The 55,023-nt window shown below is 70.5% G+C and carries 59 protein-coding genes (1 of these 59 only partly in view); 52 read left to right on the top strand and 7 right to left on the bottom strand.

The window, feature by feature from the left end; translation table 11 throughout:
- Window positions 1-1,630, top strand: the 3' portion of a protein-coding gene (locus ABE488_RS11140; protein WP_346448390.1) for an EAL domain-containing protein. It extends 80 nt beyond the left edge of the window; 1,630 of the gene's 1,710 nt are visible here — the last part of the coding sequence; its start codon lies beyond the left edge, outside the window; its stop codon occupies window positions 1,628-1,630.
- 21 nt (window positions 1,631-1,651) lie between these two features.
- Here ABE488_RS11140 and ABE488_RS11135 read toward each other — a convergent pair whose 3' ends face one another.
- The 4 genes from ABE488_RS11135 to flgA all read right to left on the bottom strand — a co-directional run bounded on the left by ABE488_RS11135 (window position 1,652) and on the right by flgA (window position 4,329).
- Window positions 1,652-2,821, bottom strand: coding sequence for an ATP-binding protein (locus ABE488_RS11135; protein ID WP_346442534.1), 1,170 nt, complete (start codon window positions 2,819-2,821; stop codon window positions 1,652-1,654).
- Between the two features lie 95 nt (window positions 2,822-2,916).
- Window positions 2,917-3,252: a flagellar protein FlgN gene (locus ABE488_RS11130; RefSeq protein WP_346442536.1), complete on the bottom strand. Its 336-nt coding sequence runs from the start codon at window positions 3,250-3,252 to the stop codon at window positions 2,917-2,919.
- A gap of 4 nt (window positions 3,253-3,256) precedes the next feature.
- The gene (gene flgM, locus ABE488_RS11125) at window positions 3,257-3,574 is read right to left on the bottom strand and encodes a flagellar biosynthesis anti-sigma factor FlgM (protein WP_346442538.1); all 318 of its coding nucleotides are present in this window, start codon (window positions 3,572-3,574) and stop codon (window positions 3,257-3,259) included.
- Window positions 3,575-3,681: 107 nt separating this feature from the next.
- A complete protein-coding gene (flgA, locus tag ABE488_RS11120) occupies window positions 3,682-4,329 on the bottom strand; it encodes a flagellar basal body P-ring formation chaperone FlgA (RefSeq protein ID WP_346448440.1) in 648 nt (215 codons plus the stop codon).
- Window positions 4,330-4,466: 137 nt separating this feature from the next.
- Between flgA and ABE488_RS11115 the strand changes: the two genes are divergently transcribed.
- The 12 genes from ABE488_RS11115 to flgL all read left to right on the top strand — a co-directional run bounded on the left by ABE488_RS11115 (window position 4,467) and on the right by flgL (window position 16,139).
- Complete coding sequence (locus tag ABE488_RS11115; protein ID WP_183426914.1) at window positions 4,467-5,426, top strand: chemotaxis protein; 960 nt, start codon at window positions 4,467-4,469, stop codon at window positions 5,424-5,426.
- Between the two features lie 78 nt (window positions 5,427-5,504).
- Window positions 5,505-5,912, top strand: a complete 408-nt coding sequence (gene flgB, locus ABE488_RS11110; protein ID WP_346448389.1) for a flagellar basal body rod protein FlgB — start codon at window positions 5,505-5,507, stop codon at window positions 5,910-5,912.
- A 3-nt stretch (window positions 5,913-5,915) separates the two neighbouring features.
- On the top strand, window positions 5,916-6,323 hold the full coding sequence (flgC, locus tag ABE488_RS11105) for a flagellar basal body rod protein FlgC (RefSeq protein WP_047135034.1): 408 nt from the start codon (window positions 5,916-5,918) through the stop codon (window positions 6,321-6,323).
- The gene (locus ABE488_RS11100; protein WP_346448387.1) at window positions 6,323-6,991 is read left to right on the top strand and encodes a flagellar hook capping FlgD N-terminal domain-containing protein; all 669 of its coding nucleotides are present in this window, start codon (window positions 6,323-6,325) and stop codon (window positions 6,989-6,991) included. The genes flgC and ABE488_RS11100 overlap by 1 nt, the downstream gene beginning before the upstream one ends.
- 40 nt (window positions 6,992-7,031) lie before the next feature.
- Window positions 7,032-8,255, top strand: coding sequence for a flagellar hook protein FlgE (gene flgE, locus ABE488_RS11095; protein ID WP_346448385.1), 1,224 nt, complete (start codon window positions 7,032-7,034; stop codon window positions 8,253-8,255).
- A gap of 97 nt (window positions 8,256-8,352) precedes the next feature.
- Window positions 8,353-9,102, top strand: coding sequence for a flagellar basal body rod protein FlgF (locus tag ABE488_RS11090; protein ID WP_346448383.1), 750 nt, complete (start codon window positions 8,353-8,355; stop codon window positions 9,100-9,102).
- A gap of 173 nt (window positions 9,103-9,275) precedes the next feature.
- Entirely contained in the window at window positions 9,276-10,061 is a 786-nt protein-coding gene (gene flgG, locus ABE488_RS11085; RefSeq protein WP_346442548.1) for a flagellar basal-body rod protein FlgG, read from the top strand.
- Window positions 10,062-10,068: 7 nt separating this feature from the next.
- Window positions 10,069-10,767: a flagellar basal body L-ring protein FlgH gene (flgH, locus tag ABE488_RS11080; protein WP_346442550.1), complete on the top strand. Its 699-nt coding sequence runs from the start codon at window positions 10,069-10,071 to the stop codon at window positions 10,765-10,767.
- A gap of 8 nt (window positions 10,768-10,775) precedes the next feature.
- Complete coding sequence (locus tag ABE488_RS11075; RefSeq protein ID WP_346442552.1) at window positions 10,776-11,894, top strand: flagellar basal body P-ring protein FlgI; 1,119 nt, start codon at window positions 10,776-10,778, stop codon at window positions 11,892-11,894.
- A gap of 1 nt (window position 11,895) precedes the next feature.
- Window positions 11,896-13,050: a glucosaminidase domain-containing protein gene (locus ABE488_RS11070; protein ID WP_346448381.1), complete on the top strand. Its 1,155-nt coding sequence runs from the start codon at window positions 11,896-11,898 to the stop codon at window positions 13,048-13,050.
- 15 nt (window positions 13,051-13,065) lie between these two features.
- Window positions 13,066-14,940 (top strand): flagellar hook-associated protein FlgK, encoded by a 1,875-nt coding sequence (flgK, locus tag ABE488_RS11065; protein WP_346448380.1) that lies wholly within the window; start codon window positions 13,066-13,068, stop codon window positions 14,938-14,940.
- Complete coding sequence (gene flgL, locus ABE488_RS11060; RefSeq protein WP_346448378.1) at window positions 14,937-16,139, top strand: flagellar hook-associated protein FlgL; 1,203 nt, start codon at window positions 14,937-14,939, stop codon at window positions 16,137-16,139. Before flgK ends, flgL begins: the two co-directional genes overlap by 4 nt.
- Window positions 16,140-16,249: 110 nt before the next feature.
- On the opposite strand, the gene ABE488_RS11055 is transcribed toward flgL, so the two are convergent.
- The 3 genes from ABE488_RS11055 to ABE488_RS11045 are packed head-to-tail and all read right to left on the bottom strand — an operon-like array spanning window position 16,250 to window position 17,469.
- Window positions 16,250-16,660: a nucleotidyl transferase AbiEii/AbiGii toxin family protein gene (locus ABE488_RS11055; RefSeq protein ID WP_346448376.1), complete on the bottom strand. Its 411-nt coding sequence runs from the start codon at window positions 16,658-16,660 to the stop codon at window positions 16,250-16,252.
- Complete coding sequence (locus ABE488_RS11050; protein ID WP_346448375.1) at window positions 16,632-16,976, bottom strand: nucleotidyl transferase AbiEii/AbiGii toxin family protein; 345 nt, start codon at window positions 16,974-16,976, stop codon at window positions 16,632-16,634. The genes ABE488_RS11055 and ABE488_RS11050 overlap by 29 nt, the downstream gene beginning before the upstream one ends.
- Entirely contained in the window at window positions 16,960-17,469 is a 510-nt protein-coding gene (locus ABE488_RS11045; RefSeq protein WP_346448373.1) for a helix-turn-helix transcriptional regulator, read from the bottom strand. Before ABE488_RS11045 ends, ABE488_RS11050 begins: the two co-directional genes overlap by 17 nt.
- A gap of 284 nt (window positions 17,470-17,753) precedes the next feature.
- On the opposite strand from ABE488_RS11045, the gene ABE488_RS11040 reads away from it, so the two are divergent.
- The 39 genes from ABE488_RS11040 to ABE488_RS10850 all read left to right on the top strand — a co-directional run.
- Entirely contained in the window at window positions 17,754-19,262 is a 1,509-nt protein-coding gene (locus tag ABE488_RS11040; RefSeq protein WP_346448372.1) for a flagellin, read from the top strand.
- Between the two features lie 232 nt (window positions 19,263-19,494).
- A complete protein-coding gene (gene fliD / locus ABE488_RS11035) occupies window positions 19,495-20,892 on the top strand; it encodes a flagellar filament capping protein FliD (RefSeq protein ID WP_346448370.1) in 1,398 nt (465 codons plus the stop codon).
- Between the two features lie 17 nt (window positions 20,893-20,909).
- Window positions 20,910-21,326, top strand: a complete 417-nt coding sequence (gene fliS, locus ABE488_RS11030) for a flagellar export chaperone FliS (RefSeq protein WP_346448368.1) — start codon at window positions 20,910-20,912, stop codon at window positions 21,324-21,326.
- Window positions 21,323-21,634: a hypothetical protein gene (locus ABE488_RS11025; RefSeq protein WP_346442568.1), complete on the top strand. Its 312-nt coding sequence runs from the start codon at window positions 21,323-21,325 to the stop codon at window positions 21,632-21,634. Before fliS ends, ABE488_RS11025 begins: the two co-directional genes overlap by 4 nt.
- On the top strand, window positions 21,631-22,200 hold the full coding sequence (locus ABE488_RS11020) for a PilZ domain-containing protein (protein ID WP_346442569.1): 570 nt from the start codon (window positions 21,631-21,633) through the stop codon (window positions 22,198-22,200). The genes ABE488_RS11025 and ABE488_RS11020 overlap by 4 nt, the downstream gene beginning before the upstream one ends.
- 76 nt (window positions 22,201-22,276) lie before the next feature.
- Window positions 22,277-22,909, top strand: coding sequence for a response regulator transcription factor (locus ABE488_RS11015; RefSeq protein ID WP_346448366.1), 633 nt, complete (start codon window positions 22,277-22,279; stop codon window positions 22,907-22,909).
- A gap of 167 nt (window positions 22,910-23,076) precedes the next feature.
- Window positions 23,077-24,486 (top strand): RNA polymerase factor sigma-54, encoded by a 1,410-nt coding sequence (gene rpoN / locus ABE488_RS11010; protein ID WP_346448365.1) that lies wholly within the window; start codon window positions 23,077-23,079, stop codon window positions 24,484-24,486.
- Between the two features lie 7 nt (window positions 24,487-24,493).
- Window positions 24,494-24,889, top strand: a complete 396-nt coding sequence (locus tag ABE488_RS11005; RefSeq protein WP_346448363.1) for a response regulator transcription factor — start codon at window positions 24,494-24,496, stop codon at window positions 24,887-24,889.
- Entirely contained in the window at window positions 24,886-26,316 is a 1,431-nt protein-coding gene (locus ABE488_RS11000; RefSeq protein ID WP_346448361.1) for a sigma-54 dependent transcriptional regulator, read from the top strand. The genes ABE488_RS11005 and ABE488_RS11000 overlap by 4 nt, the downstream gene beginning before the upstream one ends.
- Window positions 26,317-26,479: 163 nt before the next feature.
- Window positions 26,480-26,875, top strand: a complete 396-nt coding sequence (gene fliE / locus ABE488_RS10995) for a flagellar hook-basal body complex protein FliE (RefSeq protein ID WP_346442578.1) — start codon at window positions 26,480-26,482, stop codon at window positions 26,873-26,875.
- 23 nt (window positions 26,876-26,898) lie between these two features.
- Window positions 26,899-28,599, top strand: coding sequence for a flagellar basal-body MS-ring/collar protein FliF (gene fliF / locus ABE488_RS10990; RefSeq protein ID WP_346442579.1), 1,701 nt, complete (start codon window positions 26,899-26,901; stop codon window positions 28,597-28,599).
- A gap of 10 nt (window positions 28,600-28,609) precedes the next feature.
- Window positions 28,610-29,602: a flagellar motor switch protein FliG gene (gene fliG / locus ABE488_RS10985; protein ID WP_183427103.1), complete on the top strand. Its 993-nt coding sequence runs from the start codon at window positions 28,610-28,612 to the stop codon at window positions 29,600-29,602.
- Window positions 29,599-30,219 (top strand): FliH/SctL family protein, encoded by a 621-nt coding sequence (locus ABE488_RS10980; protein WP_346448359.1) that lies wholly within the window; start codon window positions 29,599-29,601, stop codon window positions 30,217-30,219. Before fliG ends, ABE488_RS10980 begins: the two co-directional genes overlap by 4 nt.
- Entirely contained in the window at window positions 30,216-31,607 is a 1,392-nt protein-coding gene (fliI, locus tag ABE488_RS10975) for a flagellar protein export ATPase FliI (RefSeq protein ID WP_346442582.1), read from the top strand. Before ABE488_RS10980 ends, fliI begins: the two co-directional genes overlap by 4 nt.
- Complete coding sequence (gene fliJ / locus ABE488_RS10970; protein ID WP_346442584.1) at window positions 31,604-32,050, top strand: flagellar export protein FliJ; 447 nt, start codon at window positions 31,604-31,606, stop codon at window positions 32,048-32,050. Before fliI ends, fliJ begins: the two co-directional genes overlap by 4 nt.
- The gene (locus ABE488_RS10965) at window positions 32,047-33,120 is read left to right on the top strand and encodes a flagellar hook-length control protein FliK (protein WP_346448358.1); all 1,074 of its coding nucleotides are present in this window, start codon (window positions 32,047-32,049) and stop codon (window positions 33,118-33,120) included. Before fliJ ends, ABE488_RS10965 begins: the two co-directional genes overlap by 4 nt.
- 187 nt (window positions 33,121-33,307) lie before the next feature.
- The gene (locus ABE488_RS10960; RefSeq protein ID WP_346448356.1) at window positions 33,308-33,796 is read left to right on the top strand and encodes a flagellar basal body-associated FliL family protein; all 489 of its coding nucleotides are present in this window, start codon (window positions 33,308-33,310) and stop codon (window positions 33,794-33,796) included.
- Window positions 33,797-33,806: 10 nt separating this feature from the next.
- Complete coding sequence (fliM, locus tag ABE488_RS10955; protein ID WP_346442590.1) at window positions 33,807-34,820, top strand: flagellar motor switch protein FliM; 1,014 nt, start codon at window positions 33,807-33,809, stop codon at window positions 34,818-34,820.
- Entirely contained in the window at window positions 34,817-35,161 is a 345-nt protein-coding gene (fliN, locus tag ABE488_RS10950) for a flagellar motor switch protein FliN (protein WP_346442592.1), read from the top strand. The genes fliM and fliN overlap by 4 nt, the downstream gene beginning before the upstream one ends.
- 218 nt (window positions 35,162-35,379) lie before the next feature.
- Window positions 35,380-35,742: a flagellar biosynthetic protein FliO gene (gene fliO, locus ABE488_RS10945; RefSeq protein WP_183427101.1), complete on the top strand. Its 363-nt coding sequence runs from the start codon at window positions 35,380-35,382 to the stop codon at window positions 35,740-35,742.
- A 1-nt stretch (window position 35,743) separates the two neighbouring features.
- Window positions 35,744-36,517: a flagellar type III secretion system pore protein FliP gene (fliP, locus tag ABE488_RS10940; RefSeq protein WP_346448354.1), complete on the top strand. Its 774-nt coding sequence runs from the start codon at window positions 35,744-35,746 to the stop codon at window positions 36,515-36,517.
- Window positions 36,514-36,783, top strand: a complete 270-nt coding sequence (locus ABE488_RS10935; RefSeq protein WP_346442595.1) for a flagellar biosynthetic protein FliQ — start codon at window positions 36,514-36,516, stop codon at window positions 36,781-36,783. Before fliP ends, ABE488_RS10935 begins: the two co-directional genes overlap by 4 nt.
- A 28-nt stretch (window positions 36,784-36,811) precedes the next feature.
- On the top strand, window positions 36,812-37,609 hold the full coding sequence (gene fliR, locus ABE488_RS10930) for a flagellar biosynthetic protein FliR (RefSeq protein ID WP_346448352.1): 798 nt from the start codon (window positions 36,812-36,814) through the stop codon (window positions 37,607-37,609).
- 65 nt (window positions 37,610-37,674) lie between these two features.
- Complete coding sequence (flhB, locus tag ABE488_RS10925) at window positions 37,675-38,814, top strand: flagellar biosynthesis protein FlhB (protein WP_346448350.1); 1,140 nt, start codon at window positions 37,675-37,677, stop codon at window positions 38,812-38,814.
- Between the two features lie 8 nt (window positions 38,815-38,822).
- Window positions 38,823-40,892, top strand: a complete 2,070-nt coding sequence (flhA, locus tag ABE488_RS10920; RefSeq protein WP_346442627.1) for a flagellar biosynthesis protein FlhA — start codon at window positions 38,823-38,825, stop codon at window positions 40,890-40,892.
- 170 nt (window positions 40,893-41,062) lie between these two features.
- Window positions 41,063-42,598, top strand: coding sequence for a flagellar biosynthesis protein FlhF (gene flhF / locus ABE488_RS10915; RefSeq protein ID WP_346448349.1), 1,536 nt, complete (start codon window positions 41,063-41,065; stop codon window positions 42,596-42,598).
- A complete protein-coding gene (locus ABE488_RS10910; RefSeq protein WP_346448347.1) occupies window positions 42,585-43,436 on the top strand; it encodes a MinD/ParA family protein in 852 nt (283 codons plus the stop codon). Before flhF ends, ABE488_RS10910 begins: the two co-directional genes overlap by 14 nt.
- Window positions 43,433-44,188 (top strand): RNA polymerase sigma factor FliA, encoded by a 756-nt coding sequence (locus ABE488_RS10905; RefSeq protein ID WP_346442604.1) that lies wholly within the window; start codon window positions 43,433-43,435, stop codon window positions 44,186-44,188. The genes ABE488_RS10910 and ABE488_RS10905 overlap by 4 nt, the downstream gene beginning before the upstream one ends.
- Before the next feature lie 22 nt (window positions 44,189-44,210).
- A complete protein-coding gene (cheY, locus tag ABE488_RS10900) occupies window positions 44,211-44,603 on the top strand; it encodes a chemotaxis response regulator CheY (protein ID WP_346442606.1) in 393 nt (130 codons plus the stop codon).
- Window positions 44,600-45,217, top strand: a complete 618-nt coding sequence (locus ABE488_RS10895; protein WP_346448346.1) for a protein phosphatase CheZ — start codon at window positions 44,600-44,602, stop codon at window positions 45,215-45,217. Before cheY ends, ABE488_RS10895 begins: the two co-directional genes overlap by 4 nt.
- Before the next feature lie 3 nt (window positions 45,218-45,220).
- Window positions 45,221-47,197, top strand: coding sequence for a chemotaxis protein CheA (locus ABE488_RS10890; RefSeq protein WP_346448344.1), 1,977 nt, complete (start codon window positions 45,221-45,223; stop codon window positions 47,195-47,197).
- Window positions 47,198-47,246: 49 nt separating this feature from the next.
- On the top strand, window positions 47,247-47,987 hold the full coding sequence (locus tag ABE488_RS10885) for a flagellar motor protein (RefSeq protein WP_183426873.1): 741 nt from the start codon (window positions 47,247-47,249) through the stop codon (window positions 47,985-47,987).
- 10 nt (window positions 47,988-47,997) lie between these two features.
- Window positions 47,998-48,960 (top strand): flagellar motor protein MotD, encoded by a 963-nt coding sequence (gene motD / locus ABE488_RS10880; protein ID WP_346448342.1) that lies wholly within the window; start codon window positions 47,998-48,000, stop codon window positions 48,958-48,960.
- Window positions 48,960-49,739, top strand: a complete 780-nt coding sequence (locus tag ABE488_RS10875) for a ParA family protein (protein WP_346442614.1) — start codon at window positions 48,960-48,962, stop codon at window positions 49,737-49,739. Before motD ends, ABE488_RS10875 begins: the two co-directional genes overlap by 1 nt.
- The gene (locus tag ABE488_RS10870; RefSeq protein ID WP_346448341.1) at window positions 49,736-50,485 is read left to right on the top strand and encodes a chemotaxis protein CheW; all 750 of its coding nucleotides are present in this window, start codon (window positions 49,736-49,738) and stop codon (window positions 50,483-50,485) included. Before ABE488_RS10875 ends, ABE488_RS10870 begins: the two co-directional genes overlap by 4 nt.
- 180 nt (window positions 50,486-50,665) lie before the next feature.
- Window positions 50,666-50,983, top strand: coding sequence for an STAS domain-containing protein (locus tag ABE488_RS10865; RefSeq protein ID WP_346444843.1), 318 nt, complete (start codon window positions 50,666-50,668; stop codon window positions 50,981-50,983).
- Entirely contained in the window at window positions 50,980-51,345 is a 366-nt protein-coding gene (locus tag ABE488_RS10860; protein WP_346444845.1) for a response regulator, read from the top strand. The genes ABE488_RS10865 and ABE488_RS10860 overlap by 4 nt, the downstream gene beginning before the upstream one ends.
- A gap of 34 nt (window positions 51,346-51,379) precedes the next feature.
- The gene (locus ABE488_RS10855; protein WP_346448339.1) at window positions 51,380-53,392 is read left to right on the top strand and encodes a chemotaxis protein CheA; all 2,013 of its coding nucleotides are present in this window, start codon (window positions 51,380-51,382) and stop codon (window positions 53,390-53,392) included.
- 233 nt (window positions 53,393-53,625) lie between these two features.
- On the top strand, window positions 53,626-55,023 hold a 1,398-nt coding region (locus ABE488_RS10850; RefSeq protein ID WP_346448338.1), incomplete at its 3' end, for an MCP four helix bundle domain-containing protein.

Raw genomic sequence — 55,023 nt, 5'->3', positions numbered from 1 at the left:
CCGCGGCGGCGCCCTGGCGGTGCTGCACGTGGACATCGACCATTTCGTCTCGGTGAACCAGAACATGGGCACGGACGTCGGCGACGCCGCGCTCCAGGCGGTCGGCGCCCGGCTGCAGGCCAGGCTTGGCGCGCAGGGCATGGTGTGGCGCCACGGCAGCGACGAGTTCGTCGTCGCCGCCTGGCTGTCCGACGACGCGCCCGCTTCGGCGCAGGCACTGGCCGAGGCCCTGGTCGAGGAGATCGAGCGCCCGCTCGAAGTCCTGCCCTATACGCTCTTTCTCGATGCCAAGCTCGGGGTGAGCCTGTGCCCGCAGCACGGCACCGAGCCCTCGGCCCTGCTGCAACTGGCCGAGAATGCGGTGCGCCGCGCCTCGCACGCGGTCTACGAACACGTCCAGTTGCACAGCAACGCGGCCGCCGATCGCAGCCAGGGCGAGAACGGCATCGGCCGGCAGATCCTCGAAGCGCTGCCCAATGGGGAGTTCCGGCTGCGCTACCAGCCCAAGATCAGCGCCCGCGACGGGCGCGTGATCGGCATGGAAGCGCTACTGCGCTGGCAATCGCCGACCCTCGGCCTGCTGTTGCCCGAGCGCTTCCTGCCGACTGCCGAGCGGATCGGCGCGATCCTGCAGATCGGCAACTGGATGCTCGATCGCGTGGTCGCACAGATCCGCACCTGGCGCGAACAAGGGTTCGACGATTTCTTCGTCGGCATGAACGTCACCACGCAACAGTTGCTCGACCCGGCATTCGTCGATCGCCTGCTCGGCCGCATGCAGCAGGCCGGACTGCCGACCTCCTCGCTGGTGCTCGAGCTCAACGAGCGGGCGCTGGGGGCGAACATCGACGTCGTCCATCGCGCAGTGTCGACGCTGCGCCACGAGGGCATCGGGGTCACGCTCGACAACTTCGGCACCGGCGACGCCAGCCTGGGCGCGCTGGTGCGGTATCCGGCCGATATCCTCAAGATCGACCGCAGCTTCATCAACGCCGCGCCTGCAGGCAGCCGCGAGACCGCGATCGTGCGGGCATTGATCGCGATGGGCCACCAGTTGGGCATGAAGGTGATCGCCAATGGCGTGGAGACCGAGGCCCAGCTCGGCTTCCTGCGCCGGGCCGACTGCGACTATTTCCAGGGCTACCTGTTCGGCGAACCGATGAGCGCCGAGACCGCGGGCCAGGCGCTGCGTCGCCGCTATCTGCGTCCGGAGCTGTTCACCGCGACCAAATCGCATCGCACGCTGCTGCTGGTCGACGACGAGGAGAACGTGCTGCGAGCGCTGGTGCGGCTGTTTCGCCGCGACGGCTACCGGATCCTGGCCGCCGGCAACGTGCGCGACGCGTTCGGCCTGCTGGCGACCAACGAAGTGCAGGTGATCCTGTCCGATCAGCGGATGTCGGAGATGGACGGCACCGAGTTCCTCGGCCGGGTCAAGATGCTCTATCCCGACACCATCCGCCTGGTGCTCTCGGGCTACACCGACCTGGCCACGGTGACCGAGGCGATCAACCGCGGCGCGATCTACCGGTTCCTGACCAAGCCCTGGGACGACAACGTGCTGCGCGACCACATCCGCCAGGCGTTCCGGACCTACGACATGCAGCGCGGGCGCGACGGCACGGAGTAGGCGCCAGGCGCACACCCCGACTCAGGCGTGCGCACCCGGTTGCCGCACCGGCAGCACGATGCGGAAGCGGCTGCCGGTGCCCGGCGCGCTGTCGACCTCGATCCGGCCGTGGTGCTTGGCGACGATGCCGTAGGAGATCGACAGGCCCAGGCCCGTGCCCTTGCCCACCGGCTTGGTGGTGAAGAACGGGTCGAAGATCCGCTGCAGCATCTCGGCCGGAATGCCGTTGCCGCTATCGGCGATCTCCACCCAGACCTCCTCACCCTCGTGGCCGGTGCGCACGGCGATCGTGCCCTGGGTCTCGATCGCCTGGCCGGCGTTGAGCAGCAGGTTCATGAACACCTGGTTGAGCTCGGACTGCAGGCATTCGACCATCGGCAGCGTGCCGTAGTCCTTCTCCAGCGTGGCCTTGTAGCGCAGCTCGTTCCAGACGATGTTGATCGTCGATTCGAGCCCGGCATGCAGGTCGGCCAGGCGCCAGGCGTGCTCGCGGTCCGAGCGCGAGAAGTCGCGCAGGTCGCGGACGATGCGGGTGACCCGCTCGATGCCCTGCCGCGACTCGGTCAGCAGCTGCGGCAGGTCGCGGCTGATGAAGTCGATGTCCAGGCGTTCGCGGGTGGCGTCGATCTCCGCGCGCATCGTCTGCGGGTCGTCGCTGCGCAGCGCGCGCTCGTAGACATCGATCAGCGCGAACAGATTGCCGACGTACTCCTGCAGGCTGCCGAGGTTGGAATGGACGTAACCGATCGGGTTGTTGATTTCGTGCGCGACGCCGGCGGCCAACTGGCCGATCGAGGCCAGCTTCTCGGCCTGCAGCAACTGCTCCTGCGCCGCATTGAAGCGAACGTTGAGCTCGCGGTGGCGCTGCAACAGTTCGTCGTCGCCGCGTCGCGGCCGGCCGGGGTCCTGCAGCACCAGCAGGTAGCGCCCGTCGTCGGCCGCCAACCGATACAGACGCGCGGCGACCTGGGTGCCTTCGCCGAAGGCGACCTGGTCGCGCCAGCGGCCGGTGGTCTCGGCCTGCTCCAGCGCCTGCGCCGGCAGCAGCGCGTCGAGCCTATACGCGTCGGCGGCCCAGGTCGGATGCAACCGCTGCAGCGCATCGCCGGTCGGGTTGGCGTACAGCAGGCGACCGTCGCCTCCGTAGAGGTAGACGCCCTCCTCGATACAGGACAGGACCGAAGTGGGCATGGTCGGGGGCGGTGCGACGACGGGATCGGAAATCGGGGGCACTGCGTGGAGCCGGCTACGGACGCCTGACGATTCTAACCGCAGGACGTCGCCGCTCAGGCGACCGCGAGTTCGCGGCTGCGGCAATCACGCTCGGCGCGGCCCTGTGCGTCGTACCCGGGCAGGCTTTCGGACCGCCCCAGGTGTCGCAGCGCCCAGTTCACCTCGCGCCGGCGCCGGGCGAGCAGCGCACCGTTGGCGCGGTTGAGCTCGCTCAGCTCGGCCAACGGGCCGGCCAGTTCGTCGGCCGGGCAGCGCTCGAGCTCGCGCAGCGCGACGATCTTGTCCTGGGTCGAGCGCATCAGCGCGCCGACATCGTGGCAGATCAGCGCCTCGCGCTCGTCGGCGAGCGCGCTCGCAAGACGGGCCAGGCTGTCCTGTGCCGGCGTCATCGGATCAGCCGCCCAGGCGGGCGTCGAGATCGAGCATCCGCGAGGCGATCGCCTCGGCGTCGACGCGGTAGCTGCCCGAGGCGATCGCCTCGCGCACGGCCTGGACGCGCGATTCGTCGAAAGCCGGTCGTGTCGAGAGGTCGCGCTGCAGGGCCTGCAGGCCAGTCGCCTCGCCGGTCAGGCGCAGGCTGTCGCCGGTCGTGGCGCTGGCGGCTTCGACCGCCTTGTCGCGGCTGTCGCCGGCGCGGGCCACCTGGGCGCCGGCCACGGGCGCGGCACTGCGGACAGTCGGCGCCTGGAGTCCATCGATCTTGTGGGTCATGACGGGGATCCTGACACGAAGTGCGTGAATGGGTTCGTGGATGGTATCGGCCCCGGTCCGCGGAGCTTTAGCGCGGATCGGCGCCGGGCGTGGGATCGCATCGTCGACTAGCGCCCGACGACCACGTCGCCGGCCGGGTCGACGATGCCCTGCACCACCCGGCGCGAGGACAGGTTCTCGACACTGACCCGCTCGCGCTCGCCGGCATCGCCGAGCGCGCGACCGGCCATGCGCACCTCGATACCGGCCTGGCGCGAGACCAGCGCGACGGTGTCGCCACGGCGCACCAGTCGCGGCGACACGAGGTCGCCTGCGGTCAACACGCTGCCGGCGAGCAAGGTGCGGCGCGCGCTGCGGCCAACGGCATCGGCCGGATCGGCGACCGCCGCGCCGGCCACGCGCGCGCCGTCGCGACGTTCGGCGATGAGATCATCGGCCGCGAGCGCCTGGCCTGCAGCCACGCCGCGCGCCAGCACCAACACCATCTGGCTGCGCCGCACGCGGACCGGCACATACAGCCGCCAACCGCTGGGGCAGCGCACCTCCACCGTGGCGCCGCCGCTGCGGGCGGCCTCCAGCGGCTCGGCGCACCGCGGCATGCGCAGCGCCGGGTCGAGCGTCGCCTCGGCCTCGCCGCTCTCGACCGCCGACAGCGCCGCCAGGCGGATCGAATCGACCGACTGGAATGCGTCCGACGCGGCCACCGACGTGACCCCAGCGACCGCCAGCAGCGCGGCGCTCAGGCACCAGGCCATTGCGGCGGGTCGCAGCAGGCAGACGGTCATGGCGGGGCCCTCACGGACGAACGGATATCGCAGGCGATGCAAGCGCCGTGCCGCGACGCGTGTCGGTCGCCGCTCAAGTCGTGGGGTTGCGCGCCGATACCGCAGGCATGTCGCAGGATCTGCTCGACCGCATCGACCAGCGTACCCGCCTCGCCGGCCACAACCGGCTGGCGCTGCTGCTGTTCCGTCTCGGCGGACGTCAGGTTTTTGGCGTCAACGTGTTCAAGGTGCAGGAAGTCCTGCGCCGGCCGCACCTGTTCCGCGTGCCGGGGCTGCCGGCGCAGTTCGCCGGGGTCGCCGACGTGCGCGGGCGCAGCGTGCCGGTGCTCGACCTGGGAGTGGCGATCGGCCATCCCGAGCGCAGCGACGACGCCCCACCCGGTTACCTGGTGGTCACCGAGTTCAACCGTTCGGTCCAGGGCTTCCTGGTCAGCGGGGTCGAGCGCATCGTCAACATCGCGGTCGAGGACGTGCTGCCGCCACCCGACCTGGGCGCCGAGGGCGGCTACCTGACCGCGGTCACGCGCTATCAGGGCGAGCTGATCCAGGTGATCGACGTGGAGAGCGTGCTGGCCGACATCTCGCAGGCGCGGATGGATGCCGACCTGTCCCCGGACTATGCGCTGCCGGCCGACGCGCCGCCGATGCAGGTGCTGGTGGTCGACGATTCGCGCGTCGCGCGCCAGCAGATCCGCAGCGTGCTCGACCAGCTCGGCGTCGGCGTGACCCTGCTGTCCGACGGCCGCCAGGCGCTCGACCACCTGTTGCAGTTGCATGCGGCCGGCGAGCCGCCCTCGCAGCGCTACGCGATGATCGTCTCCGATATCGAGATGCCGGCCATGGACGGCTACACGCTGACGACGGAAATCCGTCGCCACCCCGGCCTGGCCGACCTGTACGTGCTGCTGCACACCTCGCTGTCGGGCGTGTTCAACACCTCGATGGTGCAGAGCGTGGGCGCCAACGCGTTCGTCGCCAAGTACAGCCCGCACGACCTGGCCGACGAAGTGCTCAAGCGCCTGCACGAGGTCGCCGAGGCGGCCGGCGGGCGACTCGTCGCCGCCTGAGCCCGGTCGCGGCCACCGCGCCGGGCACCCTGGCACGCCGCTTGCACGGTCACCGGCGACCTCCACCGGAGCCCGGCCATGTCCAATCCGATCTCGTCCTACCTCGGGCTGCAGGCCGATGCGCTGCCGCTGCGCGAGCAGCGGATGAAGCTCATCGCCAGCAACCTGGCCAACGCCGACACACCCGGCTTCCAGGCCCGCGATCTCGACTTCAACGCCGCGCTGGCCGCCGCCGCACGCACGCGCGAAGCCGGCGGGCAGCCGCCGCTGCGCGAGCGCGCCGACCACATCCCGTTGCCCGGCGCCGATGCCTTGGCGCCGTTCGAGGTCGCGCGCGTCGCCGCCCAGGCCAGCCTGGACGGCAACAGTGTCGATCCCGATGCCGAGCGCGCCGCCTACGGCCGTGCGGCGCTGGAGTACCGCGCCTCGCTGAGCTTCCTCGAATCCAAGGTCCGCACCCTGCTGACCGCCATTACCGGACAGTAACCGATGAGCAACCTGCCGATCTTCGACGTCGCCGGTTCGGCCATGCAGGCCCAGTCGGTCCGCCTGAGCACGCTGGCCAGCAACCTGGCCAACGCCGACTCGGTTGCCGGCTCGCCCGAGCAGGTCTACCGGCCGCTCGAGCCGGTCTTTCGCGCCAGCGCGCACGCCAGCGACCCGGCCCTGACCGGCGTACAGGTGGCCGGCATCGTCGAGCGCGAGACTCCGCCGATCCAGCGCTACGAACCCGGCCATCCGCTCGCCGATGCCCAGGGCTATGTGTACGCGCCGGATGTCGACCCGGTCTCGCAGATGGTCAACCTGATTTCCGCCTCGCGCAGCTATCAGGCCGGCGTGGAGATGATGAACACCGCCAAGGAACTGGCCGTCGCCACTCTGAGCATGGGCCGCTGATGAGCACGATCTCCAGCGACATCGCCAACAGCCTCGGCCTGGCCGGGGGCGGCAAGGCGACCGACAAGAAGGACGCCTCGCTCGGCCAGGCCGACTTCCTGCGGCTGATGACCGAGCAGCTCAAGCACCAGGACCCGCTCAAGCCGATGGAGAACAGCGCGTTTCTCGGCCAGCTGGCGCAGTTCTCGACCGTGCAGGGCATCCAGGATCTCAACACCTCGGTCAACGGGTTCGCCAGTGCGATGGCCAGCGACCAGCTGATGCGCGGCGCAAGCCTGGTCGGCCGCGACGTGGTGCTGCCGTCGGCCAAGCTGGCGCTGCCCAACGAAGGGGCTGCGAGCGGCCTGGTCGCCGCCCCGGCGGCCGGTACCGTGAACTTCGACGTCACCGACGCCAACGGCCAGCTGGTCCACCAGTTCAGCGTGCCCGCGCATGCCGCTGGCGAGGTCGCGTTCGCCTGGGACGGCACCGATGCCGCCGGCAACCGGCTGCCGGCCGGGACCTATGGCATCGCTGCACGCCATCTGGCAGGCAGCGGCGAGTCCTCGGTACTGAGCACCTATGTGCGCGCCCGCGTCGACAGCGTGTCGGTCGGCCGCGACGGCCTCTACCTCGACCTCGACGGCCTGGGCACCGCGCCGATCGGCTACGTGCTGCGCGTCAACTGACCGCCCTTTTCATCCGCGCTCGACCTCAACGGAGTCCGCCATGAGCTTCAATACCGCCCTGTCCGGCATCAACGCGGCCAACGCCGACCTCAACGTCACCGCCAACAACATCGCCAACGTCAACACCACCGGCTTCAAAGCATCGCGCGCCGAGTTCGGCGACCTGTTTTCGCGCACGTCCTACGGCCTGGCGCGCAACGCGGTCGGCTCGGGTGTGAAGCTGAGCAACGTCGCCCAGCAGTTTTCCCAGGGCAACATCGCGCCGACCGGTCGCAATCTCGACATGGCGATCGACGGCGAGGGCTTCTTCACCCTCAACAAGAACGGCGCCCGGCTCTATAGCCGCGCCGGCAACTTCCAGGCCGACAACCAGGGGTACATCGGCACCCCGGACGGGGCCCGCCTGCAGGTCTATCCGCCCAGCGCCAACGGCAATGGCTTCGACATCGGCCGGGTCACCGATCTGCAACTGCTGACCACCGACAGTCCGCCGCGCGCGACCACCGCGGTCCACCTGAAGTTCACCTTGCCCGGCAACGCGCAGCCGCCCACGATCGCGGCCTTCGACCCGAGCGAGCCCAACAGCTACACCGCCTCGAGCGGCGGCGTCACGGTGTTCGACTCGCTGGGCGTGAGCCACGTGCAGACCTCGTACTTCGTCAAGACCGAAGCCGCCAACGAATGGCAGGTGCACACCTACATCGACGGCGGACGCGTGGGCGATGTCGCCACGCTCACCTTCACCGACAACGGCGCGCTGGCCACGCCCGCCGACGGCCGCATCGTGTTGACGCCGTTCGCGCCGGGCAATGGCGCAGGCGAGGTCGCGGTGACGCTCGATGTCAGCGGCTCGACCCAATACGGCAACGGCTTCCAGCTGCGCGACAACCGCCAGGACGGCTACGCGGCCGGCAAGCTCGACGAGATCAGTATCGCCGCAGACGGTGTGGTCTTCGCGCGCTACTCCAACGGCGCCAATGCCGCGCTGGGCCAGGTCGCATTGACGACCTTCGTCAACCCGCAGGGCCTCAAGTCTCAGGGCAACAACTTCTGGGCCGAAAGCTACGACTCGGGCGCCTCGCGCACCGGCGTGCCCGACAGCGCCGACTTCGGCCAGCTGCAGGCCGGCGCGCTGGAATCGTCGACCGTCGACCTGACCGAACAGTTGGTCAACATGATCGTCGCCCAGCGCAACTTCCAGGCCAACGCGCAGATGATCTCGACCCAGGACAAGGTGACGCAGTCGGTCATCAACATCCGATAGGCCGGGGTTCGGCCACCGGCGCGTCAGGTATCGACGGCCCGGTGATCCGCCCGCTGCACGTCGCGTTCTCTCGCTTCTCGCTGACCGAGCCCGCCGAATGGACAAAGCCCTCTACGTCGCCATGAGCGGCGCGCGCGCCACGCTGCAGGCCCAGGGCACAGTGGCGCACAACCTCGCCAATGCCGAAACCGCCGGGTTCAAGGCCGCGCTGGCCAACACGCAGGCGTATCGCGTGCCCGGCGGCGAACACGCCTCGCGCATCGACGCGATGCACATCGATCAGGGCTTCGACAGCCGGGTCGGTGCGCAGCGGGTCACCGGCAACGCGCTCGATGTCTCGCTGCGGCCCGACCGCTGGCTGGCGGTGCAGTCGGCCGACGGCGGCGAGGCCTATACCCGCGCCGGAAATCTGTCGCCGACCCCCAACGGCCAGCTGGTGACCGGCGGCGGACATCCGCTGATCGACGAGAACGGCCAGCCGCTGGCGCTGCCGCCGCACCAGGCGCTGGACATCGGCGAAGACGGTACGGTGTCGATCGTGCCCCTGGGCGAAGGCCCGCAGACGCTGGCAATCGTCGGCCGCCTGCGTGTGGTCGAAGCGCCCCCCGACCGGCTCACACGCGGACTCGACGGGCTGATGCGCAGCGCCGATCCCCAGCGGCCGCCGGCCCAGGCTGTCGGCAACGTCATGACCACCGGCGCCCTGGAATCGAGCAACGTCGACGCCGCCGGCGCCCTGGTGCAGATGATCCAGTTGCAGCGCCAATTCGAAATGCAAGTCAAATTGATCCAGCGCGGCGACGACAACGCCCAGGCCGCCAACAGCCTGCTCCGCCTGGGCGGCTGACGCTAGAAAACCGGCGTCTCAAAACCGGGGTCAGAGTGCAATTTCGTCGTCGTGGCAAGACGACCCGATGCAGTCGCTACGTAATTGCACTCTGACCCCGGTTTTGAGGCGATGGCACGGGGATTGCATCGCTGATTGGGGACGGCGCGGTGCGCCGCATCGAGGACACGACGATGAACCAGGCACTGTGGGTGGCGAAGACCGGGCTGGATGCGCAGCAGACGCGCATGTCGGTGGTCTCCAACAATCTGGCCAACACCAACACCACCGGCTTCAAGCGCGACCGCGCCAACTTCGAGGATCTGCTGTATCAGCAGGTCCGCCAGCCGGGCGGTGCGACCTCGGCGCAGACGCAGCTGCCAACCGGCCTGCAGTTGGGGACCGGTGTGCGCGTGGTGTCGACGGCCAAGGACTTCCAGCAGGGCAATCCACAGCAGACCGGCCGCGCGCTCGATGTGATGGTCAACGGTCGCGGGTTCTTCGAGGTGCTGCTGCCCGATGGCACCTCTGCCTACACCCGCGACGGCAGCTTCAAGATCAGCCCACAGGGCGAACTGGTCACCAACAGCGGCTTCGCGGTGCAGCCGGGCATCCAGATCCCGGAGGGCGCGCAGGCGATGACGATCGGCCAGGACGGCACGATCACCGTGCAGATGGCCGGCGAAGGCCAGGCGCTGGAGATCGGCGCGCTGACGATCACCGACTTCATCAATCCCGCGGGCCTGCAGGCGCGCGGCGAGAATCTGTATCTGGAGACGACGGCCTCGGGCCCTGCCCAGAACGGCACGCCCGGCCTCAACGGGCTGGGGCTGATCGAACAGGGCGCGCTGGAAGGCAGCAACGTCAACGTGGTCGAGGAGCTGGTCAGCATGATCGAGACCCAGCGCGCTTACGAGATGAACGCCAAGGCGATCTCGACCACCGATTCGATGCTCGGCTATCTGAACAACAAGATCTGAGGCCGTCATGTTCGTCCGTCCGCCTTCCGCGCCGCGCGCGCTCGTGCTGCTGGCCCTGCCCGCGCTGCTCGGCGGCTGCGTGGCCGCCGGCGATGTCCGGCCCTATCCTGCGCTGGCGCCGATCCAGCCGGTCGCAGCCCCGCCGACGTATGCGACCCAGGGTGCGATCTACCAGGCCGGCGGCGGCGGGCTGTCGCTGTTCGCCGACAAGCGCGCGCGCGAGGTTGGCGACCTGATCACGATCCAGCTGATCGAGAGCACCATCGCGCAGACCAACGCCGCGACCAAGGTCGGCAAGGACAGCAGCGTGGCAATCGCGCCCCCCAACCTGTTCGGCGCCCCGGTCACGATCGGTGGGCGCGAGGTGCTGGGCGCCAGCGCCAGCGGAAAGCGCAGCTTCGATGGCAACGGCCGCAGCACCCAGAGCAACCGCCTGCAGGGCAGCATCACCGTCACCGTGGTGCAGCGCCTGCCCAACGGCAATCTCGTGGTCGAAGGCAGCAAGGAGCTGCGTTTGAACCAGGGCAACGAACTGGTGCAGGTCCAGGGCATCGTGCGCCCGGCCGACATCGCCCCAGACAACAGCGTGCCGTCGGGCCGTGTCGCCGACGCGCGGATCGTCTACGGCGGCCGCGGCGCGATCGCCCAGTCCAACGCGATGGGCTGGCTCGGCCGGTTCTTCAACTCGCGGCTGTCTCCCTACTGAGTCCCGTCATGCGCCCTGCCCGCCTCCGCCCGTTCCTCGTCGTCGCGCTCGCCTTGTGCGCGTGCGTGCCCGCCTGGGCGCAGGAGCGCATCAAGGACCTGGCCACCGTCGGCGGCGTGCGCGGCAACGCGCTGGTCGGCTACGGCCTGGTGGTCGGCCTGGACGGCAGCGGCGACCGCACAAGCCAGGCGCCCTTCACCGTGCAGAGCCTGCGCAACATGCTCAACGAGCTCGGCGTGACCGTGCCGTCGAACGTCAACCCGCAGCTCAAGAACGTGGCCGCCGTCGCGATCCACGCCGAGCTGCCGCCGTTCGCCAAGCCCGGCCAGACAATCGACGTGACCGTCTCGTCGATCGCCAATGCGATCTCGCTGCGCGGCGGCACCCTGCTGATGGCGCCACTCAAGGGCGCCGATGGCCAGGTCTACGCCATCGCCCAGGGCAGCCTGGTCGTCGGCGGCTTCGGCGCGCAGGGCCGCGACGGCTCGCGGGTGTCGGTCAATATCCCGAGCGTGGGCCGCATCCCCAACGGCGCGATGGTCGAGCGCGGCGTCGCGACCGGGGACCTTGGCGACAGCGGCGAGCTGACGCTCAATCTCAACCGCGCCGATTTCAGCACCATCGCCAACATGGTCGCCGCGCTCGACGCGCGCTTCGGTCCGGGCACGGCGCGCGCGGTCGACGGCGTGACCGTCGCGGTGCGCGCGCCGTACGACCCGGGTGCGCGGATCGGCTTCCTCGCGCAGGTCGAGAACGTGCAATTGGCCGCCGGTTCGGCGCCGGCCAAGGTCATCGTCAACTCACGCACCGGCACCGTGGTCATCGGCGCGCAGGTCAAGGTGCTGCCGGCCGCGATCGCGCATGGTTCGCTGAGCGTGACCATCACCGAGAGCGTGGACGTCAGCCAGCCCGAGGCCTTCGGCCGCGGCAGCACGGTCGTGGCGCCACGGTCGGACATCGAGATCGGCCAGGACGGCAGCCGCATGTTCAAGTTCGCTGGTGGCACCTCGCTCGACGAGATCGTCCGCGCGGTCAATGCGGTGGGCGCCGCGCCCGGCGATCTGATCGCGATCTTGGAAGCGCTCAAGCAGGCCGGCGCGCTGCGCGCGGAACTGGAGGTGATCTGACATGCGCATCGCCCCGACGCCCATCGATCTTGCGCCCAGCCAACGGCCCGATGCTACCCGCATCGATGACGCCGCACGCCAGTTCGAGGGCGTGTTCGCGCAGATGCTGATCAAGAGCATGCGCGATGCGAGCTTCGGCGATGCGCTGTTCCCCGGCGAGAACCAGCTCTACCGCGACCTCTACGACCAGAAGCTCGCCAAGTCGTTGACCGACGGTCCGGGGCTGGGCCTGGCGAAGACGATCGCACGGCAATTGGGGGGCGCCGAGGCCGCCCCGGCGCTGGACACGCGATTGAACCCGACCGCGCCACTGCCGCCTGCCACAGCCGCCCCTGGCGACCGGTCCTTGCTGCCCGAAACGCTGGGCGCGCGCACCCTGGATCTGATCGCCGGGCGTACCGACGTGTCCGGCGAGACGGCGAGCCCGGCCTCGCCGATGGATGGCTTCATCGATCGGCTGCTGGCGCGCGTGCAGCCTGCAGCCTCGGCCGCAGGCGCGGCCGCGACCGCGCTGGTGCCGGGAGCGGCTGCGCTGGTGCCGGGAGCGGCTGCGCTGGAAAGCGCCTCGCGCGCGGCCGCCGATCGGCTCGGTGCGCGCACGCCCGAAGGCTTCGTCGCCTCGATCTGGTCGCACGCGCAGAGCGCGGCGCGCGAGCTCGGGGTCGATGCCCGGGCGCTGGTGGCGCAGGCGGCGCTCGAAACCGGCTGGGGCCGGCGCATGATCCGCCAGGACGACGGCGGGACCGCGCACAACCTGTTCGGCATCAAGGCCACGGGCTGGCAGGGCGAGCGCGCCACCGCGAGTACCCACGAGTACCGCAACGGCGTGCGCCGCGACGAGCGCGCGCAGTTCCGCGCCTATGCATCGCCGGCCGAGAGCTTTGCCGACTACGTGCGGCTGCTCAAACAGACCCCCCGCTATCGCCAGGCGCTCGAGTCGGGCGGCGACGTGCGCCGCTTCGCCAGCGCGCTGCAGCAGGCCGGCTATGCCACCGATCCGCGCTACGCCGACAAGATCAGCGCGATCGCCAACGGCCCCACGCTGGGCCGCGCGCTGTCGACGATCGCCGAAGTCGCACGCGAGGCTGGCGACGCCGTGCAGCCGCTCCGCTTCGCCGGCGCCGATGCGCCCGGCCAGGCATTCACCCGCCGCTAGTCGCCAGGACCCGTCATGGCCAACGTCCTCACCACCGGCACCAGCGCCCTGATTGCGTTCCAGCGGGCGCTGTCGACCGTCGGCCACAACGTGGCCAATCTCAAGACGCCCGGCTATAGCCGCCAGCAGGTCGAGTTCACGACCGGCACCCCACGCGACATCGGCGTGGGCTATATCGGCAGCGGCACCCGGATCAGCGACATCCGCCGCGTCGCCGACGATCTGGCCAATGCGCGGCTGATCGACAGCGGCGGCGAACTGGCCCGCTTGCAGCAACTCTCCAGCCTCACCGGCCGCGTCGACAGCCTGATGTCCGAATCGGCCACCGGCATCGCCGGGCAATGGTCGAACTTCTTCGACGCCGTCAGCGCCCTGTCGTCCAAGGCCTCGGCATCGGCCGAGCGGCAGAGCCTGCTCGGCGACGCCAAGGCGCTGACGTCGCGCTTCCAGCAATTGCACGGCGAGTTCGGGCGCCTGGCGACCGAGGTCGACAACGGGCTGGTCGCAGGCGCCACCGAGGTCAACCGGCTGGCCGGCCAGATCGCCCAGCTCAACGCACGCATCAGCAGCGCGTCGACCGCCTCGCCGGACCTGCTCGATCAGCGCGACCAGTTGATCACCGAACTCGTCGGCTGGACCGGCGGCACTGCGGTGGCGCAGGACGGCGGCGCGATCAACGTGTTCTCCAGCGGCGGCCAGGCGCTGGTCGTCGGGGCGCAGGCCTCGCAACTGACCACCGTCTCCGACCCTTACCGTCCCGAACGGCAGCAGCTCGCGCTGCAGGGCACCGGCCAGACGGTGCGCATCGACGAGCGTGCGATGGGCGGACGCCTGGGTGGGCTGCTCGAGTTCCGCAGCCAGGTGCTGGACCCGACCCAGGCCGAACTGGGCCGCATCGCGCTGGGGCTGGGCATGCGCTTCAACGCCGGGCACGCCGCTGGTGTCGACCAGACCGGCGCACGCGGCGGCGATTTCTTCAGCGTGCCCGCGCCGGTGGTCTCCGGCCACACGGCCAACGGCGGATCGGCACGGCTGTCGGCCAGCGTCGCCGACCTCGCCGCAGTCGATGGCCGCAATCTGGTCGTGCAGTGGCGCGATGGCGCCTGGTCGGCCAGCGATGCGGCCACCGGTGTCGCGGTGCCGGTCGCAGGCACCGGCACCGCCGACGATCCGTTGCGGGTGGGCGGCATCGCGTTGGTCGTCGACGGCACGCCCGCGCAGCAGGACCGTTTCCTGCTGCAGCCCACCGCCCAGGTCGCCGGTGGGCTGGCGGTGGCGATCACCGATCCGGGCCGGATCGCCGCCGCGACGGCGGTGCGTGTGGATGCCGCGCTCGACAACCAGGGCAGCGGCAAGCCGTCGGGCATGCGCGTCGATGATGCCCAGGCCGCGCTCGCGGGCCCGGCCAGCATCGAGTTCCTCGACGGCGATCAGTACACGATCAATGGCGACGGGCCGTTCCCCTACACACCGGGCGCGCGGATCCAGGCCAATGGCTGGTCGTTCGTCCTCGACGGCGGGCCGGCCGCGGGCGATACCTTCACAGTCGGCCCGACCGGCGCCGGCTCCAGCGACAACGGCAACGCCGCCCTGCTCGCCGGGCTCGACGACCTGCGCCTGCTCGACGGCGGCAACGTCAGCCTCAACGGCGCGATCTCGGGCCTGACCTCCGCCGTCGGCTCCACCGCCCGGCACGCGGCCTACGCCGCCGAAGCGCAGGCGGTGGTGCACACCCAGGCGGAGTCGGCGCGCGCCAGCATCTCGGGCGTCAATCTCGACGAGGAGGCAGCGAACATGTTGCAACTGCAACAGGCCTACCAGGCCGCCGCGCAGATCATCTCCACTGCCGACACCCTGTTCCAGTCGATCCTGGGGGCGGTCCGCCGATGAGCAATCGCATCTCCACCAGCATGCTCTACCAGCAGTCGATCGCCTCGCTGCAGTCCAAGCAGGCGTCGCTGGCGCGCCTGCAGCAGCAGATGAGCACCGGGCAGAAACTGCTGACCGCCAAGGACGATCCGGTCGGCGCCGGCGCCGCGGTCGGATTGGATCGGGCGCTTGCCGAACTCGAACGCTTCGGCAAGAACGGCGACGCCGTGCGGCACCGTCTGGGGATGCAGGAAAGCGCGCTGACGCAGGCCGGCGGCATCATGGGCCGGATCACCGAGCTGACCGTGCGCGCCAACAGTGCCTCGCTGTCGGACGGCGACCGCCAGGCCATCGCCATCGAAATCACCAGCCTGCGCGACAGCCTGCTGGAAGTGGCCAACAGCCCCGACGGCGCCGGTCGCTACCTGTTCGGCGGCACCCAGGACGGCAGCCCGCCGTTCAGTCGGGTCGCCGGCAGCGTTGCCTATGGCGGCGACCAGACCCAGCGCCAGGTCGAGGTCGCCCCGCAACTGTTCGTCGCCGACACCCTGCCCGGCAGCGATGTGTTCCTGCGGGTGCGCACCGGCGATGGTCGCGTGGACGTCGCCGCGCAGGCCGGTAACACCGGCACCGGTCGGGTCGGCAGCTTCTCGGTCGCCGATTCGTCGCGCTGGGACGGCGGCCGGTACCGGATCGCGTTCGGCGAGGACGGCGCCTATGAGGTGCGCGATGCCGCCGGCGAAGTGGTCGCCAGCGGCACGCACGTCGACGGCGAGGCCATCGCCGTGCAGGGCGTCCACGTGGTGCTCGGCGGCACGCCGGCCGATGGCGATGCGTTCGAAGTCGGCCCGGCGACGACGCGCGACGTGTTCGCGACCATCGACCGCCTGCTCGGCGCGCTGGCGCTCGATCCGACCACCGACGCCCAGAGGGCTGCGCAGCAGAATGCCCTGCAGGGCGCGATGCGCGACATCGCCACGGCGCAGGACCACTTCATCGATGCGCGCGCCGCCGGCGGCGCCCAGTTGTCGGCGCTCGACGGCGCCGATAGCCTGCGCGGCGCCCAGGGCCTGACCATCGAGTCCACGCTCTCGGGCCTGCGCGACCTCGACTACGCCAAGGCCATCGCCCAGTTCAACCTCGAGAAGGTCGCGCTCGACGCCGCCCAGCTGAGCTTCGTGCAGATGCAGCGCTTGTCGCTGTTCGATCGGCTGCGCTGACCCAGGCAGCATCGCCGCGCGTCGCACGGCCAGCTACGCGCAGGGCGCCTGGACGTCCACGGCGCGTCCGCGAAACGTCTTCTGCACGAGCCCCCACGTTCGCGATACGCTCAGGCCTGCTCCATGCGCTGCAGTCTCAGCCGCAACGCGCGGAGCCGTTGCTGCAGCAAGGCTGGCGGCAACGTCATCGACATGGCTCGCATGCAACGCGCCAGGTGTTCGGGTCGGCGATGCAGCGCCTCCAGCGCCCGTTGAAGGTCTCGCACGACAACATCGCCATAGGCGCTCCGGGCCTTGGCGATGGCGGGTCGCAACGTGCTGGGCGCCGGCGCCATCATGGCCAAATCCAGGGCGTCGCGCGAGAACGCGCTGTCGTCTGCCCAGCGATCGGCGTTCGCGAGCAGCTTGCTTGCCACGAGATCGGGGCGCGTGAGCGTCGGAATGCCGCAGATCGTGTCGCGAACGCGGGGCGTGTCGAATTCGATCCTGCCCTCAAGCACGATCTCGAACTTGATCGGCACACCGTCTACATCGAGCCATGCCCGAATGCCGTATTGGTCCGCGCGAAGGGCGCGGGTCACCGTCGGTGACGTCCGACCGGCCTTCAGGATGGGCGTCAGATGTGCGACCGGCCAGCATCTGTCGCAGGCAGCGATATCCGGCAACATCCGACACCATCAGATCGATGTCCACCGATTCGCGATACTCGCCGTGGGCCAAGGCGATGGCGGTGCCACCACCGAACCAGCATTGGGCCTGGCGCAGGCGGTCGCCGTCCAACGCGTCGAGCACAGCGGCGATCCGGCGGTGATGACCGCGTTCAAACACCGAGGACATCCACGTCGAACACCTGCGACAACGCATCGATCAAGGCGCGCTCCCCGGAGGCGAGCGCCGCGATGTCCAGATGTCGCCGATTGCGCTCGTAAAGCGCCAGCGCCTCCCGCGGTGACAGGATCGTGGCGCCGTCGCCGACCTGCCACGCCAAGCGCTGCAACTGCGCGTAATCGGAGAGGCGGATCGTCAGCGGCAGCGCTGGGAGATCCGAAGGCGCGGATGCAGTCGAAGCCGCACCTGGGACTTCGATCTCGACCTCAAGCCCCAGCGCATGCACCGCCGCGAGGACATAGCCCCAAGCGACGGAGGTCTCGCCGCGCTCCAGTCGATGCCAAGTGACGCGCGACATGCCTGCAGCTTCAGCGGCGGCCGTCATGCTGATGCCCAGCGACTTGCGCCTGTCGCGCAGCCTTTGCCCGCTATACCTGGCCTGGGTTGCCACGTCGGGAACACGTTCGACAGTCACGGCAGGCTCCTCGGTTTCGTTGCTCATCCTATACATTTCGCACGAAATGTAAATGAATGGATACAAAAAGCCAATGAACAACAAGACTGTGTTCGGTCGCCGCGACTCGGTGCCTCCCGCGGACCTCACCTAGGCCCAGCGAACGGGCAGATGGCAACCGGTCCCATGATGTGCAACGACAACCCTAAAGCCCAGCCCCGGCACGCCGTTAATGGTGTCAGCAGAGGACAGGGCCGGTGAGACGGCAAGCCCCTGCGGAGCCACCCGGCAAGGCCCTGTACCCGCCGGATCCCTCATCCAGGAGACCAGCAATGTCCGTCATCAACACCAACACCATTTCGCTCAACGCCCAGCGCAACCTGTCGACCAACAGCGCCAGCCTGTCGACGACGATCCAGCGCCTGTCCTCGGGCCTGCGTATCAACAGCGCCAAGGACGACGCCGCCGGCCTGGCGATTTCCCAGCGCTTCAGCACCCAGATCCGCGGTGCCAATCAGGCCGCCCGCAACGCCAATGACGGCATCTCGCTGGCACAGACCGCCGAAGGCGCGCTGGGCGAGATCGGCAACAACCTGCAGCGCATCCGCGAGCTGTCGGTGCAGTCGCGCAACGCCACTAACTCCGGCACAGACCGTGCTGCGCTCAACGCCGAAGTTCAGTTGTTGAAGTCGGAGATCCAGCGCGTCGCCGAGCAGACCAACTTCAACGGCAAGAAGCTGCTCGACGGCAGCTTCCAGAACCAGGCCTTCCAGGTCGGCGCCAACCAGGGGCAGACGATCAGCGTTGCGCAGATCGCAAACGCCAATATCAGCAAGCTCGGCAACTGGAACGAAGCCGCCACTTCGGCAACGGCCACGGGCGTCGCCGCGACCGGCGGCGCGGATGCGGGCGGCGGCGCTGCCACGCCGGGCACGCTGGCCTTCGACACTGCGGGCGTCGCCAATGCGGCCGCTGCGTTCACGTTCGCGGTCAACGGCACCAACGTGGAGATCGCCGCCGCGGCCGGTCGTGACGCGGCCGGGCTGGCCACCGCGATCGCCGCGGGCATCACCGACCAGGCCGCGGGCCTGACCGCCGCCGCGGACAACGGCGTCGTCACCTTCAGCAACACCTCCGGTGCCGCTGTCGCGTTGACCGGTGGGATCACCGGTGCAGTGGCCGCGCAGACCGAAGCCGGCGCTGCCACGCCGGGCAGCTTCACCGCGGGCAGCTTCACGCTGCAGGGCGTGCTGCCGTCGGGCGACAGCTCCGAGGCGATCACGATCAGCTACGGCGCCGCGGGCAGCGCGTCGGAGCGCGCCAGCAACCTGGTCACCGCGATCAACAACCAGAGCTACAACACCGGCGTGACCGCCGCGCTCGACGACAACGGCAATGTCGCGCTGTCGTCGGCGAATGGCAACTTCACGGTCGGCGCCGCCCAGGGAGGCGATGCCGCAGGCCTGCTCGAACAGACCGGCCTGACCGCTGGCACGACGGCGAACTTCGCCCAAGGCGCCGCCGCGACCGGCTTCGCCCAGCTCGACATCTCGTCCGAGCGTGGCGCCGAAAACGCCATCCTGGCGATGGACGCGGCCCTGAAGTCGGTCAACTCGGCCCGCGCCGACCTGGGCGCCGTGCAGAACCGCTTCAGCTCGGTCGTGGCGAACCTGCAGACCGGGTCGGAGAACCTGGCGGCCTCGCGCAGCCGCATCGTCGACACCGACTTCGCCAAGGAGACCGCCGAGCTGTCGCGCACGCAGATCCTCCAGCAGGCCGGGACCGCAATGCTGGCGCAGGCCAACCAGATCCCGCAGAGCGTGCTGAGCCTGCTGCGCTGATCGCGCCGCACATCCCGCACTGACGTGGACGCAACCCGCCTTTCGGCAACGAAAGGCGGGTTTCGCTTGTCTGCAGACCCTGTGCGGAACATACCGGCGGGACGCCGATCGTCCGCTGGCATGCAACCTGCATGTCCGACGTCGACTCAAGCGCGGCGCGTCGGCGCCGATATCCATTCCATACGGCGCGTGCCTGCACGGCGCGGCGTCGGCGGGCAACGGGAGACCGGACATGGCGGACTATTCCTTCGGCTACGGCGGCGTGGGCTCCGGCCTGGACATCAGTGCGATCGTCACCAAGCTGGTCAACACCGATCGTGCGCCGCACGACACGCGCCTGAACAAGCTCGAGACCAACGCCAAGTTCAAGCTTTCGGGCCTGGGCGGGGTGACGTCCGCATTCGACGGCCTCAAGACCGCGCTCGATGCCCTGCAAAAGCCTGAGGCGCTGGGCGCTCGGATGGTCAGCTCGCGCTCGACGACCGGCACGCCGCCCAGCGGGACCGTCACCGATACCGTGCTCGGCGCCACGGTCGGCGGCAATACGCCGCTGGGGCGTTACGAGGTCGTGGTCGAGCGCCTGGCCACCGCCCACAAGCTGGTCGGCGACGGCATCGGCAAGGCCACCAAGTTCGGGGCCGGTACCCTGCGGGTCGGGATCGGCAAGGATATCGTCGATGTCACCGTGGCCAAGGACGCCAGCTTGGCCGACATCCGCAATGCGATCACCGCCGCCGCCGGCAAGCACGGCGTGCAGGCCGCGCTGCTGACCTCCGACAAGGGCCAGCACCTGTCTCTGGGCAGCGCCAAGACCGGCGCGGCGCATGCGATCACGATCTCGGTGCTCGAGGGCGACAGCGCTCTGCACGGCCTGGTCGACGGCCTGGCGGAGCAGACGCCCGCCAGCGACGCGCGGATCGCCATCGATGGGCTGGTCAGCACCAGTGCCAGCAACACCGTCACCGATACGGTGCAGGGACTGACTCTCAAGCTCAAGGATGCCGGGACGAGCATCGTCGAGGTCGACGCCAATCCCACCGGCAGCCGCGCCGCGGTCGAAGGCTTCGTCAAGGCCTACAACGCCGCTCTGAACGCCATCACCACCGCCACCAGCTACAACGCCGAGACCAAGACGCCGTCGTCGCTGACCGGCGATGCGCAGATGCGCGGCGCCGGCTCCCAACTGCGCGGGGTGATGAGCGAACTGCTCGGCCAACTCGCCGCCCAGGGGCTGGATGCCAAGACTCTGGGCCTGCAGACCCAGGGCCACCCCAATCCCAACGGCAATCTGGTGCTCGATGCCGCCAAGTTCGACGCCGCGATGGCCGAGAATCCGGCCAAGATCGCGGCGGCGTTCACCGGGCAGACCGGCATCGCCAGCCGGCTCAACGCGGTGGTCAAGACCTATGTCGGCAAAGAAGGCTCGTTCACTTCGCGCAAGGACGGACTCGATGGCCAGCTCAAGGACATCGGCAAGCAGCGCGATGCGCTGGAGTTGCGCATGAAGGGCGTCGCCGAGCGCTACAAGGCGCAGTTCGTCGCCCTCGACAAGCTCATGGCGCAGATGAGCACCACCAATTCCTATCTCGCCCAGCAGCTCGCCGCGCTGTCGGCGCAGACCTCGAAGTAATCCCTCGGAGACGCCCGATGATGCCCCGCAACTATGCCCAGCAGTACCGACAGACGCAGTTGGAGGGCGCCGTCATGGAGGCCGATCCGCACCGGCTGGTTGCGTTGCTGCTGGCCGGCGCCTGCGAGCGCATCCGCCTGGCTGAAGCCTGCCTGGAACGGGGCGATCAGGCGCGCAAGGGCAAGGCAATCGGAGAGGCCTGCGCGATCGTCGGCCATCTCGACGGCTCGCTCGACCACGAAGCCGGCGGCGAGATCGCCGCCAACCTCTCCTCGCTCTACGACTACATCGTCCGTCGGCTGACCGAAGCCAACCTGCAGAACGACCCGACCGGCCTGCGCGAGTCGCTGGCGCTGCTGGCCGAGGTCGATGCCGCCTGGGCCGCGATCGGGCCCGGCAAGGCGGCAAACGAAGCGACCGGCGCATCGGCATGAGTGGGCTCGAGGCCCTGCACCGCGACCTCGCCGCGCTCGATGCGGCGATCGCGCACGATGACGTGGAGACCGCGGCCGGCCTGCTGGACGCCTATCACCAGCGCCTGCAGGCCACGGTGGGGCCCGCAGTGGGCGCATCCGCCGGGCACGCGCCACCGGCGCCGGCGCTGCGCGCCCTGCTCGACGCCCAACTCGCGCTGACCGCACGCCTGGGCGCACGCCGCGACACGGCCGCCGCGCGGTTGCGGCAGGCACACCGTGCCAACGCGGCCTCCAGGCTCTATGCCGGACTGGAGCAGACGCCGTGAATCCGCTTGCATCGACCACGCCCGCCGAAGCCGAGGCGCGGCTGTTCGGCGACGCGCTGAGTTGCGAGCTCGACCTGCCGATGGCCATCGAACCGGCCGACGGCGCCGGCCGACAGGCCGAGGCCATCACCCTGCTGTCGGCACTCGCCCACATCGAGGACCTGCGCAAGGACGACGGCGGCGAGGACCACGGCGACCTGCCGCTGCTGGCCCAGCGCATGGACGCCAAGCTCGACCTGATCCTCGCCCTGCTCGGCCGGCTGGCGCGGCGCGACGACGGCCTGGTCGATCGCCGGCTGCACTGGTCCTGCCATGGCCTGCGGGTCGACCTGGAACCGGGCGAGCATCTGCCGCCGGGCGCGGCCGCGATCGTGCGGCTGCAGCCGGCCGACTGGCTGCCCGACCATCTGGCCTTGCCGGCGACCGTCGTGGCCTGCGAACAAGGCCATGCCGGGAGCCGGGTGTGGCTGGCTTTCGCCGGTCTGCGCGCCGACCTCGTCGAGGCACTGGACCGCCATCTGTTCCGCCTGCACCGGCGCCAGGTCGCCGAACAACGGCGGCGCTGAAACCCGCCTGCCCCGCGCTGACGTATCCTGTCCACCGGGAGGCCGCTCAGACGGCGGCCAGGAGGGGACCGGGCTGGTGCGCGTATTGATCGTCGATGACCACACGCTGGTGCGGGCCGGCCTGGACCGGCTGCTGCAGGGCTTCGACGACGTCGATGTGTGCGCACAGGCCAGCGGCGCCGACGAGGCGCTGGCGCTGAGCCTGGCCCATCGCCCGGATCTGGTGCTGATGGACCTCTCGCTGCCCGGCCGCAGCGGCATCGAGGCCATGGTCGCGATCCGCGCACAATTGCCCGCCACCCGCGTGCTGATCATGTCGATGCACGACGACGCCCAGCACGTGCGCACGGCGATCGAACGCGGCGCGACCGGCTTCATCGTCAAGGACGCCGCCCCGATGGAACTGGAACTGGCGCTGCGCACCGCAGCGGCCGGCGAGCTGTATCTCAGCCCACGGCTGTCGTCGCGGCTGATGGCACCGATGTTCGGCCGCCCGGTGCAGGGCGGCGTCGATGCGCTGTCCAGGCGCCAGCAGCAGATCCTCGACCTGATCGGTCGCGGGCGCAGCAGCAAGGAGATCGCCGCCGAGCTTGCGATCAGCATCAAGACGGTGGAAACCCACCGTGCACGCATGATGGAGACGCTCGGTTGCCGGCGCGCCAACGACTTGGTGCTGCTCGCCGCGCGGCAGCGGCCGGCCGGAGACTGACGCCGCGCCGCCGGAATTCCGGCGCCGGTGCCGATCGGCGTGTGGGGGAAACCCCGACAGCAGTCAGGCAATCCCTTGCCGACGTGGGGAACGGCCCGATAGCGTTGCCGTCACGCCGCCTTCACGATGCCTGCACGCGTCGACGTCCGGCGCGACGGGATTCCGACATGAAGGCCTCCGCCTCGCTGCAGCTCGGCCAACAGCTGCACCTCACACCGCAGTTGCTGCAGTCGATCCGTCTGCTGCAGCTCGACGGGCAGCAACTGGAGCTGGAAGTGCGCCGCGTGCTCGCGCACAACCCGATGCTGGAGCTCGACGAGGTCCCCGTCGCCGCGCCCGCTCCGGTCGATACCGACGCCATCCCCGATGGCCGGGTCGAGGTCGCCGCGTTCGACGAACTGCCCGACAGCACGATGTGGGACGTGCGCAGCGCCAGTTGGAGCGGCGATGACGACGGCCTGCAGCGGATCGCGGCCGAGCCGTCGAGCGATCCGCACTGGCGAATCCTGCAGCGCCTGGCGCTGGAACTTTCGGACGCGCAACTGGCGATCGCCGCGTTCTGGCTGAGCCACTGCGACGAGGCCGGTTATCTGGTCGCGCCGCCCGAGGCGCTCGCCGAACAGGCGCCGACGCAGTTGGGCTGCTCGGCGGCGCAAGCCGAGGCGGTGCGCCAGCGGCTGCTGGCCGGCGATCCGGCCGGCATCGCCGCCCGCGACGTGCGCGAGTGCCTGCTGGCGCAACTCGACGCCCAGCCCGGCCACGTGCCCGGCCGTCCGTTGGCCCGGCGCCTGGTCGCGGTCGCGCTCGACCTGCTGGCCGCGCACGATGTCGATGCGATCGCCCGCCGTCTCGACCGCGCGGTCGAGGATATCCACGAAGCGATCGCGCTGGTGCGCGCGCTCGATCCGCGCCCGGCCCAGACCGGCGCCCCCGTATCCGACGACGCGGTCGTGCCCGATGTCGTGGTCTGGCATGCCGACGCCGGCTGGCGCGTCGCATTGAACCCGGTCACAACCCCGCGCGTGACGATCAACGCCGGCTACGAGCGGTTGCTTGCCGATGGCGGCGAGGCCGCCGCGCCGATGCGCGAACTGCTGCAGGAGGCCCGCTGGTTCGCACGTGGCCTGTCGATGCGTTACGACACCTTGCTGCGCACCGCGCGCGTGTTGGTCGAACGCCAGGCGGCCTTCCTGGCCCAGGGCGAGGAAGCCATCGCGCCGTTGACGCTCAAGGAGGTCGCCGAGGCGATCGGCATGCACGAATCGACGGTCTCGCGGATCACCACCGGCAAGTATCTGCAGACGCCACGCGGCACGATCGAGATGAAGCGCTTCTTCGCAGTGCGCCTGGAAGGCGCGGAAGTCTCCGGCGCCGCGGTCCGGGCGATGGTCCGGCGGCTGATCGAGGCCGAGCCGCGGCACCGCCCGCTGGCCGACGACGCGATCGCCGCGCTGCTCGCACGCCAGGGCGTGCACATCGCGCGGCGTACCGTCGCCAAGTACCGCGAACAGCTCGACATTCCGCCCGCACGTCTGCGCCGCGCCCCGGCGTCCGCGCCACTGGCCCGAACGGCCTGAGACCCCCATGGACAAGATCAAGGTACTGCTGGTCGACGACCACGACGGCTTCATCAATGCCGCGCTGCGCCACTTGCGCCGACTGGACTGGCTGGACGTGGTCGGCACCGCCGGCAACGGCCTGGAGGCCATCGCGCAATCCGAGGCGCTGCGCCCGGATGTGGTGCTGATGGACCTGGCGATGCCGGAGATGGGCGGCCTGCAGGCCGCGCGGTTGATCAAGGCGCAGGACGACCCGCCCTACATCGTGATCGCCAGCCACTTCGACGACGCCGAGCACCGCGAGCACGCCACGCGCGCCGGCGCCGACAACTTCGTCAGCAAGCTGTCCTATATCCAGGAAGTCATGCAGATCCTCGAAAGCCTGCGCCATCCGCAGGGCGAGCCGGGAGCGCAGCTGTGAGCGAGCCGCGCATCCTGGTCATCGACGCCGACGGCGACCGCGCCGAGCGGCTGTGCACGCTGCTCGAATTCATGGACCTGCGTCCGCGCTGGGTCGCCGAGGCCGGCGAGATCTCCACCGCGCGCCACCGGTCCAGCGACTGGGTCGCAGTGCTGGTCGGCGACATCGCCGCCGACGATGCCGCCGCGCCCGCCTTCTTCGGCTGGCTGGGCCAGGCCGGCATCGCGCCGCCGGTGCTGTTGATCGACGGCGAAGCGCCGACGTTCGCTGCCGCGCACGGCCTGCACGAGGCCGGGGTGTGGACGCTGGAATCGCCGCTGCGCCACGCCCAGCTCGAGAACCTGCTGCGCATCGCCAGCCTCAAGCGCATCGATGCCGACCGCCAGGCCTCGACCGAGCAGGGCTTCGGGCCGACCGGCAGCAGCGAGCCGGTCCGGCGCCTGCGACGCATGATCGACCAGGTGGCGCCGTTCGACACCACGGTGCTGGTGCTGGGCGAATCGGGCACCGGCAAGGAAGTCGCCGCGCGCGCCATCCACCAGCGCTCGGCCCGACGCGATGGGCCGTTCGTGGCGATCAACTGCGGTGCGATCCCGGCCGAACTGCTCGAAAGCGAGCTGTTCGGCCATGAGAAGGGCGCGTTCACCGGGGCACTGTCGGCGCGCAAGGGCCGCTTCGAGATGGCCGAGGGCGGCACACTGCTGCTCGACGAGATCGGCGACATGAGCCTGCCGATGCAGGTCAAGCTGCTGCGCGTGCTGCAGGAGCGGTGCTTTGAGCGCGTCGGCGGCAACCAGTCGATCCGCTGCGATGTCCGCGTGATCGCGGCGACCCACCGCGACCTCGAGGCACGGATCGGCGAGGGCCAGTTCCGCGAGGACTTGTTCTACCGCCTCAATGTGTTCCCGATCGAGATGCCGTCGCTGCGCGAACGGCGCGACGACCTGCCCGAGCTGATGGCCACGATCGCCGGCCAGCTGGCGCGCAACGGCCGCGGCGAGATCCGCTTCGCGGCCGACACGATCGAGGCCCTGGCCGGCTATGCCTGGCCGGGCAACGTGCGCGAGCTGAGCAACCTGGTCGAGCGCCTGGCGGTGCTCAATCCAGGCGGCATGGTGCGCGTGCAGGACCTGCCGCAACGCTACCGCGAGCATCTGATCGACACGCCTGCGGCGACGCTCGCGGCGCCGACGGCGGACGTCCAAGCGCCCGCTGCGACCGCGGACGCGGCCGAACCGACGCAGTTGCCCGAGGACGGGCTGGACCTGCGCGACCATATGGCACGGATCGAGCTGGGCCTGATCCGCGAGGCGCTCGAGCGCAGCGACGGCGTCGTCGCGCACGCCGCGCAGTTGCTGGGCCTGCGCCGCACCACGCTGGCCGAGAAGCTGCGCAAGTACGGCATCGAGCGCGAACTGGCCGCCTGAGCGGACGCCGCGCCCGCCACCCGGCAACCCGAGAACGCGCGCCGCCTTTGTCGGGCGGGCAAAACCGCGCATCGGGTGCGGCGCCAAGAGTCCGGCGCCACTGTCGCAAGGCACGCGGCACGCGACTTGCATCGTCCCGGCAGGCTTCCGACACCCCGCCCCCATGAGCCATTCGGTCAATTCGATCCTCTCGCAGATCCGCAGCTTCCAGGGCCAGATGCCGGCCATGGCGCAGGCGCGCGAGACGATCGCCGCCGATGCCGCGCGCTCGGATGCGATCCCGGTCCAGGGCCTGGGCGGCGCGCAGGCGCCGGGTGGCGTCGCAGGCGCGGCAAGCCCGAGCTTCGGCGCGACGCTGCGCAACGCGATCGAGGGCGTGAACGCGGCGCAGCAACGCAGCGGCGCGCTGGTACGCGCATTCGAGCTCGGCGAGCCGGGCGCGGATCTGGCCAAGGTGATGGTGGCCTCGCAGCAATCGCAGGTGGCATTCCGCGCCACGGTGGAAGTGCGCAACCGTCTGGTACAGGCGTACCAGGACGTCATGAACATGCCGCTGTGACGGCACCGGAGACCGACTGACCCATGGCGATCCCGCTTCCCAAGGATGTCTTCAACGCCGACAAGGCCGGCGGCAAGGCAGTCGAGGTGCTCGACCGGCTAGAGAAGATGCAGCTCGCCCGCCGCCTGGGCAAGATGCTGCTGCTGGCCGCGGCCATCGCCGGCGGCCTGATCGTGTTCTTCTGGTCGCAGACGCCCGGCTACGTGCCGCTGTACGCCGGCCTCGACGCCAAGGCCACGGCCGAAGCCACCGACCTGCTGCGTACCGCGCAGATCCCGTTCCGCATCGACCAGGCAACCGGCGCGATCTCGGTGCCCGAGCAGAACGTGCACGACGCCCGCTTGAAGCTCGCCGGCTCCGGGCTGACCGAGTCGGGTCGGCTGGGCTTTGAGTTGATGGAGCGCGACCCAGGCTTCGGGGTCAGCCAGTTCGTCGAGACCGCGCGCTACCAGCATGCGCTGGAGACCGAACTGGTGCGCACGATCGCAGCCCTGCGCCCGGTGCGCGACGCCCGCGTGCACTTGGCGATCCCCAAGCCCAGCGCCTTCACCCGCCAGCGCGAGGCCGCCAGTGCCTCGGTCGTGCTCGAGCTGCGCGGCGGTGCCAGTCTCGAGCGCGGACAGGTCGACGCGATCGTGCACCTGGTCGCCTCCAGCATCCCCGACCTCGCGCCCGAGCGCGTCACCATCGTCGACCAGAACGGCCGCCTGCTCAGCGACAGCCGCCAGGACCCGGACGCGGCGATGAGTGCGCAGCAGTTCGAGCAGGCGCGGCGCCAGGAGACCTCGTTCAACCAGCGCATCCGCGAGCTGCTCGAGCCGATGACCGGCGCCGGCCGGGTCAACGCCGAGGTCACCGTGGACATGGATTTCTCGGTCAGCGAAGAAGCGCGCGAGCTCTACAACGCCGAGCCGCCCAAGCTGCGCAGCGAGCAGACCAGCGAGAACAGCGCGCCCGCGGGTCCCCAGGGCATCCCTGGCGCGACCAGCAACCTGCCCGACACCGCCGCCAACCCGGCGCCAGTCGATGCGGCGGTCGCCGCGGCCGCAGGCAACACGGGCGAATCGTCGCGCAGCGCGACCCGCAACTACGAGCTCGACCGCACGCTCAGCCACACCCGCCAGCCTGGCGGCCGGATCCGCCGGGTCACCGCCGCGGTGCTGGTCGACCACGTGCCGCGCACCGGCGCCGACGGCGCGACCACGCTGCAGCCGTTGACCGCGGCCGAACTGCAGCGCATCGAGGCGCTGGTGCGCCAGGCGGTCGGCTTCGACGAGGCCCGCGGCGACGTGGTGTCGGTGATGAACGCGCCGTTCGTGCGCGAGACGCTCGACGACGTCGGCGCGGTGCCGTGGTGGCAGCAGCCGATGCTGCGCGACATCGCGCGGATCGCGCTCGGCGCGCTGGTCGTGCTGGCGCTGCTGTTCGGCGTGGTGCGCCCGGCGGTGCGCCAGATCACCGGGCCGTCGGCCAAGCCCCGGCGCGGCGCCGACCCCGAGACTGCCGAGGTCGTGCTGCTCGACGACGAGGCCGTGCCGGCGCTCGCCGACGACACCGCGCAGATCGGCGCACTGTCGGGCCCGGCGCACGCGCAGGCGGCGATCGCGTTGCCGTCCGATGCCTATGAAGACCGCCTGCGGCAGGCCCGCGAGGCGGTGAAGACCGATTCCAAGCGCGTGGCGCAGGTGGTGAAGGGATGGCTGGGCGATGAAGCGACCACCTGACATCGGCGAGATGACCGGCGTGCAGCGCGCCGCGGTGCTGCTGCTCTCGCTCGGCGAGGCCGACGCGGCCGAGGTGCTCAAGCACATGGGCGCCAAGGAAGTGCAGAAGCTCGGCCTGGCGATGGCGACCATGGGGCCGGTCAGCCGCGAGCAGGTCACCGGCGTGATGGACGACTTCCACGGCGCGCTGGAGCGGCAGACCTCGCTCGGCGTCGGCGCCGACGACTACATCCGCGCGGTGCTGGTCCAGGCGCTGGGCGCCGACAAGGCCGGCAGCCTGATCGACCGCATCCTGCTGGGGCGCAACACCACCGGGCTGGACACGCTCAAGTGGATGGACCCGCGCGCGATCGCCGACCTGGTGCGCCACGAGCATCCGCAGATCATCGCGATCGTGATGTCGCACCTCGACCCCGACCAGGCGGCCGATGCGCTCAAGCTGATGCCCGAGCGCACCCGCGCCGACGTGCTGCTGCGCATCGCCACGCTCGACGGCATCCCGCCCAATGCGCTCAACGAACTCAACGAGATCATGGAGCGGCAGTTCGCCGGCAACCAGAACCTCAAGTCGTCGGCCGTCGGCGGGGTCAAGGTCGCGGCGAACATCCTCAACTTCATGGAGTCGGGCCAGGACCAGGGGCTGCTGGGCGCGATCCGCAAGATCGACCCGCAGCTGTGCCAGCGCATCCAGGACCTGATGTTCGTGTTCGACGACCTGATCGAACTGGACGACCGCGAACTGCAGATCGTACTGCGCGAAGTCTCGGGCGACCGCCTGGGCATCGCGCTGCGCGGCGCCGATCCGCGTGTGCGCGAGAAGATCACCCGCAACATGTCGCAACGCGCGGCCGAGATCCTGATCGAGGATATGGAAGCCCGCGGGCCGGTCCGGCTGTCGGACGTGGAGTCGGCGCAGAAGGAGATCCTGACGATCGTGCGCCGGCTCGCCGATGAGGGCGCGCTGACGCTCGGTGGCGGCGGCAACGCCGAGGCGCTGGTATGAGCGGCGCGGTGCGCTGGCTGGCACCGGCGCTCGACGCAGCCCTCGTCCCTGCCCCCGCGGCCACCGAGGTCCCGGCCGAACTGCCGCGCCCGCCCTCGCTCGAAGAGATCCAGCGCATCCGCGACGACGCCCAGCGCGAAGGCCATGCCGAGGGCCTGGCCCAGGGCCGCGCCGAAGGCCTGGCGCAGGCGCAGGCGGAGATGCGCCGGCTGGCCGCGCAGATCGAGGGCATCCTCGACAACTTCTCGCGGCCGCTGGCGCGGCTGGAAAACGAAGTCGTCGCCGCGCTGGGCGAACTGGCCGTGCGCATCGCAGGCAGCCTGGTGGGCCGCGCCTACGAGGCCGAGCCGGCACTGCTGGCCGAACTGGTCGCCGACGCCGTCGATGCGGTCGGCGGCGCGGCGCGCGAGGTCGAGGTGCGCCTGCATCCCGATGACATCGCCTCGCTGACGCCGTTGCTGGCGTTGCCGGACGAGACCCGCCTGGTCGCCGATCCGGCGCTGGCGCGCGGCGACTTGCGCGTGCATGCGCCCAGCGTGCGCATCGATGGCAGTCTCGAGGCGCGGCTGCGCGGCGCGCTGGACACCGTGCTGCGCCGCGCCGGGACGCGCGGATGAGCGCCCCCCTGCCCCGCGCCGATCCCGCCGACTGGTTGGCCGCCCGCAACCTGCGCCTGGCCGCGCGCCTGGACAGCACCGGGCCGGACCCTGCGGCCGGACGCGGGCTGATCCGCGAAGGCATCCTGCGCCGCGCGGTCGGGCTGACGCTCGAGGCGGTCGGCTGCGAAGCGCCGATGGGCGCGACCTGCCGGGTCGAGGTCGCCGACGGGGGTTGGGTCGAGGCCGAGGTCGTCGGCTTCGCCGGCGAACGCACCTCGCTGATGCCCAGCGCCGAACTGCACGGCCTGCTGCCCAACGCCCGCGTCGTGCCGCTGCAGCGCCGCGGCGGCGTGGAGATCGGCGAGGGCCTGCTCGGCCGGGTGATCGACAGCGACGGCGTGCCGCTCGACGGCAAGGGCCCGATCCGTGCCGAGGGCACCGTCGGCATGGCCGGCGTGTCGATCAACCCGCTGGCACGCGAGCCGATCACCCAGCCGCTGGACGTGGGCGTGCGCGCGATCAACGCGCTGCTGCCGATCGGCCGCGGCCAGCGCGTGGGCCTGTTCGCCGGCTCGGGCGTGGGCAAGTCGACGCTGCTGGGCATGATGACCCGCTTCACCTCGGCCGATGTGATCGTCGTGGGCCTGATCGGCGAGCGTGGCCGTGAGGTACGCGATTTCGTCGAGACCACCCTGGGCGAGGATGGCCTGCGGCGTGCGGTCGTGGTCGCCGCGCCGGCCGACCGGCCGCCGCTGGCGCGTCTGCATGGCGCCTATCGCGCGACCGCGATCGCCGAGTGGTTCCGCGACCAGGGCCTCAACGTGCTGCTGCTGATGGACTCGCTGACCCGCTTTGCGCAGGCGCAGCGCGAGATCGGGCTGTCGGTGGGCGAGCCGCCGACCACGCGCGGCTATCCGCCGTCGGTGTTCGCCAAGCTGCCGGCCCTGGTCGAGCGCGCCGGCAATGGCGCCAAGGGCCGCGGCTCGATCACCGCGTTCTACACCGTGCTGACCGAAGGCGACGATCCGCAGGACCCGATCGCCGATGCCGCGCGCGCGATCCTCGACGGCCACATCCTGCTCTCGCGCCGGATCGCCGACGCCGGCCTGTACCCGGCGATCGACGTCGAATCGTCGGTCAGCCGCGTGGTCACCGAGATCGCCGACGTCGACTGGCGCGACCGGATCCGCGCGCTCAAGCGTCTGGTCAGCGCCTACAACGCCAACCGCGACCTCATCGCCATCGGCGCCTACCAGCGCGGCGGTGACCCGGCGGTCGACGAAGCGCTGGCGCGCTGGCCGGACATCGTCGCCTTCCTGGGCCAGGACATCGCCCGCGCTGCCGACCTGCAACACAGCCGACAGGCGCTCGAACGCCTGCTGCAACCCGAGGAACCCGCTGCATGAAACAGTCCCGACGCATCGATCCGTTGCTCAGCCGCGCCCAGGACCACGAAGACGCCGCGGCGCGCGTACTCGCCCAGCGCCAGTCATCGCTTGACGCGCACGAGGCCCGCCTGGCCGAGTTGCGGCGCTATGCCGACGAATACGCCCACAGCCAGCTCGCCGCGACCAGTCCGGCGCAACTTGCCAACCGCCGCGCTTTCCTGGATCGGCTGGAAAACGCCGTCGAGCAGCAGAGCCGCACCGTCGACCAGAGCCGGCAGACGGTCGAGCTCGAACGCGGCCGCCTGCTGCTGGCCAGCCGCGACAAGCAGGTACTCGAGCAACTGGCGGCCAGTTATCGCGCGCAGGAGCGCCAGGTCGACGAGCGCCGCTCACAGCGTGAGCTCGACGATCTGGGGGCGCGCCGCGTGCGCCTGGCCGCGAGCGAGGGCCAGGACGCATGACCCCACTGGCGGCGACCGCGACCCCCGGCATGGGCGCGCCGTCCGCGGCGGCGCGCAGCACCGGCGCGGCGTCGGGCCCCGCCGACGGCGAGGACGGGTTCGCCCGGGCCCTCGAACGGCGGCAGGCGCAACGCAGCACCGACGCCTCCGCGCAGCGGCGCACGCCGGAAGGGCGGCACGACGACCGCCCCTCCGCCGAGGTCGAGGCAGCGGCATCGCCCGACACCGCGCCGACCTCCGAAGACCACGATCCGGCCGCCGCGACCGGGACCGAGCCGGTGCCTGGCGATCCGATGCCGTGGCCGCCGGCCGGCCTGGTCGGGCTGCCGGGGTTCGCCGCGCTGCCGGTCGCCCACCCGCCCGCCGAGACAACCGCCCAGACGGCGCCGCAGGCCGCGGCGATCACCACGGCCGCCGCGACAACCGCGCCGCGCATGCCCATGCCCGCGCTCGCGCTCGCGCTGTCGCCCGATGCCGCCACCGGCGACGTCGACACGCTCGCCACCGTCGCCGTCGTCGCGACGCCCCCGGCCAGCGAGCCCGCGCCCGATACTGGCCAGCCCCCTGCGCCGATCGCATTCGCGCTGCCGGGCGCACCGGCCCCGGCCCCGGCCGTGCGTACGCCGCCGCCGCTGCTCGATGCCCCACTGCCGACGCCCGATGTCCATCGCGGAGACTTCGAGGACCGCCTGGGCGCCCAGCTCGAATGGATGGCGGGCCAGAAGATCGGCCATGCCCGCATTCGCGTCACGCCGCAGGACCTGGGCCCGGTCGAGGTGCGCCTGCAGCTCGACGGCGACCGCATCGCCGCCGACTTCATCAGCCCGCACGCACAGACCCGCGACGCCCTCGAACAGGGCCTGCCGCGGCTGCGGGATCTGCTCGGCGAACACGGTTTCCAGCTCGCGCATGCCGGCGTGGGCCACGACGGCGGCTCGGACGCACGCGACGGAATGTCGTCGCCGTCCGGCCGCGCGACATCCACCGCCCAGCACGACGCCGGCCCCGAAGCGCGGCCGGCGCCCGCACCGACGGCCCGGCGGATCGGTCTGCTCGACGCCTACGCATAGACGACGACGTCGATCCCGCGACGGCTTCCAGTCGCAGCGCGACGGGCGTCGCGCGCGTTTCGCGCCGCGCGACGCTGCGTCCACAGTGCCTCGGCCCGGCCACATCCGCCCAGCGTGACGGCCCACCGTCGCCAGAACGGCACGGCGATTGCATCCAAGCACAGGCATTCCCTTTTCGGACCCGCCCGTGGCCGCCGCTGCCGACCCGCAATCCAAGTCTCCTCCCAAGAAGCGGCGCAAGCTGCTGTTGTCGATCCTCGGCGGCCTGCTGCTGCTCGCACTGGCGGCGGCCGGCGGCGCCGCGGCACTGCACCTGCGCAACAATCCCGGGCCGCCCAAGCCCGTGCTGCCGGCACAGGCCCAGTACCTGCCGATGGCGCCGCCGTTCGTCGTCAACCTCGGCGACGAGAGCGAAGGACCGCGCTATCTGCAGGTCGAGGTGCAACTGGTCACGCGCGATCCACTCGATGTCGCCCAGCTCCAGCACCACGAGCCGGCGCTGCGCGCGCGGCTGCTGATGCTGTTCTCCCAGCAGACCGCCGGCACTGTCGCCACGCGCCAGGGCAAGGAGGCGCTGCGCGCGCAGGCGCTGTCGGAAGTGCAGACGCTGATGACCGAGGAAACCGGCAAGCCGCGCGCCGAAGCGCTGCTGTTCACCAGCTTCGTGACCCAGTGAGGCGAGCGGCATGAATTCCAACGACCTGCTATCGCAAGACGAGATCGACGCACTGCTGCACGGCGTCGACTCGGGCGCGGTGGACACCGAGCCGCAAGCCGATCCGGGCGAGGCGCGGACCTACGACTTCGCCAGCCAGGACCGCATCATCCGCGGGCGCATGCCGACGCTGGAGATGGTCAACGAACGCTTCGTGCGGCTGTGGCGGATCGGCCTGTTCAACCTGATCCGCCGTTCGGCCGACCTGTCGGTACGCGGTATCGACCTGATCAAGTTCGGCGACTACCTGCACCAGCTCTACGTGCCGACCAACCTCAATCTGATCAAGTTCAAGCCGCTGCGCGGTACCGGCCTGATCGTGTTCGAGCCCAAGCTGGTGTTCGCGGTCGTCGACAATTTCTTCGGCGGCGATGGCCGTTACCCCACCCGCATCGAAGGCCGGGAGTTCACCCCGACCGAGATGCGGGTGATCCAGCTGATGCTGCGCCAGACCTTCGCCGACATGGCCGAGGCCTGGGCGCCGGTGCTGGACGTGGAGTGCGAGTACATCAACTCGGAGATCAACCCGCACTTCGCCAACATCGTCACCCCGCGCGAGTACGTGGTCGTCAGCCGCTTCCATGTCGAACTCGAAGGCGGCGGTGGCGAGATCCACATCACGCTGCCTTATTCGATGCTCGAACCGATCCGCGAACTGCTCGATGCCGGCATCCAGAGCGACCGCGTCGACCGCGACGAAAGCTGGAACGTGTCGATGCGCGAGCAGCTGATGTCGGCCGAGGTCACGGTGTCGAGCATCCTGGCCAAGCGCACGATCGACCTGCGCCGCCTGACCCGGTTGAAGGTCGGCGACATCCTGCCGATCGAGCTGCCCGAGGACGTGCCGATCTGCGTGGAGGACATCCCGGTGTTCACCGGGCGCTTCGGCACCTCCGGCGGTTGCAACGTGGTGAAGATCACCGAGACACGACCACCCGGCACCCAGCCGCCCCGCCCCGCCCCCGTCCAGGACCTGCCCGCATGAACTCCCAGGATCCCGCCGCGCACGCGGCCGAACCGGCGCGCTTCGACGACCTGCGCTCCGAACGCGCCGACGATGCCGCCGATCTCAACCTCGATGTCATCCTCGACGTGCCGGTCGCGCTGTCGCTGGAAGTCGGCCGTACGCGCATGCCGATCCGCAATCTGCTGCAGCTCAACCGCGGTTCGGTGGTCGAGCTCGAGCGCGGTGCCGGCGAGCCGCTCGATGTCTACGTCAATGGCACGCTGATCGCCCATGGCGAAGTCGTCGTGATCAACGACCGGTTCGGCGTGCGCCTGACCGATGTCGTCAGCCCCAGCGAGCGGATCCGGAGACTGCGGTGATCGTTGCCGGCGCCTTTCCCGCCGCCGCGGCGACCGGTCGGGCCGCGGCCCTGTCGGCTTCGCCCCAGACGGCAGCGACGGCGTCACAGCCTCATGTCGACAGCGACGCGGACCATGGCACGGATGCCGTGCCCACCGCATCGGCGCCCCCCATCGAAGCTGCGGTCGTCACCCCGGCCGTCGCGACGCCGGTCGCCACGCTCGGCCCGCCGACGCCGATGCCGATCGGCAGCCATGCACCACAGGCCCCGGGCCTGGGCGGCGCCTTCGTGGCGTTGGTCCTGGTGCTCGGGCTGATCCTCGGCCTGGCCTGGCTGCTCAAGCGCCTGCCCGGCAGCGGCCTGCGCCAGGCCGACGGCCTGCGGGTGGTCGCCAGCATTCCGCTCGGCGGCAAGGAGCGCGCAGCGGTGCTGCAGGTCGGCGGCGAACAACTGCTGGTGGGCATTGGCGCCGGCGGCGTGCGCACGCTGCATGTGCTGCCCGCACCGCTGGCCGAGGCACCGCCGCTGGCGATGCCCACGCTCAAGTCGCTTCCCGATTTCAGACAGCTGCTCGCCCAGCGGCTGCGCAAGGATCCCTGACATGTTCCGCCCTTCCCGCTTGTTGGCGACCTTCGCCGGCGCGCTAGGCCTGCTGCTGCCGGTGCTGGCGCTCGCCACGCCTGCGCTCGCGCCGCAACTGCCCGCCTTGCCCGACGTGACCGTCGGCCAGATCGGCGATGCGCCGGTGAGCCTGCCGCTGCAGACCCTGTTGCTGATGACGGCGATCACGCTGATCCCGTCGATGCTGCTGGTGCTGACCGCCTTCACCCGCATCATCGTGGTGCTCGCACTGCTGCGCCAGGCACTGGGCACCGGGCAGACGCCGTCCAATCAGGTGCTCGTCGGCTTGGCGCTGTTCCTCACCGCGCTGGTGATGACGCCGGTCTGGGAGTCGGCATGGAACGCCGGCTTCGGGCCCTATCTCGACGGCCGCATCGATTTTCGCACCGCCTGGGAGCTCGGCACCGCGCCGCTGCGCGGCTTCATGCTGGCGCAGGTGCGCGAGACCGACCTGATGACCTTCGCCGGCCTCGCCGGGCATGGCACCTACGCCGGCCCCGACGCGGTACCGTTCCAGGTGCTGGTCGCCTCGTTCGTCACCAGCGAACTCAAGACCGCGTTCGAGATCGGATTTCTGATCTTCATCCCCTTCATCATCATCGACCTGGTCGTGGCCAGCGTGTTGATGTCGATGGGCATGATGATGCTCTCGCCGATGCTGGTCTCCGCGCCGTTCAAGATCCTGCTGTTCGTGCTCGTCGACGGCTGGGTGCTGACGGTCGGCACGTTGGCGGCGAGTTTCAACCTGCCATGACCCCCGAACTCGCCCTCACCGAGTTGCGTCGTGGCCTCGAAGTCGCCCTGTGGGTTGGTGGCCCGCTGCTGGCGACGGTGCTGGTCGTCGGCGTCGTGGTCGGCGTGTTGCAGGCCGCCACCCAGATCAACGAGCCGACGATCGCGTTCGTCGCCAAGGCCGTCGCGCTGACCGCCGCGTTGTTCGCACTCGGCGCGTTCCTGGTCGGCTATCTCGTCGACTACACGACGACGTTGTTCCACAGCATCCCGCACCTGATTGGGTGATCGCGGCGATGCGCCCAGGCCCCCGCTGATGGATGCCGCCACGCAGACGGCGATCGACGGCCAGGCGGCCTTCGGCATGATCGGTGCGTTGCTGTGGACCGCGCTGCGGGTGGGCGCGCTGCTGATGGCGATGCCGATGATCGGTACGCGCGCGCTTCCGGCGCGGATCCGGGTCATGGTCGCGCTGGCGATGAGCCTGGCGCTGGCGCCGATCCTGCCCGCGCCGCCGGCCTGGAGCGGCTTCGATGCCGCCACCGTGCTGTCGATTGGCCGCGAGCTCGCAGTCGGCGCGGCGATGGGGTTCATGCTGCGGCTGGTGTTCGAGGCCGGGGCGCTGGCCGGCGAACTGATCTCCCAGGGCACCGGCCTGTCGTTCGCACAGATGAGCGACCCGATGCGCGGGGTCAACTCCGGGATCATCAGCCAGTGGTTCTATCTCGCTTTCGGCCTGCTGTTCTTCACGGCCAACGGCCACCTCGCCCTGATCGCGCTGCTGGTGCGCAGCTACGAGGCGCTGCCGGTCGGTACCGCGCTGCCCGAGCTGGACGCCACACTGCGCGTGGCGCCCGAGTTCTTCGCGCTGGTGCTGCGCGGTGCGGTCTCGCTGGCGTTGCCGGTCATGGTCGCGATGCTCGCGGTCAATCTCGCCTTCGGCGTCCTGTCGCGCGCCGCACCGGCGCTCAATCCGATCCAGCTCGGGCTGCCGATCTCGGTGCTCGTGGGCCTGCTGCTGATCTCGGTGCTGGCCGGAGAACTCGGGCCGCCGATCCAGCGGCTCTTCGACATGGCCTTCGACGCTGCCGGACGCGTGCCGCTGGGGCGTTGAGGCGGCCGGTCCGGCGCGGCATATGACTTGCAGCGCCCTGTCGGGTACTTGCGACGCCGGCAACGATGGCCGAGAACGAAGACGGTCAGGAAAAGACCGAACAGCCAAGCGAAAAACGATTGCGCGATGCGCGCGAGAAGGGCAACGTCCCACGCTCGCGCGAACTGTCGACCGTGGCGGTGTTCGGCGCGGGCGTGTGCATGCTGCTGGCCACCGGCGGCGGCCTGTCGGCGCGGGCGCTCGACTGGATGCGCGCGGCACTGACGCCTGATCTGGCGATGCTCGAATCGCCGCAGAGGCTGTTCGGCCATGCCGGCCAGCTGATGCTCGGCTTTCTGTGGCTGCTGGCGCCTCTGCTGCTGGTGCTGCTGCTCGCCTGCCTGGTCGCGCCGGCGCTGATGGGCGGATTCAACGCCTCGACCAAAGGGCTGGTCCCCGACCTGAAGAAGCTCAACCCGTTGGCCGGCCTCAAGCGCATCTACGGGCCCGAGGGCGCGGCCGAACTGCTCAAATCGCTGTTGCGCGTGGCCCTGGTCGGCACCGCGGCCGCGCTGTTCCTGTGGCCGGGACTGCATCGTCTTCGCAGCATGCTCGACCAGCCGCTCGAGGCCGCGGCCGGCGCCGGGCTCGGCTTCGCCCTGTGGATGCTGATGGCCACCTCCGCAGCCTTGCTGCTGCTGGCCTTGCTCGACGCGCCGTACCAGAAATGGAACTGGCGGCGGAAGCTGAAGATGACGCGGCAGGAACTGCGCGAGGAGATGAAGGAAAGCGAGGGCCGACCGGAGGTCAAGGGCCGCATCCGCCAGATGCAGCAGCAGCTGTCGCAGCGGCGGATGATGGAAGACCTGCCTGGCGCCGATGTGATCGTGGTCAATCCCACGCATTACGCGGTCGCGCTCAAGTACGAGGGCGAGGCGATGCGCGCGCCCAAAGTGATCGCCAAGGGCGTCGACGAAATGGCGCTGCGCATCCGCGCCGTGGGCGAGCGGCACCGCATCGCGCTGGTCGCCGCGCCGCCGCTGGCACGGGTCTTGTATCGGGAGGCGCAGATCGGTCAGGAAATCCCCGTGAAGCTCTACGCCGCCGTCGCCCAGGTGCTGTCCTACGTGTATCAGCTGCGCAACTGGACGCCGGGCCAGCCCTATCCCGAGCTGTCGGCGGTGGAGGTCGATGAGGCCGCGTCCGGCGACGGAGCCCGGCCGTGAGCGCGGTGATGCAGTCCGGTCCCAAGCGCCTGTTCGACATGCTGCGTCACGGGCTGGGCGCGCCGCTGCTGGTGCTGGCATTGCTGGCGATGGTGGTGGTGCCGTTGCCGCCGTTCGCGCTCGACGTGCTCTTCAGCTTCAACATCGCGATCTCGCTGGTCGTGCTGCTGGCGGTCGTCTACGTCCAGCGCCCGCTGGACTTCAGCATCTTCCCGATCGTGCTGTTGATGACCACGATGCTGCGCCTGGCATTGAACGTGGCCTCCACGCGCGTGATCCTGCTGCACGGCCAGAACGGCCCGGGGGCGGCCGGCAACGTGATCGAATCGTTCGGCGAGTTCGTCGTCGGCGGCAACTTCGCGGTCGGCATCGTCGCGTTCGCGATCCTGACGATCATCAACTTCATGGTCATCACCAAGGGGGCGGGCCGGGTTTCGGAAGTCACCGCGCGCTTCATCCTCGATGCGATGCCCGGCAAGCAGATGGCGATCGACGCCGACCTCAATGCCGGCCTGCTGACGCGCGAGGACGCCAAGGCCCGACGCGAAGAAGTCCGGCAGGAGGCCGACTTCTACGGCGCAATGGACGGCGCCAGCAAGTTCATCCGCGGCGATGCGATCGCCGGCATCCTGATTCTGTTCGTGACGATCATCGGCGGCCTGGCGATCGGCATGCTCCAGCACGGCATGCCGTTCGGCGATGCGGCGGCGACCTACACCCTGCTGTCGATCGGCGACGGCCTGGTATCGCAGTTGCCGTCGCTGCTGGTGTCCTCGGCGGTCGCGCTGCTGGTCACCCGCGCCTCGCGTGCGCAGGACATGGGCGGCGCGGTGACCGGCCAGGTGTTCGGCCAGTACCGGGCGCTGGCGATCGCGGCGGTCATTCTGCTGGTGGTCGGGTTGGTGCCGGGCATGCCCAACCTCGCTTTCCTGACCCTGGCTGCGCTGGTCGGCTATGGCGCCTGGACGATGCGCAAGCGCAGCCTGGCGGCCGAGCGTGCTGCGGCGGCGCCGGACGCCGCGCTGCCCGCGCCCGAACAGGCCGCCAATGCCGAGCTGGGCTGGGACGACCTGCGCCCGGTCGATCCGCTCGGCCTGGAAGTCGGTTATCGCCTCATCCCGCTGGTCGACAAGGCCCAGGGCGGCGAACTGATGGCGCGGATCAAGGCCGTGCGTCGCAAGCTCACGCAGGACATCGGCTTTCTGATTCCGCCGGTGCACATCCGCGACAACCTCGAACTGTCGCCCACCGCCTATCGGCTGCTGGTCCACGGCGTGCCGGTGGCGACCGCCGAGGTGCATCCCGACCGCCTGCTGGCGCTCGACCCGGGCGGCGCGCTGCAACCGATCGAGGGCATTCCGGGCAAGGACCCGGCGTTCGGGCTCGACGCGCTGTGGATCCTGCCGATCCAGCGCGCCCAGGCCGAGGCCTCGGGCTACACCGTGGTCGATCCAGCGACCGTGGTCGCGACCCACCTTTCGCATCTGGTCCGCGAACAGGCGCCCGAATTGCTCGGGCACGAGGAAGTCCAGCAGTTGCTGGCCACCCTGGCGCGCAGCGCACCCAAGCTCGCCGAGGACCTCACGCCCAAGGCGCTGCCGCTGGCGGTGGTGGTCCGGGTGCTGCAGAACCTGCTCGTCGAGCGCATTCCGGTGCGGCAGTTGCGCCGCATCGCCGAGGCGCTGGTCGAGCACGCCGCGCACACCCAGGACCCCGGCCAGCTGACGGCCGCGGTCCGCAACGCGCTGGGCCGCTTCATCGTCCAGGAGATCGCCGGCCCGGCGCCCGAGTTGCCGGTCTACACGCTGGCACCGGCGCTGGAACGCGTCTTGCAGGATTCCGCGCAAGGGACCGGGGCCGCGCTGGAGCCGGGCCTGGCCGAACGCCTGCAGCAGAGCCTGGCCGACTGCGCCGGCCAGCAGGAGGCCAGGAACGAGCCGGCGGTGGTGCTGGTCCCCGGGCAGGTCCGCGCCGCGCTCGCGCGCCTGGTCCGGCACAGCGTCCCGACCCTGTCGGTGCTGGCCTACACCGAAGTCCCCGAAGACAAGCGGCTCAAGTTGCTGGGGACGATCAGTTGAAGCGCGGGACTTGGTTGTAGGGACTGGGGCATCGTCAACGCGGTGCCCCGCCACGGAGAACGCACGATGCACACACGACAGCCCAGCGCCCCCCAAGGCCGCCCCGAGCGAAGCGATCCCTTCGCCTGCGCCAGGCCGCATGCCCCCTTCTCCATTTCCGGCCCCCGCCCATGAACATCCGCCGTTTCGTCGCCGCCGACATGCGCAGCGCCTTGCAGATGGTGCGGGCCGCGCACGGACCCGACGCCGTGATCCTGTCCAATCGCCGCACCGACGAGGGTGTGGAGATCGTGGCGGCCAGCAACTACGACGAGAGTGTGGTCCAGCGCGCCCTCGATGAGGCGCAGCGGCGCGAGGCACCGACGGCTCCGCCGCCGACCGAGCCGCCGCAACCGCAGGCGGCCCAGACCCGGAACGACTCGCCCGCCGAACGCTGGCTGCGTGCGCTGGCGCCGAGCGAGGCGGCGGCATCGCCGCAGGCGGTGCCCAGCACGCCCCCTGCCGCCCCACCCTCCGCGCCGATTGCCGAGGCCTTGCAGGCCGAGGTCGCGGACGCCGGCGCCGGATTTCCGTCGTTTGCCGAACTGCTCGGACGCCGTCGAGTGCCCGCAACGAGAGTGGACGCAGAAGACGACGGGATTCCGTCGCAGCCCCCCGTTATGCCGACCGCGCCCTCGCCGGAGGCGGCCGTGCCCCTCGCACACACCGCGATGCCGAGCACCCCGCCGCCCGCACTTGTCGCCGTGCCCGCACCGCCGGCGCCGGCCAGCGACGGCGAGCTGGCGCAGATGCGCGAAGAACTGGTGCAGATGCGACAGATGATCGAGCGCGAGATGGCGCGCCTGACCGACGAGCGCCTGCGCGGGTCCCCGGCCCGCGGCCAGGTCATGGAGCTGATGGACGACTACGGCTTCGATGCCGGCATCACCCGCGACATCGCCCTCCAGGTGCCGGCCGACACCCCGGCCCACCGCGTCCGCGGCCTGATGCTGGCCCTGCTGTCCAAGCGCCTGCCGATCTGTCCGATCGACCCGCTGGAGGAGGCTGGCGTCATCGCACTGGTCGGCCCGACCGGCGCCGGCAAGACCACGACCATCGCCAAGCTCGCCGCGCGCTACGTCGCCCGCCACCAGGCCCGCGATGTCGCACTGGTGACCACCGACACGGTGCGGGTGGGCGGCCGCGAACAGCTGCACAGCTATGGCCGGCAGCTCGGCATCGCGGTCCACGAAGCCGACAGCGAGACCGGCCTGGTCCAGCTGCTGCAGCGCCTGCGCGACTACCGCCTGGTGCTGGTCGACACCGCCGGGTTGAGCCAACGCGACCGCGCCCTGGCCGGCCAGCTGCACTGGCTGCGCGCCGCCCGCCAGATCCGCACCCTGCTGGTGCTGCCGGCCAACACCCATTTCGCCGACCTCGACGAGGTCGTCCGCCGCTTCGAGGGCGCCCGCCCGCAGGGCGCGGTGCTGACCAAGCTCGACGAGACCGGGCGCCTGGGCAGCGTGCTGTCGGTCGCCGTCGACCACGCCCTGCCGCTGACCTGGATCGCCGACGGCCAGCGCATTCCCGACGATCTGCATCGCGCCAATGCCGCCCATCTCGCATTGCGGCTTGAAGATCTCCGCCGCGATGCCGATAAGCCGATTGTCCCCACGCACGATCTCCACGACCCCGACGCCCAGAAGCCCCACCATGCCGTCGCCTGACCTGCCCGCTCCCGCCCCGTTTGCGCCCGTCCGCACCCTCGCCGTCACCGGCGGCAAGGGCGGCGTGGGCAAGACCAACGTGTCGGCCAACCTCGCCATTGCACTGGCCGGCATGGGCCAGCGCACGATGCTGCTCGACGCCGACCTGGGCCTGGCCAATCTCGATGTGCTGCTGGGTCTGTCGCCCCGCTTCACGCTGGCCGACCTCGTCGCCGGGCGCTGCACGCTCGACGAGGCGATCATCGAAGGCCCGGCGGGCGTGCTGATCGTGCCCGCCGCCTCCGGCCGCCGGCACATGGCAGAACTGCGCCCGATCGAGCACGCCGGGCTGGTCAACGTCTTCAATGACCTGCAGCGCGAGCTCGATGTGCTGGTGATCGATACCGCTGCCGGCATTACCGATTCGGTGCTGACCTTCTGCCAGGCCGCGCAGGATGCGGTGGTCGTGGTCTGCGACGAACCGGCCTCGCTCACCGACGCCTATGCGCTGATCAAGGTGCTCGCGCGCGAGCGCGGCCTGGACCGGGTCCAGGTCGTGGCCAACATGGTGCGCAGCCCGCAGGAAGGCCGCGCGCTGTACGACAAGCTGGTGCGCGTGTGCGAGCGGTTCATCGGCGACGTCTCGCTGAACTACCTGGGCGCGGTGCCGCAATGCGAATGGCTGCGCGCCGCAGTCCAGCGCCAGCAGGCGGTGGTGCGCGCCTACCCGGGCAGCCCGTCGTCGCAGGCGCTGGTGGACATGGCACGTCGCGTCGCGCGCTGGCAGGCGCCGACCGCGCCGCGCGGCCACGTCGAGTTCTTCGTCGATCGCCTGCTGCGCCAGGGAGCGGCGGCATGAACGCCGCTGCCCGCCAGTACCAGGCTGTCCAGCGCACCAGCGCACCGGACCCGGTCGTGGTGCACGCCGAACTGGTCCGCCGCATCGCCCACCACATCGCCGCCCGGCTGCCCGCCAGCGTGGAGATCGACGATCTGATCCAGGCCGGCATGATCGGGCTGCTCGAGGCTTCGCGCAGCTACGACGCCGAACAGGGCGCCTCGTTCGAGACCTATGCCTCGATCCGCATCCGCGGCGCGATGATCGACGAGATCCGCCGCGGCGATTGGGTGCCCCGCTCGGTCCATCGCCGCGCCCGCGAGGCCGCTGCCGCGATCCGCGAGATCGAGCAGGCCAGCGGCCGCGCCGCCAGCGCGCAGGAGGTGGCGGCCAAGCTGCAGATGCCGCTCGCCGACTACCAACGCCTGCTCGAAGATGCCGCCCGCGGCCAGGTGTTGAGCCTGGACTCGCACGTCGAGGACCACGGTGAGGTCGAGCCGGCCAACCGCGACGGCGGACCGACGCCGCAGGAGCAACTGGTGCGCAGCGAGTTCGGCCGGGAACTGGCCGCGGCGATCAAACTGTTGCCCGAGCGCGAGCAACTGGTGCTGTCGCTGTACTACGAACAGGAACTCAACCTCAAGGAAATCGGCGCGGTGCTGGGCGTGAGCGAATCGCGCGTGTGCCAGATCCACGGCCAGGCCGTGGTGCGCCTGCGCGGCCGCCTGTCCGCCTTCGAACTTGCAGACACCGGCATCGGCAACGCCGACTGATGCCCCACCCGTGGAGCCCGCTTTGAACAAGAACATCCGTATCCTCGTGGTCGACGACTTCTCGACGATGCGCCGCATCGTCAAGAACCTGTTGTCGGACCTGGGCTTCAACAACACCGTCGAAGCCGAGGACGGCAACAGCGCGATGGCTGTGCTGCGCCAGGATGCGGTCGACCTGGTCATCACCGACTGGAACATGCCCGGCATGACCGGCATCGAATTGCTGCGCACGATCCGCGCCGACCCCAAGTTCCGCGCATTGCCGGTGATGATGGTCACCGCCGAGGCCAAGCGCGAGCAGATCATCGAGGCCGCGCAGAGCGGCGTGAACGGCTACATCATCAAGCCGTTCACCGCGCAGACGCTGTCGGAGAAGCTGGGCAAGATCTTCGAGCGCCTGGGGAGCGCGGCGTGACCGCGACCGCCGCGGCGACCACCGACCGCAGTCAGCTCGCCGGGCTGCTGCACGACGCACTCGAAGCGCTCGAACGCGGCGACGAGGCCGGCTGGCGCCGCCAGGTCGACGCGCTCGCCGCCGCCCGCGCACGCACCCTGGTCGACGGCCTGGGGCGGTTGGCGCGCGAACTGGCGCAGGCGCTCGACACCCTGCCGGCCGCGCCCGCGCAGGGGGGACTGGATGATGCCTGCGCTCGTCTCGACCACGTGGTGACGATGACCGAGCAGGCCACGCACCGCACGCTCGATCTGATCGACGACAGCCGCGCGCACGTCGCCCAGTTGCGCGCCGGCACGCTCGACGCTGCGCAGACCGCGACCATCGACGCGCTGCGCGATAACCTGCGTGAGATGGCATTGGCGCAAAGCCACCAGGACCTGGGCGGGCAGATCATCCGGCGCGTGGCCGGCATCGTGCGCGGTGTGCACGAGGGCTTGGGCGCACTTGGGCTGCCGCCCGCCGACGGCGAGCAGGACCGCCTGCGAGCCGCCGGCCCGGCGGTCGCTGGGCTCGACAGCGGCACCGTCGGCCAGGACGACGCCGACGACCTGCTCTCGCGCCTGGGACTGTGAGCGATGCAGTTCTCGCCCGACATCGCCGCCGATTTCGTGCTCGAAGCGCGCGAGCTGCTCGTCGATCTGGGCGGGCAACTGGTCGAGCTGGAGCAGACGCCTGACGACCGCGAACAGCTCAACGCGGTCTTCCGGGCCTTCCACACCCTCAAGGGCGGCGCCGGCTTCCTCGGTGCGACCGCGCTGGTGGAGCTGTGCCATGCCGCGGAGGAAACGCTGGGTGCCGCACGCTCGGGCGCAGCGACCCTGCTGCCGCGGCACTTCGACGCCGCGCAGCAGTCGCTCGACTGGCTGCAGGCGATGGTGGATGCGGTCGAGAGCGGCGACGACGTGCCGCACGCCCCGCCCGAGCTGATCGCCGGTTTCGCGCTCGACACCGCCGCACCCGCGGCGCCCGCCCCGGCCGCCCGCGTGGCCCCGGCCGCCGCCGCGCCGGCCACGGCAGGCAGCGGGATGATCGACGACGACGAGTTCGAGGCGCTGCTCGACCAGTTGCACGGCAGCGCCGCGCCTGGCGCATCGGCGTCCGCACCCGCGCCAGGCCCGAACGACCCGATCGACGACGCTGAGTTCGAAGCGCTGCTCGATCAGTTGCACGGCAAGGCCGCCCCGGGCGCTGCGCCGGTCGCCGCCGCACCGGCCGCGGACGGCGACACCATCGACGACGACGAATTCGAAGCGCTGCTCGACCAGTTGCATGGCGCGCACGCGCCCGGTACGGCGCCAGCCCCCGCAGCCGCCGCGGTGGCGGCGCCGCCCCCTGCCGCCGCGCCTGCGCCGCGCGCCGCGCCACCGGCGCCGCCCAAGCCGGGCACCACGCAGGCACCCGCCGAACGCGAGCAGACCGTCCGCGTCGACACCCGCCGGCTCGACGCGATCGTCGATCTGGTCGGCGAACTGGTGCTGGCCCGCAACCGCCTCAAGACCTTGCGCGCGCGCCTGCGCGACGAGGATCTCGACCGCGCGGTCGCCACCCTCGACAACGCCACCGCACGCCTGCAGGGCGCGGTCATGCGCACGCGCATGCAACCGGTCGGCAAAGTGTTCTCGCGGTTTCCGAAGGTCGCCCGCGATGTCGCCCGCGCGCTCGACAAGGAAGTGGACCTGGAGCTGGTCGGCGCCGACACCGAGCTCGACCGCAACCTCGTCGAGGCGCTGGCCGACCCGCTGATCCACCTGGTCCGCAACGCGATCGACCATGGCGTGGAGACGCCCGAGCTGCGCGAGGCGACCGGCAAGCCGCGCGCCGGCAAGGTCCGGCTGATCGCCCAGCAGCAGGGCGATTACGTCGGCATCGAGGTCCAGGACGACGGCGCCGGCATCGACCCCGAGCGCCTGCGCGCCAAGGCCCGCGAAAAAGGCCTGATCGACGCCGAGTCGGCCGCGCGCCTCAACGCCGAGGAATGCCTGCACCTGATCTTCCTGGCCGGCCTGTCGACCCGCAGCGAGGTCAGCGACATCTCCGGCCGCGGCGTCGGCATGGACGTGGTGCAGTCGCGGATCCGCGAGCTCGGCGGGCAGATCCAGGTGCAGTCCGAACTCGGCCGCGGCAGCCGCTTCACGCTGCGGGTGCCGCTGACGCTGGCGATCCTGCCGACGCTGCTTGTGCACGCGGCCGGCGACGCCTACGCCCTGCCGCTGGCCCGTGTGCAGGAGGTACTGCATGCACCGGCGCGCACGGTCAACTGGTTCGATGGCCGCGCCGCACTCGACCGTCGCTCGCACACGCTCTCGCTGCTCGATCTGCGGCACTGGCTCGACCGGCCTGCGCTGGAAGCCGCCTTGCTGACCATCGTGGTGTTGCAGCGGGGCGACAGTCGCTTCGGCCTGGTCGTCGACGAAGTGCGCGGGCGCGAAGAGGTGGTCATCAAGCCGCTGCCGCGCGCGTTGCGCGGCCTGCCTGGCTACGCCGGTGCGACGCTGATCGGCGATGGACGGCTCGCGCTGATCCTCGACGTGGACGCGCTGCGCGGCCCCTGACCCCCCGCGCGCCGCTCAAGTCGCCGCGGCCGGCGCCGATATCGCGATCATGGACCTTTTCAGCGTCGTCGGACTCGTGCTCGCCCTTGCCGCCCTGGTGGGCGGCAGCATCCTCAAGGGTGCCGGGCTCGGCGCGCTGTGGTCGCCGGCCGCGTTCGTGATCGTGATCGTCGGCACGCTGGCCTCGATCCTGCTGCACACACCGCCGAGCGTGTTCAAGCGTGCGATGCGGATCCTGCGCTGGACGATCCGTCCACCCACCGCCGACCGCGGCGCGCTGATCGCGCAACTGCTCGAATGGAGCAACGTCTCGCGCAAGCAGGGGCTGCTGGGCCTGGAGGCCTATGTCGAGTCGCAGAGCGACCCGTTCCTGCGCAAGGGGCTGCAGATGCTGGTGGACGGCGTCGAACCGGAAGCCATCCGGCACATGCTCGAGATCGAGCTGCACGGCGAGGAACAGCAGGACCTGGCCGCGGCGAAGGTGTTCGAGAGCATGGGCATCTACGCGCCCACGCTCGGCATCGTCGGCGCGGTGCTGGGGCTGATCGCGGTGATGAAGAACCTCGCCGACCCGTCCAAGCTCGGCCACGGCATCGCCGCCGCTTTCACCGCCACCATCTACGGCATAGCCTCGGCCAACCTGTTCTTCCTGCCGGTCGCCTCCAAACTCAAGAGCGTGATCGGCCGCCGCAGCGGCGAGCGCGAGCTGGCGATCGAGGGCCTGATCGCGATCGCCCAGGGCGAGAATCCGCGCAACATCGAGGCCCGTCTGGCCGGCTTTTTGCACTGAGCCGGCGACGATGGCACGACGCGTCCACCACGAGGAACACGCCAACCACGAGGCCTGGGCGATCCCCTACGCCGACCTGATGACGCTGCTGCTGGCGTTCTTCGTGGTCATGTATGCGGTGTCCTCGCTCAACGAGGGCAAGTACCGGGTAATGGCCAGTTCGCTGGCGAATGCCTTCAGCGGCACGCCGCGGACGATCGACCCGATCCAGGTCGGCGACAACGTCTACCGCGATGCCAGCCTCAAGGCCCCGGTGCCGATTCCCGGCGGTGCGCGGCGCGGACCGGGCAGCGCCTCGCCGGTGCTCGATTCACCACTGCAGCCGATGCTCGAATCGAAGATGCGCAGCGACCGCATCGACGACGGCGCCGACCGCGCGGCACGTGCCGCCTCGCGCCAGCAACTGGCGCGCATCGCGCTGCAGCTCGAGGACGCACTGTCGGAGATGGTGCATGCGCGGCTGATCACCGTGCGCCGCGCGGATCTTTGGCTGGAGGTGGAGATCAACAGCGACATCCTGTTCCCCAGCGGCTCGGCGACGCTCGACTTCGGCGCGCAATCCCTGCTCGGGCGGCTGGCCGCGGTGCTGCGCGGGCTGCCCAATCCGATCCGGATCGAGGGCTACACCGACGACCGTCCGATCCGCACCGCGCAGTTCCCGTCGAACTGGGAGCTGTCGGCCGCACGCGCGGCCAGCGTGGTGCACCTGTTCGTGCGCGAGGGCCTGGCGCCCGAGCGGCTGGTGATGGTCGGCTACGGCGAACAGCGCCCCAAGGCCGACAACGCCAGCGAAGCCGGCCGCAACGCCAATAGGCGCGTGGTGCTGATGGTGCTGGCCGAGCCGGAGTCGACCCAGGGCCAGCCGATCGGCGGGCCGTCGCCCGCGCAGCCGATTGCGATCGATGCCATCCCCGCGGTCGCCGCCGACCACGCTCCCGATTCCCTGCCCCCCCATCCCCGAGGAGAGACCTGATGCGCGTCTGGGCGATCGCCAACCAGAAAGGCGGCGTCGGCAAGACCACGACCACCCTGGCCCTCGGCCGCGCGATGGTCGCGCGCGGACTGCGCGTGCTGCTGGTCGATCTCGACCCGCATGCCTCGCTCACCCGCGCGTTCGGCATCCCGACCGACCCACCGCCTGCCGGCGTGGCCGACCTGTTCGCCACCCCGCCCTCGAGCCTGGCTTCGCTGATGCGCGCCTCGCCGACCGAGGGCCTGGACTACGTCTGCGCGCAGACCGCGCTGGCAACGCTCGAACGCCGCAGCGCGACCCAGCCGGGCCTGGGCCTGGCGCTGTCGCAGGCGATCACCCGGCACACCGGCGGCCACGATGCGATCCTGCTCGACTGCCCGCCGACGCTCGGCCTGTTGATGGTCAACGCCCTGGCGGCGGCCGACCGGGTGATCGTGCCCACGCAATGCGAACCGTTGGCGCTCTACGGCCTGGCCGGCATGGTGCGCACGGCCGAGATGGTCGAACGCTCCCGGCAACGCCCGCTGCCGGTCTCGGTGGTGCCGACCATGTACGACCGCCGCACCCGCATCGGACGCGAGACCCTGGCGCAGTTGCAGGACGAGTACGCGGGCAAGATCTGGGACGAGGCGGTGCCGGTCGACACCCAGCTCAGCAACGCCGACGCACTCGCCCAGCAGGTGGTCAACGGCCATCCGCCGGGCCGCGCATTCTCGGCCTACGGCCGCGCGCTCGACTGGCTGCTGGCCGAAGACCAGGCGCTGGAGCACGCAGCATGAACGCCGCCGAGGTCGTCGACGACTACCTCGGCGTGCTGCTGTCGGCCGCGCCGGCCCCGGCGGCCTCCGCGGCAGCGCCCGTGCCCGCTGCGCCGAGCCCGACGCCGGCGCAGACGCCAGTACTGCCGCCCCCACCGGCGCCCCCCGCAGCGCGGCCACGTCCAGCAGTGCCTGCGCCGGCAGCGCGCGCGCAGCCGGCAGCCGCCGCAACGACCGCCCCCGCCCCCGCCCCAGCCCCAGCCCCGCCGCGCGTCGCGAGCGCAGCGGCCCGCGCCGACCTCCCAGCGCCACGACGCAGCAGCGAGCGCCAGGCCCGTTGGCTGCGGCTGCGCTGCGGCGGCCAGGTCTACGGCCTGGAGCTGCTGAAGATCCGCGAGGTCGTGCTGCCGGCCCCGCTGCTGCCGGTGCGCGGCGCCTCGCCGTGCCTGGCCGGGTTGATGAACCTGCGCGGCCAGGTCGTGCCGGTGATCGACCTGGGCCTGCAACTGGGCGACGCGGCGGTCGAGGACACGCCGGCGACGCGGATCGTCGTGCTCGAGGAGCACGGCGACACGCTCGGCCTGCGCGTGTCCACGGTCGAGGACGTGGCCGTGGTGTCCGATGCTCAGATCGAAGGCGCGCACACCTCCCGCCTCGCCCCGGTCGGCGATCACCGCATCCGCGGCATTGCGCGGCTCGGCGGCGCGGTCAAGTTGTTGCTCGACGCCTCCCGACTTCTGCCGATGCCGCTCTACACCACCCGTTGAGCCTCGCGCGCGGCGATCGAGACGCGCCTGAAACGCTTCGCTTCGGATGGAAAGCCGCACGCCGGCCGGTGGCCGTCCGAAGTAGACGCTTCCGGTTACCGCATGCGAAAAGGCATCACGCTAAAGCTCGCCCCATCGCTGCCGCTAACCCGTCGTAACCCCTTACTTTGCGGAGACGCGATGACCACCGTGGACCTGGGCGAGGATCTCGGCATCGAGACCAGCGCCGCCCTCAAGGCACGGCTCGAGCCCCACCTGGCCCAGGACCAGGACGTGCTGCTGGACGGCGCCCAAGTGCGACGCGTGCACACCGCCGGCCTGCAGGTGCTGTGTGCGTTCTTCGCCAGCCGCAACGCCGCGGGCCGGCGCACCGCACTGCGCGACAGCAGCGCCGCGCTGCTCGACGCCATCCGGCTGCTGGGAATCGGCCACTCGCTGGGACTGCCCGGCACCCCCCGTCACAATTCAAACGCAAGCACAGTGGAGAACGCCGCATGAGCGCACGCATTCTGGTAGTGGACGATTCGGCCTCGATGCGCCAGATGGTCTCCTTCGCCCTGACCTCGGCCGGCTTCTCGGTCGAAGAAGCCGAAGATGGCCAGGTCGCTCTGGGACGCGCGCAGGGCCAGCGGTTCAACGCCGTGGTGACCGACGTCAACATGCCCAACATGGACGGCATCGCCCTGATCCGCGCCCTGCGCGGCCTGCCCGACTACAAGTTCGTGCCGATGCTGATGCTCACCACCGAGTCGGCCACCGACAAGAAGGCCGAAGGCAAGGCCGCCGGTGCGACCGGCTGGCTGGTCAAGCCGTTCAACCCCGACCAGCTCGTCGCCACCGTCCAGAAAGTCCTGGGCTGACGCCCGCCTTCCGCCTCGAAATCCAGGTCAGCCCATGAACATGGACATGCAGCGCTTTCACGCCACGTTCTTCGAAGAAAGCCGGGAAGGCCTGGAGGCGATGGAAGCCGGGCTGCTGCAACTCGAGCAGGGCGACCAGGACCCGGAGCTGGTGAACTCGATCTTCCGCGCGGCGCACTCGATCAAGGGCGGCGCCGCGACGTTCGGATTCGACGCCGTCGCCGCCCTCACCCACGTGCTCGAAACGCTGCTCGACGAACTGCGCGCCGGCAAGCGCAGCGTCGATGCCGCGGCGACCGACGCGATGCTGGCCTCGGTCGATGTGCTGCGCGCCCTGCTGGCCGAAGCCGAGACCGGCCAGCCCGCCGACCCGGCCGCCGCGGTCGCCGTGCAGGCCCGACTCGAGGCCGTGCTGTCGGGCGCCGCGGCGCCGGCGCCGGTCGCGGCCACCGCATCGGCCACGCCCGCGGTCGAGCCCACCGCCGCGCCGACCGGCTGGCAGATCGGGTTCACGCCTGCGCCGTCGATGTTCATGAGCGGCAACGACCCGTTGCGCATCATCCGCGAGCTCGACCAGTTGGCGCCGCTCGACGTCGCCTGCCGGATGGAACGCCTGCCCGGCTTCGGCCAACTCGATCCGCTCGAGGCGTACCTGGCCTGGGATCTGGGCCTGATCGGCGCGGTGCCGCGCAGCGCCGTCGACGACGTGTTCGCCTGGGTCGAGGACGACTGCACGCTCGACATCCGCCCGATGGCGGCCGCCGCTGCCGCGACGCCCGTGGCGCCCACCTCCGCGCCCGGCCCGGAGCCGACGCCCACCACCCCGGCGGGTTCGAGCGCCACCGGCACGGCTGCCCCGACCGCGAGCGCCCACGAGCCCGAGAGCTCGATCCGGGTCAGCACCGACAAGATCGACGGCCTGATCAACCTGGTCGGCGAACTGGTGATCACCCAGGCGATGCTCAAACAGGTGTCCGCCGCCCTCGACCCGGCGTTGAGCGAACGCCTGTTCGCCGGGCTCGACCTGCTCGAACGCAACACCCGCGACCTGCAGGAAGCGGTCATCGGCGTGCGCATGCTGCCGGTCGATGCGGTGTTCCGGCGCTTCCCGCGCCTGGTGCGCGACCTGTCCACGCGACTGGGCAAGCAGGTGCGCCTGCGCACCCTGGGCGAAGGCACCGAGCTCGACAAGGGCCTGATCGAGAAGATCGCCGACCCCCTGGTGCACCTGGTTCGCAACGCGATCGACCACGGTCTGGAGCTGCCCGACGCGCGCCGCGCCGCCGGTAAGGACGAGGCCGGCACGATCACGCTTGCCGCCTCGCACCAGGGCGGCCATATCGTCATCGAGGTCGCCGACGACGGCCGCGGTCTGGACCGCGAACGGATCCTGGCCAAGGCCGCCGAGCGCGGCCTGGCCGTGCCCGAGTCACCGACCGACGCGCAGGTCTGGGACCTGATCTTCCAGGCCGGCTTCTCGACTGCCGATGCGGTGACCGACCTGTCGGGGCGCGGCGTCGGCATGGACGTGGTCCGGCGTAACATCCAGGCGCTCGGCGGCGAGGTCCAGCTCGAGAGCCGCACCGGTCACGGCACACGGGTGGTGATCCGCCTGCCGCTGACCCTCGCCATCCTCGACGGCATGAGCGTGGCCGTCGGCGAGGAGACCCTGATCCTGCCGCTGACCTACGTGATCGAAGCGCTGCAGCCGCAGGCCGAGGACATCCGCAGCCTCGCTGGCGAGGGCCGCGTCCTGCGCGTGCGCGGCGAGTATCTGCCGCTGGTCTCGCTCAACACGCACTATCGCTACGGCCAGCCGCAAGGCGTCGATCCGCTGGTGGTCGTGGTCGAGGGCGACGGCCAGAAGCTGGCGCTCGAGGTCGACGAACTGATCGGCCAGCAGCAGGTCGTGGTCAAGAACCTGGAAAACAACTATCGCCGTGTCGATGGCATCTCCGGTGCCACGATCCTCGGCGATGGCCGGGTCGCGCTGATCGTCGATGTCGGCGGACTGGCCCGGTCGCTGCGCCTGCCGCAGGCGGCCTGACGCCAGCGCATCTGCGGCCCACATCCGCTGCGCGAACAGCGCCCGCCCCACCTCACTTCACATCATGTGCACATTCATTTCCGCGACGTGAATCACACCTGCAGCACTTGCAGAAAATAGTGGTTTCGCCCGTCAAGTCGCTCTGTTTCCGGCCGCTAGTCGTGACGCGAAGGACGCGCTCCAGGTGATGACCAACACCTGCCCGCGTCCTTTGTCGTATCCGGAGATCTCCAATGAGATGGTTGAACAACCTGTCGATCGCCCGAAAACTGGCGGTCGCTTTCACTGTGATCGTGCTGTTGTCGGCGGGACTGGGGGCCTTCGCCCTGAGCCGGCTGGGCGGCATCAATGCCGAACTGCAGAAGGTCAGCCTCGATGACATGCCGGCCGTGCAGTACCTGGGCGAGATCCGTTCGCAACTGGGCGAGTACCGGATGTACGAACTGGCGCAGCTTGGGCGCCTCGACGACCTCGAGGCCGTGCGCGACTACGATCAACGCCTGGCCGGAATCGAGCAGATCATCGCCGAGCAGCGCGGGCTGTACGAAGGCCTGCCGCTTGCCGACGAGGAGCGTCGGATGTACGGCGAGATGACCGCACGACTGGCGGCCTACTTCGAGGCCCGTCGCGAAATCGAGCAGGCGCTGGCCGCTGGCGACGGCGCGGCCGCGCAGGCGGTGTCGGATGCGAAGTCGCGGCCGCTGCGCCGCGACCTGTTCGAGTCGATGGCCGCGCTGGCCCAGTTCAACGACCGGCGTCTGACCGACGACATCGCCCAGGCCAATGCGGTGTATCGCAGCAGTCTGCTTGCGATGATCGCCGGCATCGCGGTTCTCGTGCTGCTGGCCGCGGCGATGGCGATCGCGATCTCGCGGACGCTGTCACGATCGGTCGGCAGCGCGGTCAAGGTCGCCAATGACGTGTCGGACGGCCGGCTCGATACGCAGATCGTCGTCGACCGGCACGACGAGGTCGGGCAACTGCTCGCCGCGATGCAGCGGATGCAGGGCCAGTTACGCGCGGTCATCGATGCGCAGCGCGGAATGGCCCGTGCGCACGACGCGGGCGCGATCAGCCATCGCATGGACGAGCGCGCGTTCCCTGGCGACTACGGCCTGATGGTGCGTGAAACCAACGCGCTGGTCGGCTCCCATGTGGACGCCAAGATGGATTTGATCGCGGTCATGCGCCAGTACGCGATCGGCGACCTGACGCCGGACCTGGTGCAGTATCCGGGCGAGAAGGCCGTGCTGACCGAGACCATGGCTGCGGTGAAGGCCAACCTCGGCGCGATCAACGCCGAGGTCAAGGCGCTGGCAGGCGCCGCCGCACGTGGCGACTTCTCGGTCCGCGGCGACGCAGCGCGGTTCCAGCACGACTTCCGCGGCATGATCGAGGACCTCAACCGGCTGATGGAGGCCGCCGACGGCAATCTCGACCAGCTCTCGCGCCTGCTGCAGTCGATCGCGGCCGGCGACCTGACCGCGCGCATGGACGGCGATTTCCACGGCGTGTTCGCTCGCATGCGCGACGACGCCAATGCCACCGTCGCCCAGCTCACCGCGATCGTCGCCCGCATCCAGGACGCCTCGGCCGCGATCGGCACCGCTTCGACCGAGATCGCCTCGGGC

Source organism: Luteimonas sp. TWI662 (genome assembly GCF_039673825.1).
Taxonomy (GTDB): Bacteria; Pseudomonadota; Gammaproteobacteria; order Xanthomonadales; family Xanthomonadaceae; genus Luteimonas.
The sequence above is the reverse complement of the archived record's forward strand: the minus strand, read 5'-3'. Positions and strand labels throughout refer to the sequence as shown.

What these genes read in the sequence shown, in the direction of transcription:
- ABE488_RS11135 (WP_346442534.1), bottom strand. Translation starts at nt 2,821, where the DNA reads ATGCCCACTTCGGTCCTGTCCTGTATCGAGGAGGGCGTCTACCTCTAC.
- ABE488_RS11130 (WP_346442536.1), bottom strand. Translation starts at nt 3,252, where the DNA reads ATGACGCCGGCACAGGACAGCCTGGCCCGTCTTGCGAGCGCGCTCGCC.
- flgM (WP_346442538.1), bottom strand. Translation starts at nt 3,574, where the DNA reads ATGACCCACAAGATCGATGGACTCCAGGCGCCGACTGTCCGCAGTGCC.
- flgA (WP_346448440.1), bottom strand. Translation starts at nt 4,329, where the DNA reads ATGGCCTGGTGCCTGAGCGCCGCGCTGCTGGCGGTCGCTGGGGTCACG.
- ABE488_RS11115 (WP_183426914.1), top strand. Translation starts at nt 4,467, where the DNA reads ATGTCGCAGGATCTGCTCGACCGCATCGACCAGCGTACCCGCCTCGCC.
- flgB (WP_346448389.1), top strand. Translation starts at nt 5,505, where the DNA reads ATGTCCAATCCGATCTCGTCCTACCTCGGGCTGCAGGCCGATGCGCTG.
- flgC (WP_047135034.1), top strand. Translation starts at nt 5,916, where the DNA reads ATGAGCAACCTGCCGATCTTCGACGTCGCCGGTTCGGCCATGCAGGCC.
- ABE488_RS11100 (WP_346448387.1), top strand. Translation starts at nt 6,323, where the DNA reads ATGAGCACGATCTCCAGCGACATCGCCAACAGCCTCGGCCTGGCCGGG.
- flgE (WP_346448385.1), top strand. Translation starts at nt 7,032, where the DNA reads ATGAGCTTCAATACCGCCCTGTCCGGCATCAACGCGGCCAACGCCGAC.
- ABE488_RS11090 (WP_346448383.1), top strand. Translation starts at nt 8,353, where the DNA reads ATGGACAAAGCCCTCTACGTCGCCATGAGCGGCGCGCGCGCCACGCTG.
- flgG (WP_346442548.1), top strand. Translation starts at nt 9,276, where the DNA reads ATGAACCAGGCACTGTGGGTGGCGAAGACCGGGCTGGATGCGCAGCAG.
- flgH (WP_346442550.1), top strand. Translation starts at nt 10,069, where the DNA reads ATGTTCGTCCGTCCGCCTTCCGCGCCGCGCGCGCTCGTGCTGCTGGCC.
- ABE488_RS11075 (WP_346442552.1), top strand. Translation starts at nt 10,776, where the DNA reads ATGCGCCCTGCCCGCCTCCGCCCGTTCCTCGTCGTCGCGCTCGCCTTG.
- ABE488_RS11070 (WP_346448381.1), top strand. Translation starts at nt 11,896, where the DNA reads ATGCGCATCGCCCCGACGCCCATCGATCTTGCGCCCAGCCAACGGCCC.
- flgK (WP_346448380.1), top strand. Translation starts at nt 13,066, where the DNA reads ATGGCCAACGTCCTCACCACCGGCACCAGCGCCCTGATTGCGTTCCAG.
- flgL (WP_346448378.1), top strand. Translation starts at nt 14,937, where the DNA reads ATGAGCAATCGCATCTCCACCAGCATGCTCTACCAGCAGTCGATCGCC.
- ABE488_RS11050 (WP_346448375.1), bottom strand. Translation starts at nt 16,976, where the DNA reads ATGTCCTCGGTGTTTGAACGCGGTCATCACCGCCGGATCGCCGCTGTG.
- ABE488_RS11045 (WP_346448373.1), bottom strand. Translation starts at nt 17,469, where the DNA reads ATGAGCAACGAAACCGAGGAGCCTGCCGTGACTGTCGAACGTGTTCCC.
- ABE488_RS11040 (WP_346448372.1), top strand. Translation starts at nt 17,754, where the DNA reads ATGTCCGTCATCAACACCAACACCATTTCGCTCAACGCCCAGCGCAAC.
- fliD (WP_346448370.1), top strand. Translation starts at nt 19,495, where the DNA reads ATGGCGGACTATTCCTTCGGCTACGGCGGCGTGGGCTCCGGCCTGGAC.
- fliS (WP_346448368.1), top strand. Translation starts at nt 20,910, where the DNA reads ATGATGCCCCGCAACTATGCCCAGCAGTACCGACAGACGCAGTTGGAG.
- ABE488_RS11025 (WP_346442568.1), top strand. Translation starts at nt 21,323, where the DNA reads ATGAGTGGGCTCGAGGCCCTGCACCGCGACCTCGCCGCGCTCGATGCG.
- rpoN (WP_346448365.1), top strand. Translation starts at nt 23,077, where the DNA reads ATGAAGGCCTCCGCCTCGCTGCAGCTCGGCCAACAGCTGCACCTCACA.
- ABE488_RS11005 (WP_346448363.1), top strand. Translation starts at nt 24,494, where the DNA reads ATGGACAAGATCAAGGTACTGCTGGTCGACGACCACGACGGCTTCATC.
- fliE (WP_346442578.1), top strand. Translation starts at nt 26,480, where the DNA reads ATGAGCCATTCGGTCAATTCGATCCTCTCGCAGATCCGCAGCTTCCAG.
- fliF (WP_346442579.1), top strand. Translation starts at nt 26,899, where the DNA reads ATGGCGATCCCGCTTCCCAAGGATGTCTTCAACGCCGACAAGGCCGGC.
- fliG (WP_183427103.1), top strand. Translation starts at nt 28,610, where the DNA reads ATGACCGGCGTGCAGCGCGCCGCGGTGCTGCTGCTCTCGCTCGGCGAG.
- ABE488_RS10980 (WP_346448359.1), top strand. Translation starts at nt 29,599, where the DNA reads ATGAGCGGCGCGGTGCGCTGGCTGGCACCGGCGCTCGACGCAGCCCTC.
- fliI (WP_346442582.1), top strand. Translation starts at nt 30,216, where the DNA reads ATGAGCGCCCCCCTGCCCCGCGCCGATCCCGCCGACTGGTTGGCCGCC.
- fliJ (WP_346442584.1), top strand. Translation starts at nt 31,604, where the DNA reads ATGAAACAGTCCCGACGCATCGATCCGTTGCTCAGCCGCGCCCAGGAC.
- ABE488_RS10965 (WP_346448358.1), top strand. Translation starts at nt 32,047, where the DNA reads ATGACCCCACTGGCGGCGACCGCGACCCCCGGCATGGGCGCGCCGTCC.
- fliM (WP_346442590.1), top strand. Translation starts at nt 33,807, where the DNA reads ATGAATTCCAACGACCTGCTATCGCAAGACGAGATCGACGCACTGCTG.
- fliN (WP_346442592.1), top strand. Translation starts at nt 34,817, where the DNA reads ATGAACTCCCAGGATCCCGCCGCGCACGCGGCCGAACCGGCGCGCTTC.
- fliO (WP_183427101.1), top strand. Translation starts at nt 35,380, where the DNA reads ATGCCGATCGGCAGCCATGCACCACAGGCCCCGGGCCTGGGCGGCGCC.
- fliP (WP_346448354.1), top strand. Translation starts at nt 35,744, where the DNA reads ATGTTCCGCCCTTCCCGCTTGTTGGCGACCTTCGCCGGCGCGCTAGGC.
- ABE488_RS10935 (WP_346442595.1), top strand. Translation starts at nt 36,514, where the DNA reads ATGACCCCCGAACTCGCCCTCACCGAGTTGCGTCGTGGCCTCGAAGTC.
- fliR (WP_346448352.1), top strand. Translation starts at nt 36,812, where the DNA reads ATGGATGCCGCCACGCAGACGGCGATCGACGGCCAGGCGGCCTTCGGC.
- flhB (WP_346448350.1), top strand. Translation starts at nt 37,675, where the DNA reads ATGGCCGAGAACGAAGACGGTCAGGAAAAGACCGAACAGCCAAGCGAA.
- flhA (WP_346442627.1), top strand. Translation starts at nt 38,823, where the DNA reads ATGCAGTCCGGTCCCAAGCGCCTGTTCGACATGCTGCGTCACGGGCTG.
- flhF (WP_346448349.1), top strand. Translation starts at nt 41,063, where the DNA reads ATGAACATCCGCCGTTTCGTCGCCGCCGACATGCGCAGCGCCTTGCAG.
- ABE488_RS10910 (WP_346448347.1), top strand. Translation starts at nt 42,585, where the DNA reads ATGCCGTCGCCTGACCTGCCCGCTCCCGCCCCGTTTGCGCCCGTCCGC.
- ABE488_RS10905 (WP_346442604.1), top strand. Translation starts at nt 43,433, where the DNA reads ATGAACGCCGCTGCCCGCCAGTACCAGGCTGTCCAGCGCACCAGCGCA.
- ABE488_RS10890 (WP_346448344.1), top strand. Translation starts at nt 45,221, where the DNA reads ATGCAGTTCTCGCCCGACATCGCCGCCGATTTCGTGCTCGAAGCGCGC.
- ABE488_RS10885 (WP_183426873.1), top strand. Translation starts at nt 47,247, where the DNA reads ATGGACCTTTTCAGCGTCGTCGGACTCGTGCTCGCCCTTGCCGCCCTG.
- motD (WP_346448342.1), top strand. Translation starts at nt 47,998, where the DNA reads ATGGCACGACGCGTCCACCACGAGGAACACGCCAACCACGAGGCCTGG.
- ABE488_RS10875 (WP_346442614.1), top strand. Translation starts at nt 48,960, where the DNA reads ATGCGCGTCTGGGCGATCGCCAACCAGAAAGGCGGCGTCGGCAAGACC.
- ABE488_RS10870 (WP_346448341.1), top strand. Translation starts at nt 49,736, where the DNA reads ATGAACGCCGCCGAGGTCGTCGACGACTACCTCGGCGTGCTGCTGTCG.
- ABE488_RS10865 (WP_346444843.1), top strand. Translation starts at nt 50,666, where the DNA reads ATGACCACCGTGGACCTGGGCGAGGATCTCGGCATCGAGACCAGCGCC.
- ABE488_RS10860 (WP_346444845.1), top strand. Translation starts at nt 50,980, where the DNA reads ATGAGCGCACGCATTCTGGTAGTGGACGATTCGGCCTCGATGCGCCAG.
- ABE488_RS10855 (WP_346448339.1), top strand. Translation starts at nt 51,380, where the DNA reads ATGAACATGGACATGCAGCGCTTTCACGCCACGTTCTTCGAAGAAAGC.